We start from the raw sequence: 56,120 nt of genomic DNA, 5'->3' as shown, positions 1-56,120 counted from the left end.
TGAACATCTTGGGGTCGGCGGTGATGTCGTACGCGTCGACGCTGGTGGCCAGCGCGATGCCGCTCCGGTCGGTGATCTCGCCGCGCTCGGCGGCGACGGTGTAGCTGAGGTAGCGGTTCTGCTCGGCCTTGGCGGCGTACGCGTTGGCGTCGACGGCCTGCACCTGGAGGAGCCGGACGACGAACGCGATCATGACGAGGGTCAGCGCCAGGCTGACCAGCCGCAGCCGCGGCCGTGGGCTGCCGAGGCGCAGCGGGCGGCCGGAGCGGCTGCGGGGGGTCCGTCCGCGCGGCGCGGCGGACGGGGGCCGTCGTCGTGGCTCGGGGCGGGCGGCGGGCCGGGGGCGGCCGGCGCGGCCCGCCGCGTTACGCGGGCGTGCGGGGCCGGGTACCCGGCGGCGCGGTGGTTCCTGGGAGGGCACTGCGTCACCTGCCGGGGCTCGTGGAGGTCTGTTCTGCCGGGGTACGCGCGTTCGTGGAGGCGCTCGGTTTCGCCGGGGCGGTGCCGGTCGCGGACGCGGATGCGCCGGGCTTGGCCGCGGGCGTGCTCGGCTTGGCCGCGGCGGTGCCCGACGCGGTGGGCGAAGGGGTGGAGCGGGGTGAGGCCGACAGGGCCGCGGGGGGCGGCTCGGGGACGTCGGGCTTCTTCGGCGCCGCGGTGGTCGGCGGGGCGCCGGCGGCGGAGGGTACGCCGCGGACCTTGCCGTTCGGGCCGAGGAAGGCGGGGCTGCCGCCGGGGACCATGCCCAGTTCTCGTGCGCGTCGCGCCAGGGCGTCGGGTTCGGAGGCGCTGTCGACGTCGCGCTGGAGGGCCTGCTGGTCGTCGGTGAGGCCGGTGGTGCGCTTCTTCAGCTCGCTCAGCCGGAACGATCCTTCGTTGAGCGCGGAGTTCAGCAGCAGCAGGGTGATCAGGCCGCCGCCCAGGAGCAGGACGACCAGCAGGACGAAGGGGGTCCGGGCCGCGTTGCTCGGGCCGGCCGGCATCAGCCGGCTGAGCCGCGCGGCGCGCCCTTTCAGCTGACCGGCCGGTTTGCTCACCGCGCCGCTCCGTCCCCGGGCCGGGTCCGAGAGGCCTCCGGGCGCCCGCTGCTCATCGCTCCTCCTCGCGGATCCGCTGCGCTCCGCGCAGCCGGGCGGGGGCGGCGCGACGGTTCTCGGCGACCTCCTCCTCGGTGGGCAGCTCGGCGCCGCGGGTCAGCAGCTTGAGCCGCGGCTGGTAGCGCTCGGGGACGACCGGCAGCCCTGGCGGTGCGGTGTTGGCGGCGCCCGCCGCCAGCACCTGCTTGACCAGGCGGTCCTCGAGCGAGTGGTAGGACAGGACGGCGATGCGCCCGCCCACGGCGAGGCTCCGGACCGCGGCCGGGATCGCCCGCTCCAGCACGGTCAGTTCGCCGTTGACCTCGATGCGCAGCGCCTGGAAGGTGCGCTTGGCGGGGTTGCCGCCGGTGCGCTTGGCGGCCTGCGGCAGCGAGTCACGGATGAGCTCGACGAGCCGGGCGCTGTTGGTGAAGGGCTCCTTCTCCCGTTCGCGCACGACCGCGGAGACGATCCGCTTGGCCTGCTTCTCCTCGCCGTACGCGCGCAGGATCCTGACCAGCTCGCCCGGCGGGTACGTGTTGAGCACCTCGGCCGCGCCGATGCCGGTCGTCTGGTCCATGCGCATGTCGAGCGGGGCGTCCTGGGCGTACGCGAATCCGCGGTCGGCCTCGTCCAGTTGCATGGAGGAGACGCCGAGGTCGAACAGAACGCCCTGGACCTTGGGAACGCCGAGCCTTGCCAGCACCTCGGGCAGTTCGTCGTAGACGGCGTGCACCAGCGTGGCGCGGTCGCCGTACGGGGCGAGCCGCTCGCCGGACAGGCGCAGCGCCTCCTTGTCCCGGTCGAGCGCGATCAGCCGGGCGGTGGGGAAGGCTGCGAGCAGGGCCTCGCTGTGTCCGCCGAGGCCCAGGGTGCAGTCGACGACCACGGGCGGCTGCGGGCTCGGTGCCTCCAGAGCCGGGGCCAACAGGTCCAGGCATCGCTGGAGCATCACCGGGACGTGTCGGGTCTGGCTCATGCGCCCTCTCAGGCTCAGGTCCCGGGGGCGCTGCACGTACGGCCTGGTCCCCGCCCGCTCGCGAAGGGGAGGTCCGCCGGCGCCGGGGAAGGGGCGTCAGCCGACCGGCGAGCGGGAGAGGGCCGGGCCGTACGTACGCCGCGCACACGGGGAATACATCGGAATGTGCAGGGTGTCGGTAACTTCCCGTCACTTTAGTCCACCCTGCCATTCGATCGATTCCCGATCAATCAACCCGACAGCGCGTCGGCCCTCGCTTTGTTCACCCGGCCGGGTGACCGAGTGTGAGGCTTGTGGGGTACCTCACAACAAGCGTCGTTGACGTTCTTTGTCCGCTTCGACACCACGCCGACGGCACCGGCGAGAGCTAACGTCTAGTCCATGTCGACTTCTGCGCACTCCCCTGTCACCGACCAGGCCCGCACCGACGGCACCGTCACCGACCGTCTGGTCGAGGCGAACGTCCAGTACGCCGCCGAGTTCAGCGATCCCGGCATGGACGCGAAGCCCGTGTTGCGCGTCGCCGTCGTCGCCTGCATGGACGCCCGGCTCGACCTGCACAAGGCACTCGGCCTGGCGCTCGGTGACTGCCACACCGTCCGCAACGCGGGCGGCGTGGTCACCGACGACGTCATCCGCTCGCTGTCGATCAGCCAGCGGGCCCTCGGCACGCGCAGCGTGGTGCTGATCCATCACACCAACTGCGGCATGGAGTCGATCACCGAGGAGTTCCGCCGGGAGCTGGAGATGGAGGTCGGCCAGCGGCCGGCCTGGGCGGTCGAGGCCTACACCGACGCCGACCAGGACGTGCGGCAGTCGATGCAGCGGGTCCGCACCTCGCCGTTCCTGCTGCACACCGACGACGTGCGCGGATTCGTCTTCGACGTGACCACCGGTCTGCTGCGCGAGATCTTTCCGGCTTCCTGACGACCAAGGGCTCGGGTGCTTCCGGTTTCCTGTCACGAGGGGGCCGGACGGGCACGTTCGTGCAGCGAAAATCCCACTCAACCCGACATATCGCCCCCAGTTGTCCACAGGCGAGTGACACGAAGCGGTAACGGCAACAAGAATGCGGGTGTGACACCCCGTCGGACCTCGTCCGATGCGGTGTCCGTGTTTCGGGGTGGGCCGGGCCGCACAAGGGCACCGGTCCGTGACTGGGGAATCCCGCTGCTCCTGGTGAGCGTGGGGCAGGGCCGAGGAGGGCCGGGTGACGACCTATGACGATCGAGCGAGCCTCACAGATCTGACCACCACAGTGGAGCAGGTGCGCAGGTCGGTGGAGAGTGTGATCGAGGGCAAACCCGAGGTCGTACGCCTTTCGCTGACCGTGCTGCTCGCGGAGGGCCATCTGCTGATCGAGGACGTGCCCGGAGTGGGCAAGACCATGCTGGCCAAGGCGCTGGCCCGGTCCATCGACTGCTCGGTGCGGCGCATCCAGTTCACACCGGATCTGCTGCCCTCGGACATCACGGGTGTGTCCATCTTCGATCAGCAGCGCCGTGACTTCGAGTTCAAGCCGGGCGCGATCTTCGCCCAGATCGTGATCGGCGACGAGATCAACCGCGCCTCGCCCAAGACCCAGTCCGCGCTCCTGGAGTCGATGGAGGAGCGTCAGGTCACGATCGACGGGCACACCTACGAGCTGCCCGACCCCTTCATGGTCGTGGCCACGCAGAACCCGGTGGAGATGGAGGGCACGTACCCCCTGCCCGAGGCCCAGCGCGACCGGTTCATGGCCAGGGTGTCGATCGGCTATCCCAGCGCCGAGGCCGAGCTGCAGATGCTCGACGTGCACGGCGGTGCCTCGCCGCTCGACGACCTCCAGCCGGTGGCGCACGCCCACGACATCGTCAAGCTGATCGAGGCGGTGCGCACGGTCCACGTCGCCGAGGCCGTCCGGCGGTACGCGGTGCAGCTCGTCGGGGCCACCCGCAGCCACCCCGACCTCAGGCTCGGCGCCTCACCGCGTGCCACCCTGCACCTGCTGCGTGCGGCCAAGGCCTCCGCCGCGCTGAGCGGCCGCGACTACTGCCTGCCGGACGATGTGCAGGCCCTGGCCGCCGCCGTGCTCGCCCACCGGCTGCTGCCCACGGCACAGGCCCAGCTGAACCGTCGCACCGCCGAACAGGTGGTGCTGGAGATCCTTCAGCAGACCCCCGTGCCGACGGCGTCGGGCGGCGCGGCCGTCCCGGCACCCCAGCACGAGCCCGGTGCTGGGTACGGCGGCCGGCAGCAGCCCGGCGCACGGCGGCTCTGATGGCCGCCGAGGGGCCGACCGCGATGGAGGACAGCGACGACAAGGGCGGTCTGCGGGCCGCCCTGGGCGGTCTGACCACGCGCGGACGGTCCTTCCTGGCGGCCGGTGTGGCCGCCGCGGTCTGCGCCTACGTGCTGGGCCAGGGGGATCTGCTGCGGGTCGGCCTGCTGCTCGCCGTGCTGCCGCTGGTCTGTGTGACGGTGCTCTTCCGGACCCGCTACCGGGTCGCCGGCACCCGTCGGCTCTCGCCGTCCCGGGTACCCGCGGGCACCGAGGCGCGGGTCCATCTGCGGATGGACAACGTCTCGCGGCTGCCCACCGGTCTGCTCATGCTCCAGGACCGGGTGCCGTACGTGCTCGGGCCGCGGCCCCGCTTCGTCCTGGACCGGGTGGAGGCGGGCGGCCGGCGCGAGGTGTCCTACCGGGTGCGGTCGGACCTGCGTGGGCGCTACCCGCTCGGGCCGCTGCAGCTGCGGCTGAGTGATCCGTTCGGGATGTGCGAGCTGACGCGTTCGTTCAGCGCGTACGACACGCTCGTCGTCATCCCGCGGACCGAGCCCCTGCCTCCTGTGCGGCTGGCGGGCGAGGCCACCGGTTACGGCGAGGGACGGCAGCGCTCACTCGCGCTGGCGGGCGAGGACGACGTCATCCCGCGCGGCTACCGGCACGGCGACGACCTGCGCCGTGTCCACTGGCGCTCCACCGCACGCTACGGCGAGCTGATGGTGCGCCGCGAGGAGCAGCCGCAGCGGGCCAGGTGCACGGTGCTGCTCGACACGCGGCAGATCGCCTACCAGGGGTCGGGGCCCGACTCGGCGTTCGAGTGGGCGGTTTCCGGCGCGGCGTCCGCGCTGGTGCACATGCTGGAGCGGGGCTTCGCGGTCCGGCTGCTGACGGACGACGGGATGGCCGTGCCGGGCGAGGGCGAGAGCGGCTTCACCGGCTCCACCCAGGACTCGGCGGAATCGGCCGGACTGATGATGGACGCCCTCGCCGAGGCCGACCACTCCGACGAGGACGGCCTCTCCCGCGCGTACGACGTACTCCGCGGTGGCAACGAGGGCCTGCTGATCGCCTTCCTCGGTGAGCTGGACGAGGAACAGGCCGCGGTGGCGGCACGGATGCGGCAGCGCAGTGGCGGGGCCGTCGCGTTCGTCCTGGACAGCGCCGCCTGGGTGCACGGCGAATCGCCCGCGTCCGACGCGGCCTGTGAGGAGCGGCTCCGGCTGCTGCGCGAGTCGGGGTGGACGGCGGTGCCGGTCCGGCCCGGCATGGATCTCACCCGGCTGTGGCTGGAGGTGAGCCATCACGGCTCGCTCACCCAGTCCACCGCTGTGGGCGGCACAACGGGTGGTACGACAGGTTTCTCCGGTGGTTGGTCATGAGGGGACGATCATGAGCGGTCCTGGTCGGCTGGCGCTGTGCGCCTTTGCGGCGACGCTGATGTCGGCTTGTTCGATGCTGCCGCTGGTCGATCCGGCCACCTGGATCCTGCAGGCCTCGTTCCTGCTGGCCATCCAGTGCGGCGTGGGTGCGCTCGGCCGGCGGGTGCCGCTGCCGCGGCTGCTGACCGTCGCCGCGCAGGCGATCGTCCTGGTGGTGCTGCTGACCATCGCGTTCGCCCGGGAGGAGGCCTTGGCGGGCTTCCTGCCCGGCCCGCAGTCCGTACAGCGGCTCGCTGATCTGCTGTCGGCCGGCGCGGACGACGTCGGGCGGTACGCGATCCCGGCACCGAACACGGCGGGCATCCGGCTGATGCTGGTGGGCGGTGTACTGCTGATCGGCCTCGCGGTGGACGCGCTGGCGGTCACGTTCCGCAGCGCCGCACCGGCCGGGCTGCCCCTGCTGGCCCTCTACTCCGTCGCCGCAGGTCTCTCCAACGGCAGCGCGGACTGGCTGTGGTTCCTGCTGGCCGCCTGCGGCTATCTGCTCCTCCTGCTGGCCGAGGGGCGTGACCGGCTCTCCCAGTGGGGGCGGGTCTTCGCCGGTGCGGCCAGGCCCCGGGGCGGTTCGTCCTCCGGCATCGGCGCCTCGGGCAACGGCGCGCTCGCCCCGGTGCGCACCGGGCGGCGCATCGGCGCGCTCGCGCTGGGAATCGCGCTGGTCGTGCCCGCGGCCCTGCCCGCGCTCGACAGCGGACTGCTGGCCGGCACGGGGGGCGGCAACGGCAAGGGGCACGGTGGCGGCACCATCTCCGCGGTGAACCCGCTCGTCTCACTGCAGAACAACCTGAACCAGCCGGAGAACCGGGAGGTGATGTCGTACCGCACCAACTCGACCGGTGTGCAGGACTTCTACCTCCGCATCCTGGCCCTGGACCAGTTCAACGGAAACGAGTGGCGGGCCTCCACGCGCCGGCTGAAGGACGTACCGAAGCGGCTCCCGAACCCGGCGGGTCTGTCGCCGGACGTCGCCGTGACGGAGATCAGCACGAACATCTCCGCGTCGCGTTCGTACCAGCAGACCTACCTGCCGCTCCCCTACCCGGCGACCGAGGTGAGGGTGGGCGGGCGCTGGCGGTACGAGCCCGAGGGCCGCACTCTCGTCGGGGACGACGGGGAGACCACCGGCGGTGCGCAGTACGAGGTCTCCAGCCTGGTAGTGCAGCCGACCGCCGACCAGCTCGCGGGCGCGGGCACGGTCCCCGAAGCCCTGCGGCGCGAGTACACCCAGGTGCCCGACTCCCTGCCCGAGGTGGTCAGGAAGACGGCTGCCGAGGTGACGGCGGGGTCCGCCAACGCATACGAGAAGGCGGTGAAGCTGCAGAACTACTTCGCCTCGGAGGGCGGCTTCACGTACGACACCTCGGTGAACTCGGGTACCGGCAGCGCGGCGATCGGCCGCTTCCTGAGGGACAGGCGGGGCTTTTGCGTCCACTTCTCGTTCACCATGGCCGCGATGGCTCGGACGCTGGGGATTCCGGCCCGGGTCGCCGTGGGCTTCACGCCCGGTTCCGCGCAGTCGGACGGTTCGATGTCGGTCGGTCTGCGCGATGCGCATGCCTGGCCGGAGCTGTACTTCGAGGGTGTCGGATGGACCCGTTTCGAGCCGACGCCGACGCGCGGCTCCGTGCCGTCGTACACCCTGCCGGACACTCCCTCCGGCGACACCGCCGATCCGGCCCGGCCCGAGACGGGTGCCTCGGCTGCGGTTCCGGTCACGCCGTCCGCCTCGGACAGCTGCCCCGCGCAGCAGGGTGGCGGGCAGGGCGAGTGCGGCAGTTCGGCGCTCCCGGGAGCGGTGACGCCCACGGACACGGGGACGCCCCTGGGCACCGTGCTCGGACTGGTCCTGGTGGCCGTCCTCGTCCTGCTGCTCCCGATGCTGCCCATGTTCTGGCGCACGCGGGTCCGGGCCCGGCGGCTGGGTTCCTCCACGGGGCGCACCCCGGCGGACGCGACCGCGAGAACCCTGGCGGCCTGGCAGGAGATCACCGACACCGCGTGGGACCACGGCATCGAACCGGACGAGTCCCAGACCCCGCGCAAGGCCGCGGCCCGGGTGGTACGGATGGGCCGGCTGGACACGGAGGCGGCCGCTGCGGTGCACCGAGTGGCGAGCGCGGTGGAGCAGGTGCTCTATGCGCCCGAGCCGCGGGCCGTGTCGGGGCTCGCGGAGGACGCGCAGGCGGTACGGGCGGGCCTCCGCGGCTCCGCCGACCGGTTCAACAGGTTCCGCGCGGTCGTGGCACCGCGATCGGCCGTTCGAGTGGTGTGGGCGATGTCGGAGCGCGGAGCGGCACTGACGGGCCGGTGGCGGGCACCGCGGCGACCGGCGTGGTTGCGGCGCCCGTCCCGGCAGCAGGGCTGACGCCTCGCCCCGTGCGGGCCCGCCCTCGGGTCTGCACGGGGCACCGCGCACCGAGCTCGGCAGCGGCGCCCGAACGCTCTGCGCCTCCTCCCCTTCCCGGCCTCCGGACCCGCCCGCACGACCCCGCGCGCCGACCGACGGCCCGGGCAGGCGCAGGGTCGGAGCCGGGCAGGCGCAAGACGGGGCCGGGGAGGCGCAAGACGGGGCCGACAGGGGCCCGGGCAGGCGCAGGGCCGGGCCTGGCAGGGGCGAGCAGGTGCAGGGCGGGCCCGGCCTGCCAGGGCCCGGCAAGGTGCAGGGGCGCTCAGGGCGCGCAGGCCCCGACCCGGCTGCGTCCCGGGCGGCAGGAAAAGACGGCGGGGCGGGCAGGCGCACCTCTGCCCAGTGTCCTGGCACATACGTGAGGGGCGGTCGCAGAAATGCGACCGCCCCTCACCCATAAGTGTTTCTGAGCTACTGGCCCTGCTCATCGCGGCGGCGCTGCCACCGTTGTTCGATCCGGTTCATCACGGACCGGCGCTGTTTGGGCTGTCGGCGTTCGCCCGCACCACCCGCGCGGACTGCTTGTTGCTCGCCCGGCTTCGGCGCTTTGCGCCAACCGGTGACCGCGAGCACCGCGCAGCCCAGCATGACGAGGAACCCCACCACGCTGATCCAGATCTGCTGTGCGACCATTCCGGCCATGAGGAGCGCGATTCCCACCAGGAAGCCAGCAACCGCCTGGTAGACCCGTCGCCGGGTGTATGTACGCAGCCCACTTCCCTCGAGCGCTGTCGCGAACTTGGGATCTTCGGCGTACAGCGCTCGCTCCATTTGCTCGAGCATTCGCTGCTCGTGCTCCGAGAGCGGCACGGAGTCCTCCTCGTCGTCGGCCGCGGGGGGCGGCCGGTATGCGGCCCTTCCAGGATAGGCAGGGAATCGCCCCCGTGAAACCCGCCCTCATTGCCAATCAGCCAGTCCGGGCCGCCACGACGGCTCAGCTGCTGAGGCGTTGATTCCCCAACCTCCGATCCGTCATGCCGGATGGTGTCCCCCGATCATACGGGGCCAATGCCCTGATCGGGGCTGCTGGGGCGTACTCCGTCTGCAGCTGCGTTGCTGATCAGCCGCGCTGCCGGTCGCGATCCGGCCGGTGGCTCAGACCCGCCTGGTGCCCAGGACGTGCAACTGCGTCGCCACCGAGTGGAACGCCGGCAGCTCGGCGGCCGCCGTCTCCAGCTTGAGCAGGGCCTCCATCGCACCGGGCTCGGTGTCCACCAGGACGCCCGGCACCAGGTCGGCGAAGACACGGACACCATGGACCGCACCGACCTCGACATCCGCGCCCTCGACCAGCTCGGTGAGCTGCTCCGCCGTGTACCGCCGCGGCAGCGGGTCGCCATCGCCCCAGCGTCCCGCCGGATCGCCGAGCGCGTGCCTGGCCTCGGTGAAGTGACCGGCGAGGGCCCGGGCCAGAACCGCACCGCCGAGCCCGGCGGCGAGGAGGCTGAGCGCGCCGGACGGACGGAGCGCCTCGACCGCGTGCCGCACGCCCTCGGCGGGGTCGTCCACGTACTCCAGGACTCCGTGGCAGAGCACCGCGTCGTAGCCGTCGCGCCCGACCACGTCGAACAGACCGAGGATGTCCCCCTGGACCCCGTGGACCCGGTCGGCGACCCCGGCCTCGGCGGCGCGGCGCTCCAGCGCGAACAGCGCGTTGGGACTGGGATCGACGACGGTGACCCGGTGCCCCAGACGCGCGACGGGCACGGCGAAGTTGCCCGTACCGCCGCCGGTGTCCAGTACGTCCAGGACGTCCCTGCCGGTCGCCTTGACCTGGCGGTCGAGAGCGTCCTTGAGGATCTCCCAGACCACGGCGGTACGGAGGGAGGCACGGGGGCGCAGCTGGTCCGACACGGCAGTTGTCTCCTCGGCACGGTGCCGCCGCTGACGGCGGAGCGTGAACGGCGCAGGTAGTAGGTCCCGTCCACCCTATTGCCTTGCGCCGCCGTCGCCGTCATCCCGCATCCGACCGTCCCCCGCGGGGTTGCGGGAGGACCGGATGGAGGGACAGCAGCCGCTCCACCAGGCGAAGGAACATCGCCGCGTCGCGCAGCAGGTCGTCCGCGTCCCGCCGGCCGGCCGCACCCGGTATGCCCGCTTCCGCCCGGGCCCGGCGACGGGCGCCGGAGGCGAACAGCGCGCTCCACTCGGTGAGCTCGGGGGCGATTTCCGGCAGAACCTCCCAGGCGCTGCGGATCCGCTCCCGGCGCCGCCGGGAGGTCTCGGGGCGTCCGCGGACGGCGAGCACCGCGGCGGCGGTGCGCAGCGCGGCGAGGTGGGCGGTGGCATAGCGCTCGTTCGGTACGTCGAGAACAGCTGCCTCTTCGAGGCCGGCGCGGGCCTGGGCGAGGAGATCGAGAGCGGCGGGCGGCGCCGTGGTGCGCCGGAGTACGGGGTGGACGTCGTGTGCCGGACCGGTCGGTGAGGGGGCAGGGCCGTCTGCGCGGCGTCGCGGAGCGGCTGCTGCGGACGAGTGGGCCATGACAGAACCTCCTGTCTCGTAACGGCTTCGTGGCCGTCTGTATCCATCGTGACGGCCACCACTGACAATCGGCCCGAATCCCCCTCCGACCTGGGCTTTTGCCTCGATCGCAAGTTCGGGCTACCTTTTTGTACTGACTGGTCAGTGCAAAACGATGACGGGGAGGGTCAGTGGACAGCCTGGACAGCCCGCAGGGGGCAGCTGTCACAGCCGACGGTTTCGGCCTCAAGGGGCCGCGCGGATGGGCATTCCGGGACGTGACGTTCAGCGCCGCCCCCGGGTCCCTGATCGCGGTCGAGGGCCCCTCCGGCTCGGGCCGCACCTGCCTGCTGCTCGCTCTCACCGGCCGGATGCGCCCCACCGAGGGCGAGGCCGCGACAGGCGGCCTGCGCCTGCCGCGCCGGGCCTCCGCCGTACGCCGTATCGCGGCGCTGGGCCCGGTGCCCGGGGTCAGCGAACTCGACCCGGCCTTCACCGTCGCCGAGCACCTGCGTGAACGCGTCCTGTTGCAGCGCCGTTTCGACGGCTCCCTGCGCACCCTGCTGCGGCCGCGCCGCGAGCGCGCCGCCGAGGACCGGGCCCGGATCGACACCGCGCTGAAGGCGGCCGGGCTCGACCTCGCCACCCTGCCGAAGGCCGAGCGGACCTCCGTACGGGATCTGGAGCGGCTGGAGGCACTGCGGCTCTCCGTCGCCCTCGCGCTGATCGGCCGGCCACGGCTGCTCGCGGTGGACGACACCGATCTCAAGCTCTCCGACGCGGAACGCGCGAAGGCCTGGGAGCTGCTGCGTCTCCTCGCCGCCGACGGCACGACCGTGCTGGCCGTGTGCAGCCAGGCTCCCGAGGACGCCGTCACCGTGCGCACCGGCGCCACCAGCGCCACCAGCGCCACCAGCGCCACCAGCACAGCGGACTCCACGGACACAGACACGAACACAGACACGGACACGGACACCACCGGCGATGCCGCGTCACCGGCCGCCCCGGCACACGACGAAGGGACGGCCGATGCGTTCGCCGAGACTGGCCGCGCTTGAGCTGAGGCGCTTCGGCAGGGGGAAGCTGCCGCGCGCCGCGCTGGCCGCGCTCCTGCTGCTGCCGCTGCTCTACGGCGCCCTGTACCTGTGGTCGTTCTGGGACCCGTACGGCCGCCTGGACCGCATCCCCGTCGCGCTGGTCAACGACGACAAGGGCGCCTCCGCCGCGGGCAGGCACCTCGCGGCCGGCGACGAGATCACGGGCAAACTGCTCGACTCCCAGGTCTTCGAGTGGCACGAGGTGAGCGCCGCCGAAGCGCACAAGGGCGTCGAGGACGGCACGTACTACCTCTCGCTGACCATGCCCTCGGACTTCAGCGAGCGCATCGCCTCCAGCGCCGGCGACTCCCCCGAGACGGGTGCGCTCCAGGTGCGCACCAACGACGCGAACAACTACATCGTCGGTCAGATCTCCCGGACGGTCTTCTCCGAGGTCCGTACCGCCGCGTCCACCAACGCCTCCCGGGGCTTCCTCGACCGGATCTTCATCAACTTCTCCGATCTCCACGACGCGACGGCGAAGGCGGCCAAGGGCGCAGCCGACCTCGAGGGCGGGATCGGCAAGGCGAAGAAGGGATCGAAGGACCTCGCGGACGGGCTGAAGGACGCGAAGGCCGGCAGCAGCCGGCTGGCCACCGGCATCGTCCAGCTGAACAAGGGTGCGAGCGACCTGGAAACCGGCTCGCGCCAGGTCGCCGACGGCACCCAGCTGCTCGCCGACAAGGTCAACGGGGTGGCCGCCGACGTCCGCCCGTTCCTGAAGGACAACGGCAAGGCGATCGGCGACACGGCCCGGCTCGTCGCCGACTCCTCGCAGACCGTACGGGACAACCTCGACCTGCTGGTGGAGGCGGCGCCCACCGCCGCCACCGCCGCCCACACGGCCTCCGACGACCTCGCCGAGGTCCATCGCACCCGGTGCGTGGAGCAGCCGCTTCCCGATCCCACCGTCTGCGCGCCGCTGAAGCGGGCCGTGACGGCGGCGGCCGATGTCGCCGCCGTGGCCGACGACGTGAACGTCCTGGTCAGGAACCAGAACGGGGACCTCAAGAAGCTGCGCACCCAGCTGACCACCCTGCAGCAGCAGGCGAACGCACTCGCCGAGCGTTCGCCGCACCTGGACGAGGACCTGGAGAGCGCCGTCAAGAAGGTCAACGCGCTCAACACCGGTGCCCACAAGGTCGCCAAGGGCGCCGGCCGGCTGCACACCGGCCTGGCCACCGCCAAGTCGGGCTCCGCCGAGCTGAACACCGGTGTCGGCGACCTCAAGAAGGGTGCGACGAACCTCGACAGCGGGATGATCCGGCTCGGCGACGGTTCGGCCACGCTCGCCAAGGGGCTCGACGACGGGGTCGACAGGATCCCCGACTACGACAAGAAGGACCGGGACGCCCGTACGGGCGTCATGGCCGACCCCGTGCAACTGGCCTCCCAGTCGCTGCACGCCGCCCCGAACTACGGGACCGGCTTCGCCCCCTACTTCATCCCGCTCTCCCTCTGGGTCGGCGCGATGGTGGCGTACATGCTGATCCAGCCGCTCAACCGGCGTGCCCTGGCCGCCGGGGCACCGGCCTGGCGGATCGCCTTCGCGGGCTGGCTTCCGGTGGCCGCGATCGGTCTGCTCCAGGTGGCCGCGCTGATGTCCGTACTGCACTGGGGACTAGGCCTCCGGATGGCCCACGCCGCCGGCACGATCGGCTTCCTGGCCCTGGTCACCTGCTGCTTCGGGGCGATCGTGCAGTGGCTGAACGCCCGCTTCGGGGCGGCGGGCCGCATCCTCGTCCTCGCGGTGCTGATGCTCCAGCTGACCTCGGCGGGCGGCACGTACCCCGTACAGACGAGTCCGGGCTTCTTCAACGCGATCCATCCGTACCTGCCGATGAGCTACATCGTCGAGGGCCTGCGCCGCCTGATCACGGGCGGCGGACTCGGCCCGGTCTGGCAGGGCTGTGCGGTACTCCTGGCCTTCACCGCCGGGGCGCTCGCGCTGACCGCCGTCTCCGCGCGCCGCAAGCAGGTGTGGACCCTGGACCGGCTGCATCCGGAGCTGAGTCTGTGAGCGCTCCGGGACCTGTGAGAATCAGGAGTATGGAAAGCAGTAGCGCCACACGCCGCCAGGCCACCCGGCAGAAGCTCTACGAAGCGGCCGTGACCCTCATCGCGGAGAAGGGGTTCTCGGCCACCACGGTGGACGAGATCGCCGAGCGTGCCGGAGTCGCCAAGGGCACGGTGTACTACAACTTCAAGAGCAAGACCGAGCTCTTCGAGGAGCTCCTGCGCCACGGGGTCGGGCTGCTCACCTCCTCGCTGCGTACGGCGGCGGAGGAGACCGACGAGCGCGGCGGCAGCCGGGTCGAGGCGCTGGACGCCATGATCCGGGCCGGTCTGGTCTTCATCGACCGCTACCCGGCCTTCACCCAGCTGTACGTGGCCGAGCTGTGGCGCACCAACCGCGCCTGGCAGGCCACCCTGCTGGTGGTGCGTCAGGAGGCCGTCGCCGTCGTCGAGGGCGTCCTCAGGCAGGGTGTCGAGGGCGGCGAGCTGAGCGAGGAGATCGACATCCCGCTGACGGCGGCAGCGCTGGTCGGCATGGTTCTGGTGGCTGCGCTGGACTGGCAGGCGTTCCAGCCGGAGCGGTCGATCGACGACGTGCACTCGGCACTGTCCCTGCTGCTGCACGGGCGGGTCAGCGGGCGCTGACCCCGGGTCCGCCCGTCCTCCGGGACACACGAAGGCGCCGGTCCGTCAGGGCTCGATCCCCCGAGCCCCGCCTGACCGGCGCCTTCCGTGCTGCCGGAGGACCTTCCCCCGTGAACCCCGTGTCTCCCCCGTGGTCCCGAGTCCTCCGCCGTGCACCCCCGTTCGGAAAAGAGTGCCGCGCCTGTTCCGCCGCCCCGTGCCGGCGGTACCGGCGCAGCGCCCCTTCCGTGGTCCCCACTCTGCCGTTTCCGCAGGTCGCACCCCATCCGCGTCGCTACTCATCTCACCTCCTAGGTACGGATACTCAGACCTGCGCACCCGCACCCTCCCGCTCCGGTAGGGCGCCTGGTTACGATCACGTCCGTGTCCGTACTCCCCCTGGTGTTCACGAGTGGCTGGGCGAGCGGGATCAACGCCTACGCGGTGGTCCTCCTCCTCGGCGTCTTCGGCGCTACCGGAGTGACCGACGAGGTGCCGGCCTCGTTGCAGCGCGCCGACGTCCTGATCGTGGCCGGTGTGCTCTTCCTGTGCGAGGTGGTGGCGGACAAGATCCCGTACGTGGACTCGGTCTGGGACGCGGCGCACACCGTCATCAGGCCGCTCGCCGGGGCCGTCGTGGCGGCGCTGCTGGCGGGCGACAGCGGTTCGCTGCCGGAGGTCGCCGCCGGGGCCATCGGTGGTTCCACCGCGCTGATGAGCCATCTGGTGAAGGCGGGCACCCGGATGGCGGTCAACACCTCCCCCGAGCCGTTCAGCAACATCGCCGTGAGCACGGCCGAGGACCTGGGCGTCGCCGGAGTCGTCACCTTCGCCATATTCCATCCGTGGATCGCGGCTTCCGTCGCCGCGGCTCTGCTGGTGCTCGGCCTGGTGATACTGGTCTTCCTGGCCTCCAGGATCCGCCGGTTCCTGCGCCGCAGAGCGCAGCGGCGCGAGGAGAAACGGCTGGCCGTCCTCGCCTCCCACCGGCCTGACGGCTGAGCTGTCGGCGGCGGCCGTTAAGGTCGCAGCCATGGCACGTATTGCGGTGATCGGCGCCGGGTTGGGCGCGATGTCGGCGGCGGCACGGCTGGCCGTGGCAGGCCACCGGGTGACGGTGTACGAGCGGTCGGGGACGTTCGGCGGCTCGCTCGGCCGCCATGCCCTGGACGGCTTCACGTTCGACACGGGACCCGGCCTGCTCCATCTGCCCGCCGTCTACCGCGACCTGTTCGTGAAGACCGGCAAGGAACCGCTGGAGCGGTGCGTCACCCTGACCCAGGTCGACCCGGCGAGCCGCCATGTCTTCGCGGACGGCACCGATGTGTCCCTGCCGAACGCCTCGCGGGCCGGCGTCGTCGGAGCCCTGGACGCCGCCCTCGGGGGCGGCGCCGGCGGGAGCTGGGGCGCGTTCCTCGACCGGGCGGGGGACGCCTGGGACCGGTCCCGGCGGCCCCTGCTGGAGGAGCCGCTGCGCCCCGACTGGCAGGTGCTGACCCGTGATCCGTATCCGGCGCCCGTGCGGCGGCGGCTGCTGCGCCCCGCCCTTCGGGCCGGCACGGTGACGGAAGTCGGCTCCTGGGAGCTGGCGGATCCCCGGCTGGCGGCCCTGCTGGACGGGTACGCGCTGTCGTACGGCCTCGATCCCCTGCACGCCCCGGCGAGCACGGCCCTGCTGCCGTACATGGAGGAGACGTTCGGCAGTTGGTACGTCTCCGGCGGCATGCGGGCACTGGCGCAGGCGGTGTACGAGCGGTGTCTGGCCCGGAAGGTGGAGTTCGTCTTCGGCGCGGAGGTGGCCCGGGTCCTGGAGAAGGACGGCAGGGCTGCGGGCGTGGAGCTGGCGGACGGGACGGTCGCGGAGGCGGCTCACGTGGTGCTGGGGGCCCGGCCGCACGCCGGTCTGATCCCCGCTCAGGAGCTCTGGCAGGACGGCGACGTGACGGTTCAGCCCCGGCCTCGGGGCTCCGCCCCGACCGGCCGGTTCCTGGTGCTGCTGTCGCTGCGCGGCGCCAGGCCCGCGGATGCCGTGCACCGGACGCTGGTGCATCCGGCGGACGGGGGGGCCGAGCGCGAGGCGGTGTTCGGCGGCCGCCTCGCCACGCACCCCACGGTGACGGTGCTGCGCCCCGACGATCCCTCCACCCGCCCCGACGACGCCCACGAGGCCGTGACGCTGACGGCGACCGTCGCCCCGCACGGCCCGGTGGACTGGACGGACGAGGGGCTGCGTGCCCGGTTCGCGGACACCCTGATCGACGCCGCGGGCGCTGCCGTGCCGGCCCTGCGGGACCGGATGCTGCGCATGGAGGTGCGGACACCCGCGGAGTCCGCGGCCGAGACTGGCGCGCCGGGCGGCGCCGTTCCCGCGCCCGCGCTGGCGGGCGCGGAGGGCGGCTACCTCCACGCGGGCAATCGCACCCGGCTGCCGGGACTGTTCCTGGCGGGCGGCTGGTCGCATCCCGGCGGCGGTCCGGCTCACGCGGGGATGTCGGGGGCGCTCGTCGCGGGGCTCATCGTCGAGGGGGACGGGTTCCGCGGCTCGCAGTGAGTGCCGCGGCCGGGACCGGAGCGAGGCGGCGCTTGGCCCCGCGGGCGGGGACCGGTCCCCGCCCTGGCGATGCTTCGCCCCCCGGTCGCCTGAGGGGCACCCCGTCAGGCGCTGGGGATCAGTAGCGGTACTGCTCGTTGTAGCCCGTGTCGTAGCCGTTCGGATACGGCGCCGGAGCGGGCTGCTCGGGAGGCGTCGGCGGGTACTGCTCGCCCTCGCGCTGCTGCGGCACCCAGACACCCCCCGGCGGGGTCTCGGAGGCGTACGGCTGGGACTGGGCGTACGGGTCGGCGAACTGCTGGCCGCCGCCGTAGCTGTCGTAGGTCCCGTCGCTCCCGTAGTTCCCGTACTGCGGGGTGCTCGCGGTGGTGCCGATGTACGGGTCGGAGTACGCGGCGTACTGCTGCTGGTCCGTGCCGTAGTCGTACTGCCCGGCTCCCGCGTAGGTGTCCTGGCCGGCTCCCGCGTAGGGGGCTTCCTGGCCCTGCGCCGGGTACGCGGAGTAGTCGGTGTACGCGGCGTACTGCGGTTGCCCCTGCGGCTGCTGGTGCTCCTGGTACTGACCCTGCTGGTACTGGTCCTGCTGGTGTTCGTGCTGGGGGCGGTGATCGGTGTAGATGCCGTACTGCCCCGTGTCGTCGGGCAGCGGCTCGGGCGCGTAGACCGCGGCCGGACCGGTCTGCGGCGCGGCGTCCGGCCGGGCCGGCTCCTCACCGTCGTGCTCCATCTCCAGGTCCGAGACCTGGAGCGTGGGCTCGCGGTCGGTGCCGCCGCGACGGCGCCGGCTCTCCCCGGGGCTGCCCCCTATGGCCCAGCCGGTCGAGAAGCCGCGGCGGAACGAGAGCGTGACGTACGTCTGGCCCGTCGCGAAGGCGATCGCGCCGACGGCGATGACGAACACGGACGGCATCAGGACACCGATGACGACACCGACGAAGCCGGTGAAGGCGAGCAGGCGCCAGCGCAGGCGTGCCTTGTACTGCAGCAGCACCTCACCGAGCAGCCACAGCGCAACGATGCCGAACGCGATGTAGAGGACCGTCCAGCCCATGCCCGCCCCCTTCTACGGCCACCGCCCCGGGTCGCGGCGGGTACGGCCGGTCACGACTGCTTGTGCAGTCCGAGATTCTCGTAGATTTCGAGCGTCGCCGTCGAGTTGTTCAACGTGATGAAGTGCAGCCCGGGGACACCCTCGGAAAGCAGCTTCGCGCAGAACCGCGTTGCGAAGTCGATGCCAATGGAGCGTACAGCGGCGGGATCGTCCTTGGCTGCGAGGATGCGTTCTTTCAGGGATGCGGGCAGCGTCGCATTGCTGAGCTGCGCGAATCGCTCCAATTGCCCGACGCTCGTGAGGGGCATCACCTCGGGGATGATCGGGGTTTCGCAACCCGCAGCGACCACCCGGTCACGCATCCGCAGATAACTCTCCGGATCGAAGAACATTTGCGTGATCGCGTAATCCGCACCGGCGCGGCACTTGTCCACGAAATGCCGGATGTCGGTGTCCCAGTCGGCCGAGCGCGGGTGCCGTTCGGGGAATGCCGCGACGCCGACGCAGAAATCGCCGGATTCCTTGATCAGCCGGACGAGGTCCGCCGCGTACCGCACGCCCTGGGGGTGCTCGACCCACGGGCCCATCGGGTCGCCCGGCGGGTCTCCGCGCACGGCGAGGATGTTCCGGATGCCGGCGTCCGCGTACTGACCGACCATGTTGCGCAGTTCGGCGATGGAGTGGTTGACCGCCGTGAGGTGCGCGACCGGCGTGAGCGTGGACTCGGCTGCGATGTCCTGGGTCGCCTTCACCGTGCCGGCCCGGGTGGATCCGCCGGCTCCGTACGTCACGGAGACGAAGCTCGGTCCCACCGCCTCGACCCGGCGCAGCGCGTTCCAGAGGTTCCGTTCGCCCTTCTCGGTCTTGGGCGCCCAGAACTCGAAGGAGTACGAGGTCTTGCCGGTCTCGAGCATCTCACGCACGGTGCGCGCGTGATCTGTCCTGGTGGAAGGTGTACCAAGGGCCATACCGGCAGGTTAACCAGGGCACGGCAAGCTCCCAACCGAACTGGGGCGATTTGCCTTGATTACCCGCTTCTTTGTCCACACTTCGGACACTCATGTCTCAAACCGACGCCTTCGGATCCCGAATCACCCGTCGGTGCGGTCGCGGATCCTTCCCGCCAGTCCGGCAGCGGCAGCAGCGGGATCGGACGCCTCCGTGACGGCCCGCACGACGACGACCCGGCGCGCTCCGGCGTCCAGCACCTCGTCGAGGTTGCCCGCGTCGATCCCGCCGATGGCGAACCACGGACGGGCGGGGGCGAGCGAAGCGGCGTAGCGGACGAGATCCAGGCCGGGGGCGTGCCGGCCGGGCTTGGTCGGCGTGGGCCAGCAGGGGCCGGTGCAGAAGTAGTCCACACCGGCTTCGGCGACGGCCGCGTCGACCTCGGACTCGGCGTGGGTGGAGCGGCCGATGACCACGTCATCGCCGATGATCGCGCGTGCGGCCGGGACCGGCAGGTCGCCCTGGCCCAGGTGCAGCACGTCGGAACCGATGGCGTGGGCGACGTCGGCCCGGTCGTTGACCGCGAGGAGCTTGCCGTGGCGCTTGCAGGCGTCGGCGAAGACCGCGAGGTGTTCGAGTTCCTCGGCCGCCTCCATGCCCTTGTCGCGCAGCTGGATGATGTCCACGCCACTGGAGAGGACCGCGTCGAGGAACGCGGAGAGGTCACCCTGGCGCCGGCGGGCGTCCGTGCACAGGTAGAGCCGGGCATCGGACAGCAGCGCGCGAGGCGTGGACATGGTGCGGTTCCCCCCGGGGAAGGCGATGGCGGTGTTTCGGTGGCGCCGCGCGGGGACGCGGGCCGCGTCGTGCGGCCCGCGTCCCCGTGCGGCTGTCGGTCAGACGGCGAGCGCCTGGGCGCGGCGCTTCACCTCCGTGCCGCGATTCTCACTCAGCGCCTGCGCGGGCGTGCCCGGCAGGCTCGGGTCGGGGGTGAAGAGCCATTCCAGCATCTCCGCGTCGGAGTAGCCGTCGTCCCTCAGGAGCGTCAGGGTCCCCGAAAGGCCCTTGACCACCTTGTCGCCGTCGATGAAGGCGGCAGGCACCTGGAGCGCACGGTTCTCACCACGTCGTACGGCAATGAGCTGGCCGTCCTTGACCAGCTGGCGCACGCGCGTCACCTCGACACCGAACATTTCGGCGATGTCGGGAAGGTGGAGCCAGGCAGGGACGAGAGCATCGATCTTTGCGTCAATCTCGGTCACGGGGACAAGCGTGCCATCCCGGACCGACAGCCGGTACCCGGGGCCGCCCGTACGGGGGCCCGGATACGCCGTCAGAGCGTGGCCGATTTCAGGGGCACGGAGGGGTCCGCGACCCGCTCCGGGGCGAGCTCCGCCCCCGATTCGACGAGTTTGCGCCCCTGCGCCAGATCGCGCGGACGGCCGACCGCCAGTACGGCGACGAGCGCTCCGGCGCGCAGCCAGCACACCGTCCACGTGGGTTCGGCCGGATCGCCTCGCCACACCAGGGTGTCGGCCCCCGTGTGGTGGCCCGCGTACTGGACGAAGCGGCCGAACTGCTCGGACCAGAAGTAGGGCACGGGGTCGTAGACCGGGGGCTGCCCGTCGCCCTCCGGGGTGGCGGCGGTGACGGCTGCGGCGACGGTCCGCGGCCCCTGGAGGGCGTTGTCCCAGTGGTGGACGAGCAGCCGCTCGCCGTACCTGGCCGAGGGGAACGAGGCGCAGTCCCCGACCGCGTACACATCGGGGAGCGAGGTGCGCAGTGAGGCGTCCGCGGTCACCGATCCGTCCGGGCCGAGTTCGATCCCCGATCCGGCCAGCCAGCCGGTCGCGGGCCGGGCGCCGATGCCGACGACGACCGCGTCCGCCGGAATCTCGCGGCCGTCCGCCAGGACCACGTGACCGGCTTCGACGCGGTCGACGCGGACGCCGGTGAGGAGTCCGGCGCCGCTCTCGGCGTACCAGCCGGTCATGGGGGCCGCCACCTCCGCGGGCAGCGCGCCGGCCAGCGGGCGTTCGGCCGCCTCGACGACGGTGACCGTACAGCCGGCCGCGCGGGCCGCGGTGGCGAACTCGGCGCCGATCCAGCCCGCGCCGACGACCACGACATCGTGCCGCTGTTCGAGGACCGGACGAAGCCGTGCGGCGTCGTCCAGCGTGCGCAGGAGGTGGACGCCCGGGACGCCCTCGGTGCCTGGCAGCATCAGGGGCTCGGCTCCGGTGGCGACAACCAGGACGTCGTAGGGGACGGGCCCGTCCGGAGTGTCCAGTTCGTGGTCGCCCGCGCGCAGCGCGGTCACGTCGAGGCCGAGCCGCAGGGTGATGTCCAGCGCCTCGAAGTCGATGTCGAAGGCCGAGTCCTCGGCCTTGCCGAGAAGGACGGCCTTCGACAGCGGGGGCCGGTCGTAGGGCTGGTGCGGTTCGGCGCCGATCAGCGTGACGGGGCCGGTGAAGCCCTGCTCCCGCAGGGCCACCGCCGTCTGCACGCCCGCCATGCCCGCTCCGGCGATCACGACGCGGCGGCTCTGCCACGGCTCTGTCTGCTGTTGTCCGGTCTGCTCGTCCACCCGTCCACCTTAAGCAACTGACGGTCCGTCAGGAAGATGCCGCCCGGCTCGCCGTCACCGGACCACCGCGCCCGTGCCCCCGTTCGCGGCACCACCGGCTCCTCTTGCCGGTGGCGCGGGGCAGGGGTTTAGGGTAGCCGTGCACATCACTCGCGGGAGCCCGGTCGTACCGGGCTGAGAGGGAGGCTGGACGGCCTTCGACCGTACGAACCTGATCCGGGTCATGCCGGCGAAGGGAGGGGCTGGACGCCCATGCGCACACACCGTACGAACGGGTCCGACGTCCTTGTCATCGGGGGCGGCATCATCGGCCTGGTGACCGCCTGGCGGGCCGCGCAGCGCGGCCTGGCCACCGCGGTCGTCGATCCCGAACCGGGCGGCGGCGCAGCCCGGGTCGCGGCGGGGATGCTGGCCGCCGTCACCGAACTCCACTACGGCGAGGAGATGCTGCTCGGCCTCAACGTCGCCTCCGCCGCGCGCTATCCGGCGTTCGCGGCCGAGCTGGAGGCGGCGAGCGGACAGGACATCGGCTTTCGCACCTGCGGCACCCTGGCCGTCGCGCTCGACGCCGACGACCGCGCCCATCTGCGGGAACTCCACGCCCTGCACTGCCGCTCGGGCCTGGAGTCGGAGTGGCTCACCGGCCGGGAGTGCCGCCGCCTCGAACCGATGCTCGCACCGGGCATACGCGGCGGGCTGCGGGTCGACGGCGACCACCAGGTCGACCCGCGACGGCTGGCCGCCGCACTGCTGACGGCGTGCGAGCGGGCCGGGGTCGTCCTCCACCGCCAACGGGCCGAGCGGCTCTCGGTCACGGGCGACCGGGCCACCGGAGCCGTACTCGCCGACGGTACGCGGCCGGAGGCCGATCAGGTCGTGCTCGCCGCGGGCAGCCTCAGCGGCCGGCTCGCAGGGGTGCCGAAGCATGTCCTGCCCCCGGTCCGTCCGGTGAAGGGCCAGGTACTGCGGCTGACCGTGCCCACGACGTACGCGCCCTTCCTCTCCCGCACCGTGCGGGCCGTGGTCCGGGGCAGCCACGTCTATCTCGTGCCGCGTGAGAACGGCGAGCTGGTCATCGGCGCCACCAGCGAGGAGATGGGCTGGGACACCACCGTCACGGCGGGCGGTGTGTACGAGCTGCTGCGCGACGCGCACGAACTGGTGCCGGGCATCACCGAGCTGCCGCTCACCGAGACCCGCGCCGGTCTGCGCCCCGCCTCCCCCGACAACGCCCCGCTGCTCGGCCGCACCGCGCTGCCCGGCCTCCATCTCGCCACCGGCCACCACCGCAACGGGGTGCTGCTCACCCCCGTCACCGGGGACGCCATGGCGCAGCTGCTGGCGGACGGCGAGCTGCCCGAGGTGGCCCGCCCCTTCTCCGCCGGCCGTTTCTCGCCCGCCGCCGCCCCCGTACCTCAGGAGCAGCCCGCATGACCGAGCCCACCCCTCTCTCCGTCTCCGTGAACGGCGAGGCCCTCGCCGTCGCGCCGGGCACCACCCTGGACGCCCTCGTCGCCTCACTGACCAGCGCTTCCTCGGGCGTCGCGGCCGCCCTGAACGAGACCGTCGTGCCGCGCGGCCAGTGGCCGGCTGCCGCGCTCACCGACGGCGACCGGGTCGAGGTCCTCACCGCGGTCCAGGGAGGCTGACCATGTCCGACGACGTCTTCACCCTCGGCGGCACCGCGTTCGGCTCCCGGCTGATCATGGGGACGGGCGGGGCGCCCAGCCTGGATGTGCTGGAGCGGTCCCTGACCGCCTCCGGCACCGAGCTGACGACCGTGGCGATGCGCCGGCTCGACCCGACCGTGCAGGGCTCCGTGCTCTCCGTGCTGGAGAAGCTCTCCATCCGGGTGCTGCCGAACACGGCGGGCTGCTTCACGGCGGGCGAGGCCGTGCTCACCGCCCGGCTCGCCCGTGAGGCGCTCGGCACCGACTGGGTCAAGCTGGAGGTGGTGGCGGACGAGCGCACCCTGCTGCCCGACCCCATCGAGCTGCTGGACGCCGCGGAGACGCTGGTGGACGACGGCTTCACCGTGCTGCCGTACACGAACGACGACCCGGTGCTGGCCCGCAAGCTGGAGGACGTGGGCTGTGCGGCGATCATGCCGCTCGGCTCCCCCATCGGCTCCGGTCTGGGCATCCGGAACCCGCACAACTTCCAGCTGATCGTCGAGCAGGCTCGGGTCCCGGTGATCCTGGACGCGGGCGCCGGCACGGCGTCGGACGCTGCGCTCGCCATGGAACTGGGATGCGCGGCCGTGATGCTGGCGTCCGCGGTGACCCGGGCCCAGGAGCCCGAGCTGATGGCCGCCGCGATGCGTCACGCGGTGGAGGGCGGGCGGCTCGCGTACCGCGCGGGGCGGATTCCCCGCCGCCACTTCGCCGAGGCGTCGTCACCGACGGCGGGGCGGGCGGTGCTGGATCCGGAGCGCCCGGCGTTCTGAGTCCGGAGGCCCGGCCGGTGCGTGAGGCGGATCTCATGTCCCTGCCGGAGCACGCCTGGGCCCCGTGCCACACCCGTTCCGCGACGGCGGATCGCATGTCCCTGTCACGGCTCGGCTGCAGTTGGGCTCCGGGATCGCCCCGGCCAGTCGGCCGTGTCCGCGGTGGCTCGTAGACTCGCCTGCGTGGATACGACCCTCCAGGACCCTCTCGTCGGGCAGCTGCTCGACGGCCGCTACCGCGTCGATGCCCGCATCGCCGTGGGCGGCATGGCCACGGTCTACCGGGCCATGGACACCCGGCTCGACCGGGTGCTCGCCCTCAAGGTGATGCATCCGGCGCTCGCGACCGACGCCTCGTTCGTCGAGCGCTTCATCCGCGAGGCCAAGTCGGTGGCCCGGCTCGCGCACCCCAACGTGGTCGCGGTCTTCGACCAGGGCGCCCACGGGCAGTACGTCTACCTCGCGATGGAGTACGTCGCGGGGTGCACGCTGCGCGACGTGCTGCGTGAGCGGGGCGCTCTGCAGCCGCGGGCCGCGCTGGACATCCTGGAGCCGGTGCTCGCCGCCCTGGGGGCCGCACACCGGGCGGGCTTCGTCCACCGGGACATGAAGCCGGAGAACGTACTGATAGGCGACGACGGCCGGGTCAAGGTCGCCGACTTCGGGCTGGTCCGGGCCGTGGGCTCGGTCACGAACACCACCGGGTCCATCCTGGGCACCGTCTCCTATCTCGCCCCCGAGCAGATCGAGCACGGCACCGCGGACACCCGCGCCGATGTGTACGCGTGCGGTGTCGTGCTGTACGAGATGCTCACGGGCACCAAGCCGCACACCGGGGATTCCCCCGCCCAGGTCATCTACCAGCACCTCAACGAGGACGTCCCGCCCCCCTCCGCCGTCGTCCCCGGTCTCGCGGCCGAGCTCGACGAGCTGGTGGCGAGCGCCACCGCCCGTGACCCCGGGATCCGGCCGTTCGACGCGGTGGCGCTGCTCGCCGAGTCCCGCAGGGCCCGGGCCGGCCTCACCGACGCACAGCTCGACGCCGTGCCGCCGCAGGCCCTGGCCGAGGTGCACGACGACGCCGAGGACCGCACGAGCGTGATCCCCCGGGTGCTGCCGCCGGGCCAGGGCACCGCCCACCACACCAGCCGGCTCGAGATGCCACCCCAGCCGCCCCCGCAGCCGCCGGGCCGTCGAGCGGGGCTGCGCGGGACACCGCGGCGCGGTGTCATCGCGGCGGTCCTCGCCGTGCTCCTGGTCCTGGGGGTCGGCGGTGGCGTCTGGTACATCAACTCCGGACAGTTCACCCGCGTCCCCTCGCTGCTGGGTCAGAGCGAGAAGGCGGCCAAGGAGCGGCTCTCGAAGGCCGGTCTCGAACTCAAGGGCGTGCGGCGGGCCTACAGCGACACCGTCGACCGGGGCAAGGTGATCAGCAGCGACCCGAAGTCCGGTGCCCGCATCCGGGGCAACGGCTCGGTGGCGCTGGTCCTCTCGCGCGGTCCCGAGATCGTGACGGTCCCCGATGTCCAGGGCCTCGAGCTCTCCGAGGCCAGACGTCAGCTGGAGAAGAAGGGCCTCGCGCCCGGCATGACCACCAAGGAGTTCAGCGAGGACGTGGCCGCCGGCGAGGTGGTGCGCACGGAACCCGAGGCGGGCGCCGAGCGCCACCCGGACTCCGCGGTCGCGCTCGTCGTCTCCAAGGGCAGCCCGGTGGACGTCCCCGACGTCACCGGCCTCTCCGTCGAGGACGCCACCGCCGCGCTGGACGACGAGGGACTGAAGGCGAAGGTGCTGCCGGACCGGGTGAACTCCCCCGAGGACGCCGGCGACATCGCTCGCCAGTCCCCCGTCGAGGGTGAGGAGGCCGCCGAGGGCGACACCATCACGCTGACGGTCTCCGAGGGCCCGCGGATGATCGACGTCCCGGACGTCACCGGCAAGGACGTCGACGACGCCCGCAGCGAGCTGGAGGACGCGGGCTTCGAGGTCAAGGTCGACCGCCCGTTCCTGTCCTTCAGCGACACCGTCGCCGGCCAGTCCGTCGACGGCGGCGACCAGGCCCCCGAGGGCAGCACCATCACCATCAAGACCAAGGGGCTCTAGATCCGTATGCGCAACCCTGTCGGCGGCCACATCCCGGTGGCCGGCGGCCTCGCCAAGGTCGGTCTGCCCTACGCCCGCGAGATGGGGGCTGAGGCCGTCCAGGTCTTCGTCGCCAATCCGCGCGGCTGGGCCACCCCGGCCGGGAACCCGGCGCAGGACGAGTTGTTCCGCACCGAGTGCGCCGCCGCGTCCATGCCTGTGTACGTCCACGCCCCGTACCTGATCAACTTCGGCTCGCACACCCCGGCGACCGTGGAGAAGTCCGTGGAGTCCCTGCGCCACTCCCTGCGCCGGGCCCGCGAGATCGGTGCCCTGGGCGTCGTGGTGCACACCGGTTCGGCGACCAACGGCCGGCCGCGCGAGGAGGCGCTGGCGCAGGTGCGTGCCCACATGCGGCCCCTGCTGGACGAGCTGACCCACGACGACGACCCGTTCCTGCTGCTCGAGTCGACCGCCGGCCAGGGTTACTCGCTCTGCTCACGGACCTGGGACTTCGGACCGTACTTCGACGCGCTCGACGCCCATCCGAAGCTCGGCATCTGCCTCGACACCTGCCACATCTTCGCGGCGGGACACGACCTGGCCGGTCCGGCGGGCATGAAGGAGACGCTGGACCTGCTGGTGGAGACGGTGGGCGAGGGCCGGCTGAAGCTGATCCACGCAAATGACTCCAAGGACGTCGCCGGGGCGCACAAGGACCGGCACGAGAACATCGGGTCGGGCCACATCGGCGAGGAGCCGTTCCGCGAGCTGTTCTCCCACCCGGCCACCGAGGGCGTTCCGCTGGTCATCGAGACGCCCGGCGGCAAGGAAGGGCATGCGGCGGACGTCGCCCGGCTGAAGGAGCTGCGCGGCCGGGGCTGACCGGGCGGACACCCATTGAGGAATACCCCAGGGGGGTATAGCGTTCTTGCTGTCGGCAGGAACCGCTCCTCGGCATTGGGGGAACACCATGCAGGACCACACGCAGCACGCCGGTCACCCCGACCACAGCATCCACGCCGGCCACACCAGCCATGCCAACCACTCGGACCACGCCGGCCACACCGACCACTCCGGTCACGGTTCCGGCGGCGTCAGCTGGGCGATGGCGGCCCGCGCGACCCTCCACTGCCTCACCGGATGCGCCATCGGTGAAATCCTCGGCATGGTGATCGGCACCGCACTCGGCTGGGGCAACGTCCCGACGATGGTCCTCGCGATCGTCCTGGCGTTCTTCTTCGGCTACACGCTGACGCTGCGGTCGGTCGTGAAGGCGGGCGTCGACTTCAGGACGGCGTTCCGGGTCGCCCTCGCGGCCGACACGCTCTCGATCGCGGTGATGGAGCTGATCGACAACGGGGTGATCGTCCTGTGGCCGGGCGCCATGGACGCGATGCTCTCGGACGTCCTGTTCTGGGGAGCGCTCGCGATCTCGCTGGCCGTCGCGTTCGTCGTCACCACACCGGTGAACAAGTGGATGATCGGGCGCGGCAAGGGACACGCGGTGGTGCACCGGTACCACCACTGAGGCGGTACGGGAGGAGCCTGCACGGCCGGATCAGAGCTCGGGGCCTTCCCCGGGCTCTTCCTGGTAGGAGTAGCGCTGTTCCTTCCAGGGATCGCCGATGTTGTGATAGCCGCGTTCCTCCCAGAAGCCGCGGCGGTCGGCGCTCATGTACTCGATGCCCCGGACCCACTTGGGGCCCTTCCAGGCGTACAGGTGCGGTACGACGAGCCGGAGCGGGAAGCCGTGTTCGGCGGTGAGCAGCTCGCCGCCCTTGTGGGTGGCGAACAGGGCTCGCTCGGAGGTGAAGTCGTCGAGCCGGAGGTTCGAGCTGAAGCCGTACTCGGCCCAGACCATCACATGGGTCACCTGCGGCGCGGGCGGCGCGAGCGCCACGACGTCACGGGCGAGCACCCCGCCCCACTCGGCACCGAGCATGCTGAACTTGGTCACGCAGTGCAGATCGGCGACGACCGAGGAGAAGGGCAGCGCCGAGAACTCCTGATGGTTCCAGCAGTGCTTCTCGCCGTCGGCCGTGGCCCCGAAGACCCGGAACTCCCAGCGGTCGGGCTTGAACTTGGGCACCGGACCGTAGTGGGTAACCGGCCAGCCACGCTGCAGTCGCTGTCCCGGCGGAAGCTCGGACTGCTCTGATGCGCGGTGTTCCCGGCTTTCCGGCTGACCCATGTCTCCATGGTGACAGACAGGCAGGGGTGGTCATGACCAGGGCAGAGGCGTTTCGGGCAACTCGTACTAAGCATGCACTTACTGGACGCTCACCGGGTGCGATGCGAAGATGCGGCCAACTTGCCCAGTTCACCGGTTGGAAGGAGCCTCTGCGATGCAGGGCGACCCCGAGGTCCTCGAGTTCCTGAACGAACAGCTGACCGCCGAATTGACTGCCATCAACCAGTATTTCCTGCATGCAAAGATGCAGGACAACTTCGGCTGGACGAAGCTCGCGAAGTACACGCGCTCCGAGTCCTTCGACGAGATGAAGCACGCCGAGATCCTGACCGACCGCATCCTTTTCCTCGATGGACTGCCGAATTACCAGCGGCTCTTCCACGTACGCGTGGGCCAGACGGTGACCGAGATGTTCCAGGCGGACCGCCAGGTCGAGGTGGAGGCGATCGACCGCCTCAAGCGGGGCATCGAGCTGATGCGCAACAAGGGCGACATCACGTCCGCGAACATCTTCGAGTCGATCCTGGCGGACGAGGAGCACCACATCGACTATCTCGACACCCAGCTGGAACTGGTCGAGAAGCTCGGTGAGCCGCTCTACATCGCCCAGCTGATCGAGCAGCCGGAGAGCTGACCGCCGCGGGACCGCGCATACGGCCGGCCGGGCCGCCGGATGTCGGGCGGCGTCGGTGTCAGGCGGCGTCGGGAAGAGCCACTGGCGCGGAAAGAGGGCCGGCGCCGGAAGCGATGCCCTGATCGGCATCGGAAGCGGCGCCGGCCGTGACGCGGTCCGCGGTGCCCGGTGCCTGCTTCTGGTCGAGCAGCTCACGCCGCGGGCAGGAGCCGCGGCCGAGCATCGCCTGGATGGTGCGGACGCAGCCACCGCAGTCGGTCCCCGCCTTGCAGGCGGAGGCTATCTGGCGGGGCGTACAGGCTCCGGCTTCCGCATGCTTCTTGACCTGCTGCTCCGTAACGCCGAAGCACGAGCAGACGTACATGCGGTTCACCTCCCGACGGGATGGATCGTGGGCGCCGCCCCGATAATCGGTGAGGCTAACCTAACCTTACCCGTCGCTCAAGGCCCGTAAAAGCCCCGGAACGCCCTGTGGGGCACGGATCACATCGATCCGTGCCCCACAGTCGTACGCGTGCTTCGTTCGGTGACGCCTACTGGTCCCGGTACATCTCGGCGACCAGGAACGCGAGGTCCAGCGACTGGCTGCGGTTGAGCCGCGGGTCGCAGGCCGTCTCGTAACGCTGGTGGAGGTCGTCCACGAAGATCTCGTGGCCGCCGCCGACGCACTCGGTGACGTCGTCACCGGTGAGCTCGACGTGGATACCGCCCGGGTGCGTGCCGAGGCCCTTGTGCACCTCGAAGAAGCCCTTGACCTCGTCCAGGACGTCGTCGAAGCGGCGGGTCTTGTGGCCGGACGCGGCCTCGAAGGTGTTGCCGTGCATCGGGTCGGTCACCCAGGCCACGGTCGCGCCCGAGGCGGTGACCTTCTCGACGAGCTCCGGGAGCTTGTCGCGGACCTTGTCGGCGCCCATCCGCACGACGAAGGTCAGCCGGCCGGGCTCGCGCTCGGGGTCGAGGCGCTCGATGTAGCCGAGGGCCTCGTCGACGGTGGACGTCGGGCCGAGCTTGATGCCGATGGGGTTGCGGATCTTCGAGGCGAACTCGATGTGCGCACCGTCCATCTGACGGGTGCGCTCACCGATCCACACCATGTGGGCCGAGGTGTCGTACAGCCGGCCGGTCCGCGAGTCGACGCGGGTCAGCGCCGACTCGTAGTCCAGCAGCAGGGCCTCGTGCGAGGCGTAGAACTCGACGGCCTTGAACTCGGCCGGGTCCGTCCCGCACGCCTTCATGAAGTTCAGCGCGTTGTCGATCTCGCGGGCCAGGGCCTCGTAGCGCTGGCCGGACGGGGACGACTTCACGAAGTCCTGGTTCCAGGCGTGCACCTGGCGCAGGTCGGCGTAGCCACCGGTGGTGAAGGCGCGGACGAGGTTCAGCGTGGAAGCGGATGCGTGGTACATCCGCTTCAGCCGGTCCGGGTCCGGGATGCGCTCGGCCTCGGTGAAGGCGAAGCCGTTCACGGAGTCGCCGCGGTAGGTCGGCAGGGTCACGCCGTCGCGGGTCTCGGTCGGCTTGGAGCGCGGCTTGGAGTACTGACCGGCGATCCGGCCCACCTTGACGACGGGCACGGAGGCCGCGTAGGTGAGGACGGCACTCATCTGGAGCAGCGTCTTCAGCTTGGCGCGGATGTGCTCGGCAGACACGGCGTCGAAGGCCTCGGCGCAGTCACCACCCTGCAGCAGGAACGCCTCGCCCTTGGCGACGGCTCCCATGCGGGCGCGCAGCTGGTCGCACTCGCCGGCGAAGACGAGCGGCGGATACGACGCGAGGTCCGCGAGTACATCGCGCAGCGCCTCGGAGTCGGGGTACTCGGGCTGCTGCGCCGCGGGAAGGTCTCGCCAGGTGTTGCCACCGGCGACGGAGGTATTGGCGTTCACGGTCACGGTTCCCACATTACGGGGTCGCGTCCACCGGTTTTCCGGGTGCTCAACGGATGAGACGGACACCCGGCCCGGTCAGTGACGGGGGCCACAACCGGCCCTGCCGGCCGCCACGTCTTACGGAACGGGACAAGTGGTCAACAGGGGCGGGGCGTTGAAGCGGGATCACCGCGACACCCGCGCCGCGGGCGACAGGAACGGGCACGCTCCGGCACCACCGGGCGGCGACGGACCGGACCGGCGTTCCTTTGACGGCTGGAGGCGGGCGGCGGCCGAGGGGTCGCGAAACGCCGGTCCGGCCTCGTCGGACCGGGCCCGGGAACGGGCCGGGGAACGGGCCATGGAGCAGAGCCGCCGGAAACGCCGCCCGGCCGCGAGCAAGGGGCCCTTCGTGTTCCGGTCATGGGTTATGGTTCGGGCATGTTCGCGCACTCGACCCGTAACTGGTGGTGGACCGCTCATCCAGCGGCCCACTGATCGCGCGTACACCGACGCAGAGGCCGCCCGAGGGGCGGCCTTTCCTGTGTCCGGGGCCGTTCCTCCCAGCTGATCCAGTGGAAGGAACACCGCAGATGGCACCGCACACCGCAGCGCACACGATCGTCCAGAGACTCCTTGGCGACGACTGCCCGCCCTTCGCCCTGCTGCGCAGGCGCACCCCCGGCCACGACCACGACACCGTCGAGGTGCTGATCGGCCGGGTCCGGGAGGCCGACAGGCTCGCCGACATCCCCGTCGGCGAACGGCCCGCCCTCGCCCTGGTGCCGTTCCGGCAGATCGCCGAGCGTGGTTTCGACGTCCGCGACGACGGCACGCCGTTGGCCGTGCTGGTCGCGGACGAGACGTACGAACTGCCCCTCGACGAGACCCTGGACGTGCTGCCCGCCCACGCGGTGCGGGTCGAGGACGGTGCGTTCGACGTGTCCGACGAGGAGTACGCGGGGACGGTGCGGCGGGTCATCGAGGACGAGATCGGCAGGGGCGAGGGTGCGAACTTCGTCATCCGGCGGACCTTCCGGGGCGAGATCCCGGGGTTCGGCCGGGCGGACGCGCTGGCGCTCTTCCGGCGGCTGCTGGCCGGTGAGCGGGGCGCGTACTGGACGTTCGTCGTGCACACCGGTGACAGGACGCTGGTCGGCGCCAGCCCCGAGGTGCATGTGCGGATGTCCGGCGGGACGGTCGTGATGAATCCGATCAGCGGCACCTACCGCTACCCGGCCGAGGGGCCGACCGCCGAGAGCCTGCTGGCCTTCCTCGGCGACCGCAAGGAGACCGAGGAGCTCTCCATGGTGGTCGACGAGGAGCTCAAGATGATGTGCACCGTGGGCGACATGGGCGGTGTGGTGATCGGGCCGCGGCTCAAGGAGATGGCTCATCTCGCGCACACGGAGTACGAGTTGCGCGGCCGCTCCTCGCTGGATGTGCGCGAGGTGCTGAAGGAGACCATGTTCGCGGCGACGGTCACCGGCTCCCCCGTGCAGAACGCCTGCCGGGTCATCGAACGGTACGAGTCCGGCGGGCGCGGCTACTACGCGGGCGCGCTGGCCCTGTTGCGGCAGGGACCCGACGGGACGCAGACGCTGGACTCGCCGATCCTGATCCGGACCGCCGACATCTCGGCCCGGGGCGAGCTGCGGGTTCCGGTCGGGGCGACGCTGGTGCGCCACTCCGATCCGGAGAGCGAGGTCGCCGAGACCCATGCGAAGGCGGCCGGCGTGCTGACCGCGCTGGGGGTGCGGCCCGGCCGGCCGCAGGCCGAGGGCGCGCGCCCCCGGCTGGCGGACGACCCCCGGGTACGGGCGGCTCTGGATGCCAGGCGGGAGGGGCTGGCGCCGTTCTGGCTGCGGATGCAGGAGCGCACCGACACCCTGTCCGGCCATGCGCTGGTGATCGACGGCGAGGACACGTTCACCTCGATGCTGGGGCATCTGCTGCGGGCCTCGGGCCTCGATGTGTCGGTGCGCCGCTACGACGAGCCGGGGCTGCGCGAGGTCGTGCGGAGGCACGAGGGGCCCGTCGTGCTGGGCCCGGGGCCGGGGGATCCGGGCGACGCGGCCGACCCGAAGATGCGGCTGCTGCGCTCCCTCGCGGCGGAGCTCGTACGGGATCACCGGCACGGGCTGCTCGGGGTGTGCCTGGGCCATGAGCTGATCGCGGCGGAGCTGGGTCTCGACATCGTCCGCAAGACCGTTCCGTACCAGGGCGCGCAGACCCGGATCGATCTGTTCGGCCGCCCGGAGACCGTCGGCTTCTACAACAGCTTCACCGCGCGCTGCGACGACGCGGCGGCTGCCGAGCTGGCGGCGCACGGCATCGAGGCGAGCCTGGACCCGGCGACCGGGGAACTGCACGCACTGCGCGGGGACGGCTTCGCCTCGGTGCAGTTCCATCCGGAGTCGGTGCTGTCGCTGCGCGGGGCGGCGATCGTGGGCGAGCTCCTGGCGGGGCTTCCGGTACGCGGCTGACGCTCCCGGCGCCGCCCGTGCCCCGGCGGGGCCGTCAGGGTGCGGGCGACGCCGGGACCAGCACGTTGTGGCTGCGGCGGCCGGCCAGGTAGTCGTCGACGTTCTGGACCGTGGCGCCGATGATCTGGCCCAGGGCGTCCTCGGTGTAGTACGCCTGGTGCGAGGTGACGAGGACGTTCGGGAAGGTGACGAGCCGGGCCAGGGTGTCGTCGTCGACGCCTTCCAGGGACTTGTCGAGGAAGAAGAGCCCGGCCTCCGCCTCGTACACGTCGAGTCCGATGCCCAGGAACCGGCCTGCCCGCAACTCCCCGACCAGGGCGGAGGTGTCGACGAGTCCGCCCCGGCTGGAGTTGATCAGGATCGCGTCGTCCTTCATGTGTGCCAGGGCGTCCTTGCCGATGATGTGGTGGGTCGAGGGCAGCAGCGGGACATGCAGGCTGATCAGGTCGGACTCGGCGAGGAGCTCCTCCTTGTCGACGTACCGCATGCCCAGCTCGACGCAGGCCGGGTTCTCGGCGACGTCCCAGCCGAGCAGATTCATGCCGAAGCCATGGGCGATCCGGGTGAAGGCCTCACCGATCTTGCCGGTGCCGATGATGCCCGCCGTGCGGCCGTGCATGTCCCGGCCGAGAAGGCCGTCGAGGCGGAAGTCGAAGTCCCGGGTGCGGGTCGTGGCGCGGACGACGCGGCGGTTGACCGCCATGGCAAGGGTCCAGGCGAATTCGGCGACCGAGTAGGGCGAGTACCAGGAGACCCGGGCGACCCGCAGGGCAAGGCGCTCGGCCACGTCCAGATCGATGTTGTTGAAGCCGGTGGAGCGCTGGGCGATCATCTGGGTGCCGCCGGCCGCGAGGGTCTGCAGGACGCGGCTGCCCAGGTCGGCGTTGACGCTGGTGGAGACGATCTCGTAACCCGCCGCGATGGGTGCGGTGTCCGGAGTCAGGAAGACGTCCAGACACCGCACCTCGTGCTTCCCGGCGAAGGCTTTCTCGATCAGCGGCTTCTCGTCGGACTGCACACCGAAGGCCAGGATTTCCACGAAGTCTCCCGTGACTGATGCGGGCGGGGTGCGGGCCCCGCTCGGGGAGCGGGGGCCAGCGGGGCCGGTCATCGCGAATATAAGTCCGCCGGGCCGAGTACGCCGCTCAGCCGAAGAAGACCCCCGCCTCCGCGGAGAGCACCGGATCTACGGTCTTGAGCCGGGCGGGCGCCTCCGCGATCGGCACCCGGACGGTGTCCGTGCCCCGCAGGGCGACCGTCTTCCCGAAGTCGCCGTCGCGCACGGCCTCGATGGCGTGCAGCCCGAAGCGGGTGGCCGGCCAGCGGTCGAAGGCGCTGGGGGTGCCACCGCGCTGGACATGGCCGAGCACGGTGGTCCTGGCCTCCTTGCCGGTGCGGCTCTCGACCACCTTGGCCGGCCATTCGCCGACACCCGAGAGCCGGACATGGCCGAAGGAGTCGTGCGAGCCGTCCTTGAGGACCATGGCGCGGGGTGCTCAGACGTCGTCGAGGCCGCGCTCGATGGCGTACCTCACCAGCTCCACCCTGTTGTGCAACTGGAGCTTGCCCAGGGTGTTCTGGACGTGGTTCTGGACGGTGCGGTGCGAGATGACCAGCCGCTCGGCGATCTGCTTGTACGAGAGTCCCTTGGCCACGAGCCGCAGCACCTCGGTCTCCCGGTCGGTGAGCTCCGGGGCCTTCGGCTCGTTCGACGCGACGGGTGCGGGTTCGGAGGCCAGCCTGCGGTACTCGCCGAGCACGAGTCCGGCAAGGCCGGGGGTGAAGACGGGGTCGCCGGCCGCGGTGCTGCGGACCGCCTCGGTCAGCTCCTGGGTGCTCGCCGACTTCAGCAGATAGCCGGTGGCGCCGGACTTGACCGCTTCCAGTACGTCGGCGTGTTCGCCGCTCGCGGAGAGCACCAGGACCCGCAGTCCGGGCTGCGAGCCGACGAGCTCCTTGCAGACCTGGACGCCGGGCATCCCGGGCAGGTTGAGGTCGAGGACCAGGACGTCGGGGGTGACGGCCCCGGCCCTGCGGACGGCTTGCGGGCCGTCGCCCGCGGTCGCCACCACGTCGAAGCCGGCCTCGGCCAGGTCGCGCGCGACGGCGTCGCGCCACATCGGATGGTCGTCGACCACCATCACCCTGATGGACCGCTGCTGCCCGGCGTCCTCTTCGTGTGCTGCGCTCATCGGACTGAACCCGCCTTCCCCCGTGAAACCTTCGGAACCTTCAATTCGACCTCGGTGCCCTGGCCGGGCACCGAGATCAGTTCTGCCGTGCCGCCCAGGTCGCGCAGCCGCCCGCGGATGGAGAGGGCGACGCCGAGGCGTCCCTCGCCCTCCGCCTGGGCGAGCCGCCCCTCCGGGATACCCGGTCCGTCGTCGCGGACCGTGACGATCACCTCGTCCGGCCAGTCCTCCACCAGGATCCACGCCTGGGCGCTCTCCCCGGCGTGCACCCTGACATTGTCCAGGGCCGCGCTGACCGCGGCCGCCAGCTCCGCTGCCGCCGGGGGCGGGAGCAGCACCGGTGCGCCGGGCTCCGCGAAGGTCACCCGGGATCCGGCGTGCGGGGCGAGCAGGGCCCGCAGATCGGTGTCGTCCGGGTCCTCGGTCTCGTTGTCGTCCGTCTCGACGGTTCGGACCACGGCGCCCTCGGCCGCGTCCTCGGACACCCGGGTGGGGGGTACGAGTCCGCTGGAGACCAGGGTGCGCAGGGCGACCTCCTGCTCCCCCGCCATCCGGCCCAACTCGGCCGCCTCGCCGCCGAGCGCCGTACCCCGGCGCTGCACCATGGCGAGGACCTGGAGCACGCTGTCGTGGATGTCGCGGGCGAGGCGTTCCCGCTCGCGGGTGGCGGCCTCGATCTCCAGGGCGCGGGCGAGGGTGCGCTCACTGGCGCGGGCGACCTCGACGACGTACCCGATGGCGATGGAGGCGACCCAGACCAGCAGGACGTTGTGCAGGGTGTCGCGGCTGGGTTCGGCGCGCTCGATCAGGTTGGCGACGGCCACGAAGGTGGAGGCGAAGGCCGCCCAGCGCCAGCCGCCCTTGATCGCGAAGGCCAGGACGGAACCGGCGGTCCAGATGGACGGCAGGGTCGGGCCGTCCATGTGCTGGGCCTGGAAGTCGGCGAGCGGGGTGATGAGGATGCCGATCAGCGCGAGCGTGAGGTCGGCGCCGAGGAAGCGCTTGGTGCACGCCACGGCGCCCGAGACCTTCGGCAGGGTGGCGAGCGTCCAGACGGCCATGACCACCAGGAAGACGACGGCCACCCACGGCCGCTCGTACTTGTCGCGTCCGAAGACGGCGAGCAGGATCGCGTAGAGCATCGTCAGAATGCGGTACGCGGTCAGGGCACGCCACAGCGGCTGCTCGACCGACATCCGCACGACCCGCACGCGCTTGGCCATCTTCTTCTCCCCCCCACCCCCGGACCACCCCCGTCGCACACCCGGGATCAGGCGCTGCCGCGGTCCGTCTCCCGCTCGTCCCGGCCGCCGGACGCGGCCTTCTTGGCGGCCTCCGCCCGTTCCTTCGCCTCGTCGGCGATCTGCCGCTTGGCGGCTGTCGCGTAGATGTCGACGTACTCCTGGCCGGAGAGCTTCATGATCTCGTACATGACCTCGTCGGTGACCGAGCGCAGGATGAAGCGGTCGCCCTCCATGCCGTGGTAGCGGCTGAAGTCGAGCGGCTTGCCGATCCTGATCCCCGGGCGCATCAGCTTGGGCATCACCTGGCCCGGCGGCTGGATCTTCTCCGTGTCGATCATCGCGACGGGGATGACCGGCGCGCCGGTGGCGAGGGCCACCCGCGCGAGGCCGCCGGGCTTGCCGCGGTAGAGGCGGCCGTCGGGCGATCGGGTGCCCTCCGGGTAGATGCCGAACAGCCCGCCGCTCTCGATGACCTCGATGCCTGCCTTGATCGCCGCCTCGCCCGCCCCGCGGGCGCCCGAGCGGTCGACCGGAAGCTGTCCGACGCCCTTGAAGAAGGCGGCGGTGAGCTTTCCCTTGACCCCGGGCGCGGTGAAGTACTCGGCCTTGGCGATGAAAGTGACCTTGCGGTCCAGGACGGCCGGCAGGAAGAAGGAGTCGGAGAACGACAGATGGTTGCTGGCGAGGATCGCGGGCCCCCGCGCGGGGATGTTCTCCAGGCCCTCGACCCACGGCCTGAAGGCGAGCTTCAGAGACCCGCCGATGGAGAACTTCATAGCGCCGTAGATCAACTCGGGTGCCTCCTGTGTGCTGTCCGACAGACCTTAAAGCATGCTGCCCCCGCGCTCCCGCCCGGCGCGGGCGGGGTGTCCGCATCCCCGGCCGGTGACGGCCCTGGTCGGTGTCGGTCCGGTCGCGTACGGTGAAGTAATCCTTCTGCACTCCCCCCTTTCGCTCCCCTTCGAGCCTCACGAACAGGAGACCCCGGTGCCGGTCCTTCCTGGAGCCGAGCCGTTCCGCCACGAGGGCGGAGAGGTCGGCGTCCTTCTCTGTCACGGATTCACCGGCTCCCCGCAGTCGCTGCGCCCCTGGGCCGACCATCTCGCGGAGCGCGGGCTCACGGTCTCGCTGCCGTTGCTGCCCGGGCACGGCACCCGCTGGGAAGACATGCAGGTGACCGGCTGGCAGGACTGGTACGCGGAGGTGGACCGGGCACTGCGGGAACTGCTGGAACGGTGCGAACAGGTCTTCGTGTTCGGTCTCTCCATGGGCGGCGCGCTGTCGCTGCGGCTCGCGGCGAAGCACGGTGACGCCGTCCGGGGTCTCGTGCTGGTCAACCCGGCCAACAAGGTGCACGGCCTCTCGGCGTACGCGCTGCCGGTCGCCCGCCATCTGGTGCGGACGACGAAGGGGCTGGCGAGCGACATCGCGCTGGAGGGCTCCCACGAGGTGGGCTACGACAGGGTGCCGCTGCACGCGGCGCACTCGGTGCGGAAGTTCTTCCGGCTGGTCGACGCCGAGCTCCCCCAGGTGACCCAGCCGATCCTGCTGCTGCACAGCCCGCAGGACCATGTGGTGCCGCCCGCCGACACCGCCCGGATCCTGAGCCGGGTGTCCTCGACGGATGTCGAGGAGATCCTGCTGGAACAGAGCTACCACGTCGCGACGTTGGACCACGATGCGGAGCGGATCTTCGACGAGAGCTACTCGTTCATCGGCCGCCTCGCTCCGAGCGTCGGAAAGAAGGGGAGCAGGTCCGGTGGCTGAGCACGACGCGGAGCGCACAGGCAGCGAGGAGGAGCGCGAGCCGCTCCCCGCAGGGGGGACGGCCGTGCCCGACGAGGGCGGCGGCGCTCCGGCGCCGGAGGCCCCGTCCGCGCCCACGGGGGCGGAGGGCGAACGCCCGGTCGACGAGGACGCGGTCTGGAAGGCGATCGTCGAGGGGTACGGGGAGGAGCCGCCGGACCCGCCGGGTGCCAGGCCCTTCCGGTCCATCGAGGACCTCGCGCTTCCGGAGGACGGCCCGCTGACCGCCCTGGACCCGGACAAGGGCATCGGCAAGCGGCCGCCCAAACCGCCGGAGAAGCCGCTCGGCAGCTCGGTGGTCTTCGCCCCGGGTGTCGGCGGGGGTGTCGGCGGCCCGCGTGACTACGAGCCGGCGAAGCCTGTCGAGGACGACAGCGACGACGACAGCGGCGAGGGTCACTTCGTGCCGCCGGAGCCGCCGCCGCTGCCGGAGGCGGACGTCACGGCGAAGTTCGCCTGGCTCGCGGTCGTCGGCGGCCCCATCCTCCTGCTGCTGGCGGTGCTGCTCCAGTGGGAGATGACCTGGTGGCTGACCACGGTCGGCGTCGGCGGTTTCCTGGGCGGTTTCGTGACGCTGGTGGCGCGGATGGAGCATGACGACGAGGACGGTGACGACCCCGGCCGCGGCGCGGTGGTCTGATCTCGCGGACTGGTGAGGGCGTTTCGCCCGGATCAGGTCTCGCGGGCCGGCGAGGGCCTCTCGTCCGGATCAGGTCTCGCGGGCGTGGGCCGGCGAGGGCCTCTCGTCCGGACCAGGCCGGACCGGGCCATGACATGCCGGATGCGCGGACCGGGCCACGACACGAGATGCCGGACCCTCCGGGCCCGGCATGATCCGCGCGAAGGACCCTAGGTCGCTGCGGGCACCCGCAGCGCGGCCAGCACCGGCAGGTGGTCGGTCGCCGCCAGCAGGTCGGCGTCGGCGATCCCGGGCAGTCCGACCGGGACCCCGCAGCCGAGCACCTCGATGCCGTCGGTCGCGAAGACGGCGTCGAGCCGCTTGTGCGGGTCGTGCGGCGGGAAGGTGTGCTCGCCGCCGCGGGGCCGTACCGCCCAGCAGTCCTGGAGCCGCCCGGCGAGCAGCCGGAACGCCTGGCCGCTCGGTACGTCGTTGAGGTCACCGGCCACCACCACGTGATCCACGCCCATCGCGTCCACGGTCTCCAGCAGCCGCTCCGCCTGGGCCCGGCGCTCCGAGCGTTCAAGGCTCAGATGACAGCTCAGTACGCCGATCCGGGTACCCGCGATCCGGACGACGGCGGTGGCGAAGCCCCTGCGGTGCAGTCCGGCGGTGAGCGGCAGGAGGATGTCCTCGGTGCGCTCCACCGTGGCGCGCAGCGAGCAGAGCAGCAGCGGTCCGGCCGCGGTGGCGCCGCCGCCGAGGACGACCAGACCGCTGCGGGCGGCGAGCCGGGCGGCACTCTTGCGCCAGCGGAAGAAGCGCGGCGCCTCCTGGACGAGAACCAGGTCGGGCGCGCAGGCCTGGATGACACGGGCCAGCGCCGCGCAGTCGTCGCGCATGGACCGGATGTTGTAGCTGAGCACTCTGACGACGGCCGAGCCGTCCTGCTCGGTACGGGAGTCGGGCAGCGACATCATGGCCATGCGGTTCACGATACGGCGGACGCCCGCCGCTCCCCGGGAGGGGCGCGACGGGCGTCCGTCATATCCGTGGTGCCGGGTCGGATCAGCCCTGCCGGGCCAGGTCCGCCGCACCCACGAGCCCGGCCTTGCCGCCCAGTTGGGCCGCGAGCACCTGGGCGTGCGGGCGCCACTCGCCGCCGATCAGCCAGCGCCGGAACGACTTGCGGATCGGGTCGAGGACCAGTTCGCCCTCGTCCGATACGCCGCCGCCGACGATGAAGGCGGACGGGTCGAAGAGCGAGGCGAGGTCGGCCAGTCCGGCGCCGGCCCAGCGGGCCAGCTCGCGGAACGAGTCGACGGCCACCGGGCAGCCCTGCCGGGCGGCTTCGCTGATGTGCTTGCCCTCGATGCCCTCGACGGTGCCGTCACCGAGCGCCAGCAGGATCGTGGCGTTCTCGGGGGTGGCGTTGGCGCGCTGCTTCGCGTAGCGCACGAGGGCACGGCCGGAGGCGTACTGCTCCCAGCAGCCCTGGCTGCCGCAGCCGCAGAGCAGCCCGTCCGGGACGACCCGGATGTGGCCGAACTCGGCGGCCACGCCGAAGCGTCCGCGGCGCAGCTTGTTGCCGATGATGATGCCGCCGCCGAGGCCCGTGCCCAGCGTGATGCAGATGACGTCCTCGTGGCCCTGGCCGGCGCCGAAGCGGTATTCGCCCCAGGCCGCCGCGTTGGCGTCGTTCTCGACGACCACGGGGAGGCCGACGCGCTGCTCGACCTTGTCCTTCAGCGGCTCGTGCCGCCAGTTGATGTTCGGCGCGAACAGCACCGTGGCGCGCTTGTCGTCGACGTATCCGGCCGCGCCGATGCCGACCGCTTCGACCGGGTGCCCCTCGCTCGCCCCGGACACCGCCGCCGCAATGGCGTCCACGATGCCTTCAGCCGTCGGCGGGGTCGACACCTTGAAGGTCGAGAGGATGTGGCCCTCTTCGTCCACCACTCCTGCTGCGATCTTCGTGCCGCCGATATCGACGCCGATGGTGAGTCCCATGAATCCCTCAGTTTCGGTCGAGCCCCGCTGAGGCAACCGTACCCGAGGCCGGACCCCGCCCGGTCGGTGCCGGTCAGTCCAGGTCGATGTGTTCGCCGGCGCCTGGCCCCTCATCACGGGGGTCGGTGGGGTCTTCTGCCTTCGTTTCCGTGCCTGCGGGGTCTCCGGCACCCTGGGTCCAGCGGCGTTCCTGGCCCTCGACCGCAGAGCGGTAGGCGGCGAGCAGCTCGCTTCCGGCTGCCGCGATGTGATCGAAAACGTCCGGATTGCGTTCGATGACGGGCTCGACGGCGGACTTCGCCTGCTTGATGACCTGCTGCACGGCCCCCTGGGCCGCGACGCCGAACAACGGCGTCGGGAGGGAGCCCAGCTTGTCGGCCACGGCGTCGACCAGCTTGCGCAGCTCCTCGGCGGCGGAGCCGGGCGGCGGGCCGTACTCGGCGCGGCGGCGGGCCTTCTCGGCGGCGAGGTCCTCGGCGCAGGCCTGCGCCCACGCGTCGTCGTCGGCGGGACGATCGGTGGCTTCGCTCATGGCGGACTCCTGCGACGTGGTTGTCCGGCGGCCCGGCATCCGGGACGCCTACTGACGACGTTACCCGAACGGTGGTACGCCGTTCAGCTCGTCCTCGGCCACAGGGCGGGGTCCGGCGTGAAGCGGACCCGCAGCACCCCGTCCGTGAGGGCCGCGCCCGAGACGGTGCAGCGGCGCAGCGCGGACTCCAGGGGCACGATGCGGTGGAAGGGGCCGACGGTGAGGAGCAGCTCGCTGCCGCGGCGGACAAGCTGGAGGTCCTTCTTGACGGCGCCGGGAAGGCGCAGGCACCAGACGAGTATGCCGTCGGCGCCGTCCGGCCCTTCGGGGGCTCCGGCCTCCTCGATCCACCAGGCGTCCTCGGCGCGCCCGCCGTCCCGGCCGTCCGGGATCAGGGCGGGCTCGTCGTCCACGAGACCGGTGAGGTCGTCGGGGCCCTGCGGGTCGCGGCCGAGGTGGGGCACCTGCAGCGGCAGGGCCTCGGCGGGGCGTTCCTCGTTCCAGTGGTCGAGGCACTTCTCCTGCTGGGCGGCGAGCGCGGCGAACCAGGGGTCGGACGAGTGCCGCGGCAGCACCCGGTTGGCCACCAGGGCGTCGACCCGCAGCCCGTGCAGGGCGAGCCCGGTACGGGCGGTGCGCAGGGCGTCCTCGGCGGCAGGACCCGGTTCGGCGACCAGCCGGAGCGTGGTCGCGCGGTCCTCGATCAGCGCCTGGACCCCGGCCAGCTCGGCGTCGCGCCGGGCGGCGGCCTCGTACAGCCACTGTGCGGGCATGGGCACACCGGCGAGCTGCGCGAGCATCGGACGCAGGGCCCGGGCGGCCTGGCGTTCCTGGGGCAGCAGCCGGCGCAGGTAGCGGCGCAGCTGTTCGGGCAGGGCCAGCACGGCGAGGGCTTCGCGCAGCGGCGGCAGGTCGACGACGAGGAGGTCGTAGCCGGCGCGGGACCAGTCGCCCTGGGCGGCGCGGCGCAGGGCGTGCAGCAGGGCGAGTTCGGCGCTGCCGGGAAGTTCGGTGAGTTCCTCGCCGTCCATGCGGTTGCCGCCGAGCAGGTCGAGCACGCCGGACAACTGGTCCTGGAGGGTGAGGAGTTCGCTGCGGAAGTGCGCGCCGGAGTCGATCCGGACGGACCACAGCGCATCGGTCACCAGCGTGGGTTCGGTGTCCGTCGGGAAGCCGGGTATGGCGTCGGCGGAGACCAGCAGGGTGCGCCGGCCGCTGCGGGCACCGGCCAGCGCGGTGGCCGCGGAGACGGTGGTACGGCCGGCGCCGCCGAGGCCGGTGACCAGGACCGTACGCACCGGATCAGGCCTTCGGGACGGACTCGACACGCTTCTTGAGACCGGCCAGGGCGCGGTCGATGATGACCTTCTCGGCCTTGCGCTTGATCATGCCGAGCATCGGGATCTTGACGTCGACGGTCAGCCGGTAGGTGACCTCGGTGCGGTCGCCGTCACCGAGCGGCGCGAGGGCGTAGGAGCCGTCGATGGCGCGCAGCATCTGGGACTTGACCAGGGTCCAGCTGACCTCGTAGTCGCCGATCCAGGTGTATGCGAGGGTGTGGTCGTCCTTGATCGCGCCGGCGTCCAGGACGAGACGGACCTTCTCGGCACGGCCGCGGTCGTCGGTGCCGAGCACCTCGGCCTCCTTGACCTCGCCGGTCCATTCCGGATAGCGGTCGAAGTCGGCGATCACACCCATGACGTCGGCCGGTGCCGCCTCGATCGTGATGCTCGAGCTGGTGTGTTCAGCCATCGCTGTGGCCCTCCAGTGCGGTGTACCGGTCGGTCGGCAGAGGCCTGCCGCCAGAAGGCTATCGCGTGAGCGCACCGCCTCGTCCCAGGGCCTGCCGCGATGTCCGGCGGGACCCGGTCACCACTCCAGCGCCCAGGGCCGGCCGGTCGAGGCGAAGTGGCCGACGTTCACGCACTCGGTGGTACCGATCCGCATCCGGCGGGCCAGCGGCTGGTGGACGTGACCGAACACGGAGTAGCGGGGGCGGGTGCGGCGGATGGCGTCGAGCAGCGCCCGGCTGCCGCGCTCGAAGCGGCGCGCCACGGTGTCGTACGTCAGCTCCGGGACCTCGGGCGGGATGTGTGTGCAGAGCACGTCGACCGGGCCGACCGCCTCGATCTTGGCCGCGTACTCCTCGTCGCTGATCTCGTACGGGGTACGCATCGGGGTCTGCAGGCCGCCGCCGACGAAGCCGAAGACGCGGCCGCCGATCTCGATCCGGTCGCCGTCCAGGACGGTGGTGCCGGGGCCCGCGTACTCGGGCCACAGGCCGGGGATGTCGACGTTGCCGTAGGTGGCGTACGTAGGGGTGGGCAGCGCGGCGAACATCTCGGCGTACTGCTTGCGGACGGCGGAGACGATCGCGGCGTTGCGGTCCTTCCCCGCCCACAGCTGCCGGCCGAAGTCCCGCGCCTCCTCGAAACGGCGTTCGGTGCGCAGGGCGACGATCCGGTCGGCGTTCTCGACGCCGAAGAGGTCGGGGAAGATGCCGCGCGAGTGGTCCGCGTAGTCGAGGAAGAGCACCAGGTCACCCAGGCAGATCAGGGCGTCGGCCCCGTCACCGGCGCGGGCCAGCGCCTCGGTGTTCCCGTGCACGTCGCTGACCACGTGGACGCGGGTGCGCCGTCCGGCGGAGGCATCCCGGGTGTTCGGTCCTGCTCGCATGACGATCACCCTAGGACTCCGGCGCCCACGTGGGTAGGGGTGGCCGGACCTGCGGTTACCTCCGGGTGTCGAACGAGGTGCACTACTGTGCCGATGAGGACCACCGATATGTGTGACGCGTAAGACATCTGGCCTGAACCCCCTATCCGGAACCGAGTACCGGTGGGTAACGTCCGGGCAGTCCAGTCGTGCTCACCCCACTGAGCACCCGCCATTCTTGGACCGCAGCCGGTGCGTCACACAGAGCCGTGGCACCGGAGCCCGATGAGGAGCAGCAGTCTTGCGCGAGTTCAGCCTTCCGGCCCTGTACGAGGTCCCCTCGGACGGCAACCTGACGGATCTCATCCGCCGCAATGCCGCTCAGCATGCCGACGTCGCGGTGATGAGCCGCAAAGTCGCGGGCGTCTGGACGGACGTCACCGCCACCCAGTTCCTGGCCGAGGTCAGAGCCGCCGCGAAGGGGCTGATCGCCGCCGGTGTCGAGCCCGGCGACCGGGTCGCCCTGATGTCCCGCACCCGCTACGAGTGGGTGCAGCTGGACTTCGCGATCTGGAGCGCGGGCGCCGTCACCGTGCCCGTGTACGAGACCAGCTCCCCCGAGCAGGTCCAGTGGATCCTCGGCGACTCGGGCGCGGTCGGGGTTCTGGTGGAGAGCGACGCCCACGCGGAGGCCGTGGCCTCGGTACGCGACCGGCTGCCGGAACTGCGCCACGTGTGGCAGATCGACAAGGGCGCGGTCGACGCGCTGACGGCGTCGGGTGCGGAGGTCTCCGAGGAGACCGTGGATCTGCGCAGCGTGAGCGCGAAGGCCGACGATCCGGCCACGATCGTCTACACCTCGGGCACCACCGGCCGCCCCAAGGGCTGTGTGCTGACGCACCGCAGCTTCTTCGCGGAGTGCGGCAACGTGGTGGAGCGGCTGAAGCCGCTGTTCCGTACCGGCGAGTGCTCCGTGCTGCTCTTCCTGCCCGCCGCGCACGTCTTCGGCCGGCTGGTCGAGGTCGCCTCCGTGATGGCGCCGATCAAGCTCGGCTGCGTACCGGACATCAAGAACCTCACCGACGAACTGGCCGCGTTCCGGCCGACCCTGATCCTCGGGGTGCCGCGGGTCTTCGAGAAGGTCTACAACTCGGCCCGCGCCAAGGCGCAGGCCGACGGCAAGGGCAAGATCTTCGACAAGGCGGCGAACACGGCGATCGCCTACAGCCGCGCGCTGGGCACGCCGCAGGGTCCGTCCATGGGCCTGAAGTTCAAGCACAAGGTCTTCGACCGGCTGGTCTACAGCAAGCTGCGGGCCGTGCTCGGCGGACGCGGCGAGTACGCGATCTCCGGCGGCGCGCCGCTGGGTGAGCGGCTCGGCCACTTCTACCGCGGCATCGGCTTCACCGTCCTGGAGGGCTACGGCCTGACCGAGACGTGTGCGGCCACGGCCTTCAACCCGTGGGACCGGCAGAAGATCGGTACGGTCGGCCAGCCGCTGCCCGGCTCCGTCGTGCGCATCGCCGACGACGGCGAGGTGCTGCTGCACGGCGAGCACCTGTTCGCCGGCTACTGGAACAACGAGGCGGCGACGGCCGAGGCGCTGGCCGACGGCTGGTTCCACACCGGTGACATCGGCACCCTCGACGAGGACGGCTATCTCGCGATCACCGGCCGCAAGAAGGAGATCATCGTCACGGCCGGCGGCAAGAACGTCGCCCCCGCCGTCATCGAGGACCGCATCCGCGGGCACGCCCTGGTGGCGGAGTGCATGGTCGTCGGCGACGGCCGCCCGTTCGTGGGCGCGCTGGTGACGCTGGACGAGGAGTTCCTGGGCCACTGGGCCGAGGAGCACGGCAAGCCCGTCGGCTCGACCGCCCTGTCGCTGCGTGAGGACCCGGAGCTGCTGGCCGAGGTGCAGCGCGCGGTCGACGACGGCAACGCCGCGGTGTCCAAGGCCGAGTCGGTACGCAAGTTCCGCATCCTGGCCGCCCAGTTCACCGAGGAGGCGGGCCACATCACGCCGTCGCTGAAGCTGAAGCGGAACGTGGTGGCGAAGGACTTCGCCGACGAGGTCGAGTCGATCTACCGCGCCTGATCCGTGTGACGCGTACGAAGGGGCCCGCACCAAGTCCGGTGCGGGCCCCTTCGGCGCTCGGAACACGGTTTGGAGCAGCGGTCGGAGCAGGCCACGGAACAGGGCTCGGAACAGCACTCCGAGCACTACTCGGAGCAGCGCTCAGAGCAGTTCCCGGAGCTTCTCCGCCAGCAGGTCCCAGCGCCACTTCTCCTCGACCCAGGCCCGGCCCCGCTCCCCCATCCGCTGCCGCAGCTCCGCGTCGCCGAGCAGTGCGACGATCCGCTCCGCCGACTCCTCGGCCGAGCCGCCGCGCACCACCCACCCGGTCTCGCCGTCGAGCACGGCGTCCGGGGCTCCGCCCGAGTCGCCCGCCACCACCGGCAGCCCGGTCGCGGACGCCTCCAGGTAGACGATGCCCAGGCCCTCCACGTCGAGGCCGCCGCGCCTGGTGCGGCACGGCATGGCGAACACGTCGCCGGCCCCGTAGTGCGCGGGCAGTTCCTCCCACGGCACCGGACCGGTGAACCGCACCGAGTCCTGCACCCCGGTCTCCGCCGCCAGCTTCTTCAGTTCCCCGGCGTACGGCCCGCCGCCGACGATCAGCAGGACCGCGTCGGGCACCTCGGCCAGGATCGCCGGCATCGCGAGGATCAGCGTGTCCTGGCCCTTGCGGGGTACCAGCCGGGACACACAGACGACGACCGGCCGGTCGGTGAGCCCGAGCCGGGCCCTGACCCGGTCGCCGCCGGAGTCCGGGTGGAAGGTCTTCTCGTCGACGCCGGGCGGGAGCCGGACCATGTGGCCCGCGGCCGCCGGGGTGAGCGCGGCGGCGATCCGGGAGCGGGTGTACTCGCCGAGGTAGGTGATCGTGTCCGTGCCCTCACCGATCCTCCGCAGCAGCCGGCGGGAGGCGGGCAGCTGGGCCCAGCCGGCCTCGTGCCCGTGGGTGGTGGCCACCAGCCTGCGGGCGCCGGCCCGGCGCAGCGCCGGTGCCATCAGGCCGAGCGGGGCGGCGGCCCCGAACCAGACGGACGAACAGCCGTGGACACGCAGCAGCTCGGTGGCGCGCCGGGTCACCCGCGGGGTCGGCAGGAGCATCGTCGTACGGTCGCGGACCACGGTGAAGGGCTGCTCGGCGTCGAAGGCGGCGGTGGCCGCCGCGCCCTCGGCGCCGCGCTTCCAGGTGGAGGCGTAGACGACGACCTGTTCGGGGTCCAGGCGCAGCGCCATGTTGTGCAGGAACGCCTGGATGCCACCGGGGCGGGGCGGGAAGTCATTGGTCACGATCAAGGTCTTGTCCATCGCAGCCGACAGTACCGGGCGGCCCCGCCTGATGGCTCTCGCACAGACCGGGCGGGCATCATGGCTCCTCGTACGACGGGCTCCGCGTACGGACGGCGGAACGGCAGCGGAACGGATGAGGCTGGTCATGACGGGTTCGAGCGGCACACGGCCGGCCGCCTTCGCGGTGTGGGCGCTGACCAGGGCCCTGCTCCTGCTCTGCGTCATCAAGGTGATCACGCTGCCGGGTCCGGACGTGACGAGCGATGTGTCGGTGATCTACCACGGCTGGTACGACGTCCTGAGGTCGGGCAGCTATCCGCAGTCCGACGTCACCTGGCAGTACCCGCCGGCGGCTGCGCTCGCGATCCTCTCCCCCGCCCTGCTGCCCTTCCTGGACTACGCCTCGGCCTTCTTCGTCCTGGCCTTCCTGTGCGACGCGCTGGTGCTCGGCCTGCTGCTGTACGCGGGCCGGAGCGCCGCCCGGCGGACCGCAGGGGCCTGGGTGTGGGTGGCGGGGGTGCCGCTGCTCGGTACGACCGCGTACGCCCGGTACGACGTGATGGTGACGGCCGTCGCGGTGGCGGCCCTGCTGGCAGGGGTCCGGCATCCGCGGGTGCTTGGGGCGCTGGCGGCGTTCGGGGCGCTGCTGAAGGTGTGGCCGGTACTGCTGCTCGCCGGTACGGCCCGCGGTCGCCGCACCCGCCTGGCGTGGACGACGGCTGCCGGAGTGGCGCTCGGGCTGCTGGTGCTGTGCACCGCGGCGGCGCCCGGTGCGCTGGCGTTCCTGGGCTTCCAGCGGGACCGGGGCACGGAGGTCGAGTCACTGGGGGCGCTGGTCTTCCATGTGGCGCGGCAGTTCGGCTGGCAGGGCCGGGTGGAGCTGCACTACGGCTCGCTGGAGTTCCTGGGGCCGCACGTGCCGCTGGTGAGCACCCTCGCCCTGGGGCTGAGCGTGGTCGCGTTCGGCTGGCTGCTGGTGTGGCGGCTGCGGGCGCGCAGGTTCGGGGTGAGTGCGACGGCGGACGCGGCGTTCACCGCGGTGCTGCTGTTCACCACCACGAGCCGGGTGATCAGCCCGCAGTACATGCTGTGGCTGGTCGGTCTGGCCGCGGTCTGCCTGGTCTTCCGGGAGAGCCGGATGGCCTGGCCTGCCGCACTGGTGCTGGTGGCGACGGGCGTCACGCAGCTGGAGTTCCCGCTCGGCTTCATCCATGTGGTGACCAGCGACGCGACGGGCCTGACCCTGATGTTCCTGCGCAACGGGCTGCTGGTCGCGGCGTCCCTGCTCGCGTGTGCGCGACTGTGGCGGGACACGGTGCCCGGCCCGGCCCCGGACGGGGCACCGGCCGACGACGTGCCGGTGGCGGGCGACGGCACCACCGCGTCCGCGCTCAGCCGAGCCGGCTCTCCAGGTACGCGCGCCAGCGCGCCGTGAAGTCCTGCGGTGTCGTGCCGAGCACCTCGTGCAGGGCCTGCTCCACCGCCCCGTCCCGTCCCGAGTGGCCCCCGACGGCCCGGTAGAAGGCGAACAGCTTCGCCTCGCCCCAGCGGTCGGCGATGAGCTCGCAGGCCAGCCAGCCGCCCTCGTACGCCCTCGCGAGCCGGTCCGCGTCGCCGGCGAAGCCGAAGTCCTCGTCGGTGGGCAGCGCGGCGGGCACGTCTCCGGCGCGGACGGCGTCGGCCAGTTCGGGTGCGATCTCGGCGGCGGTGCGTTCCCCGGCCCGGTAGGCGGCCCAGTCCGCGAAGCCCTCGGAGAGCCAGGCCGGGGTGGCGGCGGAGGTGTCGGTGCGAGTGGCCACATGGGTGGTCTCGTGGGTGAGGACGACGCGCTGCCCGAAGGCGCCGAGCATGGCGTACGCCTCCGGGTTGACGATCACCCGGTCGGCGGGCGCCTTCCCCGAGCCGCCGGTCTCGCCGGTCGTCACGGCCGCTATGCCCCGGTAGTTCGCGGCGGGCGATCCGAGCAGCTCCGCCATGTCCGTCACGGTGCCGGGGACCATCACCACCACGCGCCCCGCCCAGTGCTCCGGCCAGGCGGCGGAGACGTCGGGCACCGCCAGGTCCTCGGTGGCGGCGATCTCCTTCAGCTCGTCCCGGGTCCGGCCGACCCCCAGCACCAGGCTGTAGGTGCCGCGCACCACCTCGACGTCGCCCTGCTCCCAGAGCTGCCGTCCCCCACCCTCCGCGGCCCGGTCGGCGGTGAGGTACCAGCGGCCGTCGTCCGGGTCCCGCTCCAGGTCGAGCACCCGGTCGACGGTGACCGGCGCGCTGTCGTAGCCCTCGATCCGGTATCCGAGCCGCACATCGGCGGTGGCCCGGCCGGCCCCGTGCGCGGCGAGATCCGTCACCCGGTAGGTCCAGGTGGCGAGCGGTACGTCCGCGAGGTGGCCGAACTCCTTGCGCTGCGCGCCCCGCAGCGCGGTGGCGTCCGGGTCCACGACGGCGACGTAGGCCTCCTCGTCGTGGTGCAGCACGGCGGCGGCGCGGCGGTCCAGCGTGACGCGGATGTCGCGGGCGGTGGTGTCGGGGGCCTTGCCGGCCGGGGCAGCGCAGCCGGCCGCGCACAGCAGCGCGGCGAGCACGGCGCCCGCCGCGCGCCGCGGTCCGCCGCGTGCCCGCCCCGCGGTACGCCCTTGATCAGCCACAGGACCGAGGGTAAGGGCTGTCCCCGGGTCTCCGGGGATCGGCTCCTGAGGCCGGCCCCGGGTCTCCGGCGGGTCGGCCCCGAGGTCAGACCCTGGTGACCGAGGAGACGGGCATCATCCCGACGGGGTCGTAGCGGACCGGGGCTCCCGGGTACGGGGCGTGGATCACCTGGCCGTTTCCCACGTACATCCCGATGTGGCTGGCGTCGGCGCGGTAGGCGACGAGGTCGCCGGGGCGGGCCTCTGCGAGCGGCACCATGCGGCCGGCGTACCGCTGGGCCTGCGAGGTCCGCGGCAGGCTCACCCCGGCCTGGGCGTACGCCCACTGCATCAGCCCCGAACAGTCGAATCCGGAGGGTCCGCTCGCGCCCCAGACGTACGGGAGCCCCAGCGCTCCCCGGACGGCCATGACCGCGGCCGCCGCCCGCGCCGAGCCTGCGGGCAGACCGGCCATCGGACCGCCGGCCCCGTTGTCACGGCCGGTCCGCGAGGCCCGCTCGAAGGCGTCGCGCTCACCACCGGGCAGCTCCTTCAGCAGTTCCCTGGCCTGGCGGAGCTTGCGCTCGACGGTGCGCTTGTGGCGGTTGACGGCCGCACGGTTGCGCTCCAGGCCGGCGAGCGAGCGGGCGGCCTCCGCGCGGGTCTGGGCGAGCGCCTGCTGAGCCTTGCGGAGCCCGGCCAGAGCGGTGGCGCGACGGTCGTTCACCCGGTCCAGGGTGGCGGCCCGGTCGAGATAGCTGTCGGGGTCGGAGGAGAGCAGCAGCGCGAGCGAGGGATCGATGCCGCCGGCCCGGTACTGCTCGCGTGCCGCCGAACCGATCTCCGTACGCATGCGGTTGATGCGCTCCTGGCCCCGGGCGGCCCGGTCCTGGGCCCGGCGCACCTCGCCGCGCAGCCGTCCGACGTTCTCACCGGCCCTGTTGTAGTGCTCGGTCGCCTGCTCGGCCTCGGTGAAGAGGCGGTCGACCCGGGCTCCGGCGGTCTGCGGTGTGTCCTGCGGATCGGCGTTCGCGGTGGCCGCGCCGAGCGCCGCCGCAGCGGTCGCCGCCGCAGCCGACAGAACGGTCACCCGGACGCTCCGGCTCACGCCGGGCTGTGTGGAACGGCGATGGGACACCACAGGACGCCGTACTCCCTTCCGCTGTACGCAGACGTGCGCAGCCCCTTGCCACCCGGGGCGGGCGGACCGACGAACGGGAGCTGCACAGCAGGCAGACAGTAGTCGCGCGATCACGGAGCGAACAAAGGCCGCGCCGGTCGGACGGGAGGCACACACAGTGACGCCCCGCCGGTGACCTGTGGTCTCCGGCGGGGCGGCTGTCAGTACGGGGCGCGGGAATTCGCCCGTTCGGGCGCGGTCAGATGCGCACCGCGCCGTAGAAGCTGCCGATGGTGCTCATCGACTCGTAGCGGACGAACGTGCCCGAGCGCGGGGCGTGCAGCACGGTGCCGTTGCCCGCGTACAGGCCCACGTGCTGGTTGCCGTTGAAGAAGACCAGGTCGCCAGGCTTCAGCTGGCTCATCCCGATCCGCGTGCCCTGGTTGATCTGGGTGTACGTGGTGCGGGTGATGTTGGCACCGGCCTGGGCGTAGGCCCACATGGTCAGGCCCGAGCAGTCGTAGGAGCCGGGACCGGACTGGCCGGGGGAATACGGCTTGCCGATCTGGGTGGCGGCCGCCTGGAGCGCGGCGGCACCGAGACCGGAGGCCGGGGCCTCGTTGCCGAGGTCGACCCGGTCGCTGGCGGCACGGCTGGCGCGCTGGTCCTCCGCGCGCATCTTGTCGCGCTCGGCCTGAGTGAGGGTGTTGAGCAGCTGGCGCGCCTCGGTGAGCTTGGCCTGCTGCTTCTTCTTCTTCTCACCGAGCGTCTTGCGGACGTCCGCGAGGTCGCTCAGCTTGTCCTGGGCCTCCTTGCGCTCCTGCGCGAGGGACCGCTGCTTCTCCTGGATCTTCGCCAGCGACTCGGCCTGCTTGGCCGTCAGCTGGTCGAGGGCGGAGGCCTGGTCCAGGAAGCTGTCCGGGTCCGAGGCGAGGAAGAGCTGGACGGAGGGGTCGATGCCTCCGGAGCGGTACTGCGCGGCGGCAAGGGAACCGAGGCCGGTGCGGAGGTTGTTGAGCTCCTGCTGACCGCGGGCGACCTTGTCCTGGATCGCGTCGATCTGCTTCTGGAGCTTGTCCTGCTTCTCCTTGGCCAGGCTGTGCTGCTCGGTGGCCTTCTCCGCCTCTTCGTAGAGCTTGTCGACCTTCTCCTTGACCTCGCTCTTGGTCGGCTTCGGGTCGGCGTGGGCCGCCTGGGAGGTCAGGGCAACGGCCGCGGCGGCAGTCACGCCGAGCACGGTCACGCGGGTGCGGCTCGGTTGCTTGGGACGACGGTGGGACCCCACGAAGGCGAGCTCCTTCTTCCTCGAGCCGCCTACCGGGCTCCGAGGGAGATGAACTCCCGCGGCTCCGTGCACGTCACGGCCTCGGCGGTTCCTTCACTGCCACCCCGGATGGGTGATCAACCGTGCGAAGGTTCGAGGCCCGACCTTAGTGACCATCTTGTGATCAGTTCAAATCCTCGCAGGAAAAATCTCGTCACAGGAGGTACTTCTTTACTCACATCACACAGGGCGTAGCGGCGACTTGACGGTCCGTTCCCTGATTTCGGCCGAAGTCGCAACAAGACGCTCTAGACGCGCGAAAGCCGCTTCAGGAGCAAGACGGACGCAACGGGCCTGGCCCCCGCCTTCGCCACCCCGTCGGCCACTTCGCGGTCGGTGGAGACCACCACGACGGGCCGCCCGGGCGGTTCGGCACGCGCCAGCTGACGGATGACCTCGTCCGCCGTGACACCCGGCTTGCTGAACAGCACCCGCACCCCGCGCGGCGGCGCGAGCAGCACCGGAGCGGCCAGCTCGGCCCCGTCGAAGACACAGGTCATCTCGGCGCCCGTCTGGGCCGCGAGCACCGACAGACCGCCCAGCAGCCGCAGCCGCTGCTTCTCCAGCGGCATCTGCGGATAGCCGGTCTTGGTGACGTTGTAGCCGTCCACGATCAGATGGGCCTGCGGCAGTGCGAGCAGTTGGTCGAGCAGCGCCGGGTCGGTCTCCGAAAGGGCCCTGGCAGCAATGTCCTTGGGCGACATCCGTCCGGGCTCGACCGCGTCCACGCTGTCCGCGGGACGCATCGACGAGGGCGGCAGCGCCAGTTCGCGCCGCAGCCCGCCGGCCGCTTCGAGCACCGTGTCGAGCAGCAGCCGCAGCCGCATGTCCTCGACCGAGCGCCCTTCCCTGGCGGCCCTGCGGCCCGCCTCGACGGACGCCTCCGCCTCGCTGAGCCTCGTCCGCAGCCTCCGGGCCTCACTCTCGGCCGCGGACACCTGGGCCGCCGTCTCGGCCCGCAGGGCGTCGCTCTCGGCCCTGCCACGACGCAGCGCCGCCTCACCGCGCTTCACCTCGTTGGCCGCGCTGCGCAGCTTGCGCTGGAGCGAGTCGGCCTCCTTGCGGGAGGCGTCCAGTTCGGCTCGGAGCCGATCGGTCTCGCTCTTCGTCTGGGCGCGGGACCGGGCGAGTTCCTCGCGCAGCCGCTCCAGTTCGAGCCGGACCTCCTCGTCGGCCCGCTCGGCGTCGGCCCGCTCGGCCTCCTCGCCGGCGGCGGCGACCAGCTTGACCCAGCCGGCCGGGCGCAGCACATAGGCCGCGGCGGCCACGTCGACGGGATCCGCGGCGGCGGGCGGGGACCCCGCCACCAGCGCGGCGGCCAGCTCCGGCTGGGTCTCCTTCAGCCGTTCACCGATACGACGGCGGAAGGGCGCGTCGCCCTCCAGCGCAGCCGCCATCGCGTTCCCCGCGAACTTGGCACGCCGGGTCGGCGTGAAGCGGGCGTACTGTCGGAGCTGGGGCGGGAGTTCGGTGACCGTGAGACCGCCGAACGCGTCCGCGACGAGCGCGACGACCCGATGCCGCACACCTTCGGGCAGCGGGCGGTCGAGCGCCTCCACGGCGTCGTCGGCCGCGTCGGCCGACGTGGCGCCGCCAGCGGGCTGCTCCACCATCCGTCACCTCATTTTTTATGTGCGCGCGGCCCCGTCAGGAGTCGGCACCCGGCCTGTCGACTAGTTCGATCTGGTCCACCGCGTTGCACCAACGACAGCGCACCGACTCGATGGTCTCACTGACCACCTCGCGTTCCTCGACGCTGGACTCACCGGCCAGGTCGAGGTGGACGTATTCGACGACCTTGGACGAACGCGTCACGTCGAACCTCGTCAGGTTTCCGCAGAGCGTGCAGCGCCAGCGGGTCCCGTCTGTCGGCTGGGGAACCGTCGTCATCGTTGCGTCCTCTTTCGTCGAGCCGTGAGCTGCCGGACAAGGATCTCGCGGTGCGCCGTCGAACTGCGGATGTCCTCTTGTAACCCTACGGCCTCGGCGCTTCCCCTCGGCACGGCGAGGCGGTCTGTCCCGTTCCCTCCGCTTGCGTCATGCTCTGTTCATGATCGATCGGCGGGCTGCGGCCGGCAGAATCCTGCGGGCGGCCACCTCGGGCGGGCCGCCGGTGACGTACACCCTCATCGCCCTGTGCTGTGTGGCCTTCGTGATCAGCCCGCTCTCGGGGTTCAACCCGGTCTACGGCACCGCGGACGCCCTGCTCGCCGCCCAGGCCGGGTACTTCGAGCGCTGGGGCGTCATCCCGAGCGAACTGTGGGACGGCTCGGCGCACGCCGTCCTCACCCCGCTCACCGCACTGTTCGTCCACGGCAGCTGGCTGCACCTGCTCGGCAACATGCTGTTCCTGTACGTGTTCGGAGCCATGGCCGAGGAGCGCATGGGCCACACCGAGTTCGCGTTCTTCTACCTGGGCTGCGGCTATCTCGCCCTGCTCGCCTACGCGGCCGCGCACTCCACCTCCGACCAGACGCTCGTCGGCGCGTCGGGGGCGATCTCGGCGGTCCTGGGGGCCTTCCTCTACCTCTTCCCCCGCGCCCGGGTCACCAGCCTGTTCCCGTTCCTGCTGTTCCTGCCGCTGCGCTTCCCCGCGTGGATCGTGCTGGCCTTCTGGTTCGTCCTGCAGTGGCTGGCGGCCGAGGGCGCCGGCAGTGGGCCCGGGGTGGCCTACCTCGCCCATGTGGTCGGCTTCGCAACCGGCTTCCTCTACGCCTGGGGCCGCTTCCGGCGCGGGGCCGGCGCCCTGCGTCCGGACCAGGCGGGATAGCGGAGCGAGGTCCGGCACGTGCGGTCGCGGGGCGGAGGACGGAGCCACTGCGGAGCACGGGCGGCCGACGACGACGCCGATGTGCGTGCCGGACCCCGCCGGCCCGGCATGATCCGGACGCAAGGCCCTAGAGTGAAGTCTCCAGCCACGGCCACCGAGGGAGAAAGCCAGCCGTGATCACCGCGATCGTGCTCATCAAAACCAGCGTGGACCGGATTCCCGAGATCGCCGAGGCCATCGCCGCGCTGGACAGCGTCAGCGAGGTCTTCTCGGTCACCGGTACATACGACCTGATCGCCATGGTCCGGGTGTCCAAGCACGACGACCTCGCCGATGTCATCCCCGGCCGGATCAGCAAGATCCCCGGCGTCGAGGGAACCGACACCCACGTGGCGTTCCGTACGTACTCGCAGCACGACCTGGAGGCGGCCTTCGCCATCGGCCTGGACGCCTGAGGGCTGTCCCGCGGGGCCTCTCGTCCGGATCATGCCGGGCTCGCGGGGCCCGGCATGATCCAAGCGAAGGCCCCAGGGTTCTCAGCACTTTCGGGGGGGGGGGGGGGGGCTGACGGCAAGCCCGGGCCGGGCAGGGCGGGGGGGGGCCCGGCCGGGCCCGGGCGGCGCCCCCCCCCCGCGGGCGGGCGGGGCCCCAAAG

Annotated in this window: 54 protein-coding genes, 1 pseudogene and 1 riboswitch (1 of these 56 running past the window's edge); of the genes and pseudogenes, 24 read left to right on the top strand and 31 right to left on the bottom strand. The window is 71.9% G+C overall.

All coding sequences use genetic code 11. From position 1 onward, the window contains the following. The 3 genes in view from ABT025_RS24990 to rsmH are tightly spaced (at most 52 nt apart) and all read right to left on the bottom strand, a layout consistent with a single transcriptional unit that may run on beyond the window. Positions 1-421, bottom strand: the start of a protein-coding gene (locus tag ABT025_RS24990) for a peptidoglycan D,D-transpeptidase FtsI family protein (protein WP_350998573.1). It extends 1,580 nt beyond the left edge of the window; 421 of the gene's 2,001 nt are visible here — the first part of the coding sequence; the start codon lies at positions 419-421; its stop codon lies off the left edge, out of view. 4 nt (positions 422-425) lie between these two features. Continuing rightward, positions 426-1,037, bottom strand: coding sequence for a cell division protein FtsL (gene ftsL / locus ABT025_RS24985; RefSeq protein ID WP_350998570.1), 612 nt, complete (start codon positions 1,035-1,037; stop codon positions 426-428). A 52-nt stretch (positions 1,038-1,089) separates the two neighbouring features. Beyond that, the gene (rsmH, locus tag ABT025_RS24980; protein WP_350998567.1) at positions 1,090-2,055 is read right to left on the bottom strand and encodes a 16S rRNA (cytosine(1402)-N(4))-methyltransferase RsmH; all 966 of its coding nucleotides are present in this window, start codon (positions 2,053-2,055) and stop codon (positions 1,090-1,092) included. A 381-nt stretch (positions 2,056-2,436) separates the two neighbouring features. Between rsmH and ABT025_RS24975 the strand changes: the two genes are divergently transcribed. From ABT025_RS24975 to ABT025_RS24960, 4 genes are all read left to right on the top strand, one after another. Beyond that, positions 2,437-2,982: a beta-class carbonic anhydrase gene (locus ABT025_RS24975; RefSeq protein WP_350998564.1), complete on the top strand. Its 546-nt coding sequence runs from the start codon at positions 2,437-2,439 to the stop codon at positions 2,980-2,982. A gap of 283 nt (positions 2,983-3,265) precedes the next feature. Next, entirely contained in the window at positions 3,266-4,315 is a 1,050-nt protein-coding gene (locus ABT025_RS24970) for an AAA family ATPase (RefSeq protein WP_350998561.1), read from the top strand. After that, positions 4,315-5,700 (top strand): DUF58 domain-containing protein, encoded by a 1,386-nt coding sequence (locus ABT025_RS24965; protein WP_350998559.1) that lies wholly within the window; start codon positions 4,315-4,317, stop codon positions 5,698-5,700. Before ABT025_RS24970 ends, ABT025_RS24965 begins: the two co-directional genes overlap by 1 nt. A 10-nt stretch (positions 5,701-5,710) precedes the next feature. Then, positions 5,711-8,125 (top strand): transglutaminase TgpA family protein, encoded by a 2,415-nt coding sequence (locus ABT025_RS24960; RefSeq protein WP_350998556.1) that lies wholly within the window; start codon positions 5,711-5,713, stop codon positions 8,123-8,125. A 453-nt stretch (positions 8,126-8,578) separates the two neighbouring features. On the opposite strand, the gene ABT025_RS24955 is transcribed toward ABT025_RS24960, so the two are convergent. The 3 genes from ABT025_RS24955 to ABT025_RS24945 all read right to left on the bottom strand — a co-directional run bounded on the left by ABT025_RS24955 (position 8,579) and on the right by ABT025_RS24945 (position 10,649). Then, positions 8,579-8,977 carry an SCO2097 family morphological protein gene (locus tag ABT025_RS24955; protein WP_350998553.1) on the bottom strand — a complete coding sequence of 133 codons (399 nt, stop codon included), beginning with the start codon at positions 8,975-8,977 and terminating at the stop codon, positions 8,579-8,581. A gap of 285 nt (positions 8,978-9,262) precedes the next feature. Continuing rightward, entirely contained in the window at positions 9,263-10,021 is a 759-nt protein-coding gene (locus tag ABT025_RS24950) for a class I SAM-dependent methyltransferase (protein WP_350998550.1), read from the bottom strand. Positions 10,022-10,121: 100 nt separating this feature from the next. Then, positions 10,122-10,649, bottom strand: coding sequence for an SAV_6107 family HEPN domain-containing protein (locus tag ABT025_RS24945; RefSeq protein ID WP_350998548.1), 528 nt, complete (start codon positions 10,647-10,649; stop codon positions 10,122-10,124). A 179-nt stretch (positions 10,650-10,828) separates the two neighbouring features. On the opposite strand from ABT025_RS24945, the gene ABT025_RS24940 reads away from it, so the two are divergent. From ABT025_RS24940 to ABT025_RS24920, 5 genes are all read left to right on the top strand, one after another. After that, positions 10,829-11,686, top strand: a complete 858-nt coding sequence (locus tag ABT025_RS24940; RefSeq protein WP_350998582.1) for an ATP-binding cassette domain-containing protein — start codon at positions 10,829-10,831, stop codon at positions 11,684-11,686. Then, entirely contained in the window at positions 11,658-13,745 is a 2,088-nt protein-coding gene (locus ABT025_RS24935) for a YhgE/Pip family protein (protein ID WP_350998545.1), read from the top strand. The genes ABT025_RS24940 and ABT025_RS24935 overlap by 29 nt, the downstream gene beginning before the upstream one ends. 29 nt (positions 13,746-13,774) lie before the next feature. Beyond that, entirely contained in the window at positions 13,775-14,386 is a 612-nt protein-coding gene (locus ABT025_RS24930; protein WP_350998542.1) for a TetR/AcrR family transcriptional regulator, read from the top strand. Between the two features lie 363 nt (positions 14,387-14,749). Further along, complete coding sequence (locus ABT025_RS24925; RefSeq protein WP_350998540.1) at positions 14,750-15,367, top strand: DUF4126 domain-containing protein; 618 nt, start codon at positions 14,750-14,752, stop codon at positions 15,365-15,367. 31 nt (positions 15,368-15,398) lie between these two features. Then, positions 15,399-16,916 carry a phytoene desaturase family protein gene (locus tag ABT025_RS24920; protein WP_350998537.1) on the top strand — a complete coding sequence of 506 codons (1,518 nt, stop codon included), beginning with the start codon at positions 15,399-15,401 and terminating at the stop codon, positions 16,914-16,916. A 118-nt stretch (positions 16,917-17,034) separates the two neighbouring features. On the opposite strand, the gene ABT025_RS24915 is transcribed toward ABT025_RS24920, so the two are convergent. The 5 genes from ABT025_RS24915 to ABT025_RS24895 all read right to left on the bottom strand — a co-directional run bounded on the left by ABT025_RS24915 (position 17,035) and on the right by ABT025_RS24895 (position 21,430). After that, positions 17,035-17,967, bottom strand: a complete 933-nt coding sequence (locus ABT025_RS24915) for a hypothetical protein (RefSeq protein ID WP_350998534.1) — start codon at positions 17,965-17,967, stop codon at positions 17,035-17,037. A 50-nt stretch (positions 17,968-18,017) separates the two neighbouring features. Beyond that, positions 18,018-18,935, bottom strand: coding sequence for a methylenetetrahydrofolate reductase [NAD(P)H] (metF, locus tag ABT025_RS24910; protein ID WP_350998531.1), 918 nt, complete (start codon positions 18,933-18,935; stop codon positions 18,018-18,020). 123 nt (positions 18,936-19,058) lie between these two features. Further along, positions 19,059-19,712: a thiamine phosphate synthase gene (gene thiE, locus ABT025_RS24905; protein ID WP_350998528.1), complete on the bottom strand. Its 654-nt coding sequence runs from the start codon at positions 19,710-19,712 to the stop codon at positions 19,059-19,061. 99 nt (positions 19,713-19,811) lie between these two features. Further along, complete coding sequence (locus ABT025_RS24900; RefSeq protein WP_219574161.1) at positions 19,812-20,177, bottom strand: Rv2175c family DNA-binding protein; 366 nt, start codon at positions 20,175-20,177, stop codon at positions 19,812-19,814. A 71-nt stretch (positions 20,178-20,248) separates the two neighbouring features. Further along, positions 20,249-21,430 carry an NAD(P)/FAD-dependent oxidoreductase gene (locus tag ABT025_RS24895; protein ID WP_350998579.1) on the bottom strand — a complete coding sequence of 394 codons (1,182 nt, stop codon included), beginning with the start codon at positions 21,428-21,430 and terminating at the stop codon, positions 20,249-20,251. A 214-nt stretch (positions 21,431-21,644) separates the two neighbouring features. Then, a riboswitch (TPP riboswitch) is annotated at positions 21,645-21,757 on the top strand. Here ABT025_RS24895 and thiO point away from each other — a divergent pair. From thiO to ABT025_RS24865, 6 genes are all read left to right on the top strand, one after another. Beyond that, the gene (gene thiO, locus ABT025_RS24890) at positions 21,755-22,936 is read left to right on the top strand and encodes a glycine oxidase ThiO (protein ID WP_350998519.1); all 1,182 of its coding nucleotides are present in this window, start codon (positions 21,755-21,757) and stop codon (positions 22,934-22,936) included. (Overlaps the previous riboswitch by 3 nt.) Beyond that, positions 22,933-23,151 (top strand): sulfur carrier protein ThiS, encoded by a 219-nt coding sequence (gene thiS / locus ABT025_RS24885; protein ID WP_350998516.1) that lies wholly within the window; start codon positions 22,933-22,935, stop codon positions 23,149-23,151. Before thiO ends, thiS begins: the two co-directional genes overlap by 4 nt. A 2-nt stretch (positions 23,152-23,153) precedes the next feature. Beyond that, complete coding sequence (locus ABT025_RS24880; protein ID WP_350998513.1) at positions 23,154-23,948, top strand: thiazole synthase; 795 nt, start codon at positions 23,154-23,156, stop codon at positions 23,946-23,948. A 183-nt stretch (positions 23,949-24,131) separates the two neighbouring features. Then, on the top strand, positions 24,132-26,051 hold the full coding sequence (pknB, locus tag ABT025_RS24875) for a Stk1 family PASTA domain-containing Ser/Thr kinase (RefSeq protein WP_350998510.1): 1,920 nt from the start codon (positions 24,132-24,134) through the stop codon (positions 26,049-26,051). 6 nt (positions 26,052-26,057) lie between these two features. Beyond that, a complete protein-coding gene (locus ABT025_RS24870) occupies positions 26,058-26,915 on the top strand; it encodes a deoxyribonuclease IV (protein WP_350998507.1) in 858 nt (285 codons plus the stop codon). A gap of 88 nt (positions 26,916-27,003) precedes the next feature. Further along, the gene (locus ABT025_RS24865; protein ID WP_350998502.1) at positions 27,004-27,561 is read left to right on the top strand and encodes a DUF4396 domain-containing protein; all 558 of its coding nucleotides are present in this window, start codon (positions 27,004-27,006) and stop codon (positions 27,559-27,561) included. A 30-nt stretch (positions 27,562-27,591) separates the two neighbouring features. On the opposite strand, the gene ABT025_RS24860 is transcribed toward ABT025_RS24865, so the two are convergent. After that, positions 27,592-28,224, bottom strand: a complete 633-nt coding sequence (locus ABT025_RS24860; protein ID WP_328893468.1) for a sulfite oxidase-like oxidoreductase — start codon at positions 28,222-28,224, stop codon at positions 27,592-27,594. 154 nt (positions 28,225-28,378) lie between these two features. Between ABT025_RS24860 and bfr the strand changes: the two genes are divergently transcribed. Beyond that, positions 28,379-28,858 (top strand): bacterioferritin, encoded by a 480-nt coding sequence (gene bfr, locus ABT025_RS24855; RefSeq protein ID WP_136328351.1) that lies wholly within the window; start codon positions 28,379-28,381, stop codon positions 28,856-28,858. A 58-nt stretch (positions 28,859-28,916) separates the two neighbouring features. Here bfr and ABT025_RS24850 read toward each other — a convergent pair whose 3' ends face one another. Both ABT025_RS24850 and ABT025_RS24845 read right to left on the bottom strand, forming a co-directional pair. Beyond that, entirely contained in the window at positions 28,917-29,222 is a 306-nt protein-coding gene (locus ABT025_RS24850; RefSeq protein WP_350998496.1) for a (2Fe-2S)-binding protein, read from the bottom strand. Between the two features lie 169 nt (positions 29,223-29,391). Then, the gene (locus ABT025_RS24845) at positions 29,392-30,738 is read right to left on the bottom strand and encodes a class II 3-deoxy-7-phosphoheptulonate synthase (RefSeq protein ID WP_350998576.1); all 1,347 of its coding nucleotides are present in this window, start codon (positions 30,736-30,738) and stop codon (positions 29,392-29,394) included. A 405-nt stretch (positions 30,739-31,143) separates the two neighbouring features. Between ABT025_RS24845 and ABT025_RS24840 the strand changes: the two genes are divergently transcribed. Continuing rightward, on the top strand, positions 31,144-31,218 hold the full coding sequence (locus tag ABT025_RS24840) for a trp operon leader peptide (protein ID WP_219572129.1): 75 nt from the start codon (positions 31,144-31,146) through the stop codon (positions 31,216-31,218). A gap of 95 nt (positions 31,219-31,313) precedes the next feature. Then, positions 31,314-33,206 carry an anthranilate synthase family protein gene (locus ABT025_RS24835; RefSeq protein WP_350998494.1) on the top strand — a complete coding sequence of 631 codons (1,893 nt, stop codon included), beginning with the start codon at positions 31,314-31,316 and terminating at the stop codon, positions 33,204-33,206. 34 nt (positions 33,207-33,240) lie between these two features. Here the strand turns inward: ABT025_RS24835 and ABT025_RS24830 are convergent, their stop codons facing one another. The 5 genes and pseudogenes from ABT025_RS24830 to ABT025_RS24810 all read right to left on the bottom strand — a co-directional run bounded on the left by ABT025_RS24830 (position 33,241) and on the right by ABT025_RS24810 (position 37,433). Further along, complete coding sequence (locus ABT025_RS24830; protein WP_350998492.1) at positions 33,241-34,245, bottom strand: 2-hydroxyacid dehydrogenase; 1,005 nt, start codon at positions 34,243-34,245, stop codon at positions 33,241-33,243. 106 nt (positions 34,246-34,351) lie between these two features. After that, positions 34,352-34,690 (bottom strand): annotated as a pseudogene (locus ABT025_RS24825) (6-phosphofructokinase); the annotation flags it as partial. A 12-nt stretch (positions 34,691-34,702) separates the two neighbouring features. Further along, positions 34,703-35,398 (bottom strand): response regulator, encoded by a 696-nt coding sequence (locus ABT025_RS24820; protein ID WP_350998490.1) that lies wholly within the window; start codon positions 35,396-35,398, stop codon positions 34,703-34,705. Then, positions 35,395-36,621, bottom strand: a complete 1,227-nt coding sequence (gene macS / locus ABT025_RS24815; protein WP_350998487.1) for a MacS family sensor histidine kinase — start codon at positions 36,619-36,621, stop codon at positions 35,395-35,397. The genes ABT025_RS24820 and macS overlap by 4 nt, the downstream gene beginning before the upstream one ends. Before the next feature lie 47 nt (positions 36,622-36,668). Then, positions 36,669-37,433 carry a lysophospholipid acyltransferase family protein gene (locus tag ABT025_RS24810; RefSeq protein WP_350998485.1) on the bottom strand — a complete coding sequence of 255 codons (765 nt, stop codon included), beginning with the start codon at positions 37,431-37,433 and terminating at the stop codon, positions 36,669-36,671. A 196-nt stretch (positions 37,434-37,629) separates the two neighbouring features. Between ABT025_RS24810 and ABT025_RS24805 the strand changes: the two genes are divergently transcribed. Continuing rightward, positions 37,630-38,409 (top strand): alpha/beta hydrolase, encoded by a 780-nt coding sequence (locus ABT025_RS24805; RefSeq protein ID WP_350998482.1) that lies wholly within the window; start codon positions 37,630-37,632, stop codon positions 38,407-38,409. Beyond that, the gene (locus tag ABT025_RS24800; protein WP_350998479.1) at positions 38,402-39,088 is read left to right on the top strand and encodes a hypothetical protein; all 687 of its coding nucleotides are present in this window, start codon (positions 38,402-38,404) and stop codon (positions 39,086-39,088) included. The genes ABT025_RS24805 and ABT025_RS24800 overlap by 8 nt, the downstream gene beginning before the upstream one ends. Positions 39,089-39,297: 209 nt before the next feature. On the opposite strand, the gene ABT025_RS24795 is transcribed toward ABT025_RS24800, so the two are convergent. From ABT025_RS24795 to ABT025_RS24770, 6 genes are all read right to left on the bottom strand, one after another. Continuing rightward, on the bottom strand, positions 39,298-40,053 hold the full coding sequence (locus tag ABT025_RS24795) for an endonuclease/exonuclease/phosphatase family protein (protein WP_350998476.1): 756 nt from the start codon (positions 40,051-40,053) through the stop codon (positions 39,298-39,300). 82 nt (positions 40,054-40,135) lie between these two features. Next, entirely contained in the window at positions 40,136-41,077 is a 942-nt protein-coding gene (locus ABT025_RS24790) for an ROK family glucokinase (protein WP_350998474.1), read from the bottom strand. A gap of 73 nt (positions 41,078-41,150) precedes the next feature. Continuing rightward, entirely contained in the window at positions 41,151-41,609 is a 459-nt protein-coding gene (locus tag ABT025_RS24785; RefSeq protein ID WP_350998472.1) for a DUF5304 domain-containing protein, read from the bottom strand. An 83-nt stretch (positions 41,610-41,692) separates the two neighbouring features. After that, positions 41,693-42,907 (bottom strand): ArsA family ATPase, encoded by a 1,215-nt coding sequence (locus ABT025_RS24780; RefSeq protein WP_350998470.1) that lies wholly within the window; start codon positions 42,905-42,907, stop codon positions 41,693-41,695. A gap of 4 nt (positions 42,908-42,911) precedes the next feature. Beyond that, entirely contained in the window at positions 42,912-43,361 is a 450-nt protein-coding gene (locus tag ABT025_RS24775; RefSeq protein ID WP_148017697.1) for an SRPBCC family protein, read from the bottom strand. A 117-nt stretch (positions 43,362-43,478) separates the two neighbouring features. Then, positions 43,479-44,285: a metallophosphoesterase family protein gene (locus tag ABT025_RS24770; protein ID WP_350998467.1), complete on the bottom strand. Its 807-nt coding sequence runs from the start codon at positions 44,283-44,285 to the stop codon at positions 43,479-43,481. Between the two features lie 280 nt (positions 44,286-44,565). Here ABT025_RS24770 and ABT025_RS24765 point away from each other — a divergent pair, with 280 nt between their 5' ends. Then, positions 44,566-46,362, top strand: coding sequence for an AMP-dependent synthetase/ligase (locus ABT025_RS24765; protein ID WP_350998464.1), 1,797 nt, complete (start codon positions 44,566-44,568; stop codon positions 46,360-46,362). A gap of 141 nt (positions 46,363-46,503) precedes the next feature. Here the strand turns inward: ABT025_RS24765 and ABT025_RS24760 are convergent, their stop codons facing one another. Beyond that, entirely contained in the window at positions 46,504-47,646 is a 1,143-nt protein-coding gene (locus ABT025_RS24760; RefSeq protein WP_350998461.1) for a glycosyltransferase family 4 protein, read from the bottom strand. A 127-nt stretch (positions 47,647-47,773) separates the two neighbouring features. On the opposite strand from ABT025_RS24760, the gene ABT025_RS24755 reads away from it, so the two are divergent. Beyond that, on the top strand, positions 47,774-49,063 hold the full coding sequence (locus ABT025_RS24755) for a glycosyltransferase 87 family protein (protein WP_350998458.1): 1,290 nt from the start codon (positions 47,774-47,776) through the stop codon (positions 49,061-49,063). Here the strand turns inward: ABT025_RS24755 and ABT025_RS24750 are convergent. The 5 genes from ABT025_RS24750 to ABT025_RS24730 form a co-directional block, all read right to left on the bottom strand. Beyond that, positions 49,020-50,273: a hypothetical protein gene (locus ABT025_RS24750; protein WP_350998455.1), complete on the bottom strand. Its 1,254-nt coding sequence runs from the start codon at positions 50,271-50,273 to the stop codon at positions 49,020-49,022. The two genes, ABT025_RS24755 and ABT025_RS24750, sit on opposite strands and share 44 nt — an antisense overlap. Before the next feature lie 85 nt (positions 50,274-50,358). After that, positions 50,359-51,393 (bottom strand): C40 family peptidase, encoded by a 1,035-nt coding sequence (locus tag ABT025_RS24745; protein WP_350998452.1) that lies wholly within the window; start codon positions 51,391-51,393, stop codon positions 50,359-50,361. 238 nt (positions 51,394-51,631) lie between these two features. After that, a complete protein-coding gene (locus ABT025_RS24740; RefSeq protein WP_350998449.1) occupies positions 51,632-52,657 on the bottom strand; it encodes a C40 family peptidase in 1,026 nt (341 codons plus the stop codon). 287 nt (positions 52,658-52,944) lie between these two features. Next, positions 52,945-54,306 (bottom strand): NYN domain-containing protein, encoded by a 1,362-nt coding sequence (locus ABT025_RS24735; protein ID WP_502972020.1) that lies wholly within the window; start codon positions 54,304-54,306, stop codon positions 52,945-52,947. 37 nt (positions 54,307-54,343) lie between these two features. Next, complete coding sequence (locus tag ABT025_RS24730; RefSeq protein WP_014156692.1) at positions 54,344-54,586, bottom strand: hypothetical protein; 243 nt, start codon at positions 54,584-54,586, stop codon at positions 54,344-54,346. 160 nt (positions 54,587-54,746) lie between these two features. Here ABT025_RS24730 and ABT025_RS24725 point away from each other — a divergent pair, with 160 nt between their 5' ends. Then, on the top strand, positions 54,747-55,466 hold the full coding sequence (locus ABT025_RS24725; RefSeq protein WP_350998443.1) for a rhomboid family intramembrane serine protease: 720 nt from the start codon (positions 54,747-54,749) through the stop codon (positions 55,464-55,466). A 173-nt stretch (positions 55,467-55,639) separates the two neighbouring features. After that, positions 55,640-55,921 carry an Lrp/AsnC family transcriptional regulator gene (locus ABT025_RS24720; protein WP_136328375.1) on the top strand — a complete coding sequence of 94 codons (282 nt, stop codon included), beginning with the start codon at positions 55,640-55,642 and terminating at the stop codon, positions 55,919-55,921. Positions 55,922-56,120 lie beyond the last annotated feature (199 nt).

The organism is Streptomyces sp. NPDC002809 (assembly GCF_040295435.1).
Taxonomy (GTDB): domain Bacteria; phylum Actinomycetota; class Actinomycetes; order Streptomycetales; family Streptomycetaceae; genus Streptomyces.
This window is presented reverse-complemented; position numbering and strand designations above follow the sequence as displayed.

Excerpts from the sequence above, each read along its gene's own strand:
- ABT025_RS24880 (WP_350998513.1), top strand. The coding sequence starts at position 23,154 with ATGTCCGACGACGTCTTCACCCTCGGCGGCACCGCGTTCGGCTCCCGG.
- ABT025_RS24820 (WP_350998490.1), bottom strand. The coding sequence starts at position 35,398 with ATGAGCGCAGCACACGAAGAGGACGCCGGGCAGCAGCGGTCCATCAGG.
- ABT025_RS24965 (WP_350998559.1), top strand. The coding sequence starts at position 4,315 with ATGGCCGCCGAGGGGCCGACCGCGATGGAGGACAGCGACGACAAGGGC.
- ABT025_RS24755 (WP_350998458.1), top strand. The coding sequence starts at position 47,774 with ATGACGGGTTCGAGCGGCACACGGCCGGCCGCCTTCGCGGTGTGGGCG.
- ABT025_RS24775 (WP_148017697.1), bottom strand. The coding sequence starts at position 43,361 with ATGGCTGAACACACCAGCTCGAGCATCACGATCGAGGCGGCACCGGCC.
- macS (WP_350998487.1), bottom strand. The coding sequence starts at position 36,621 with ATGGCCAAGCGCGTGCGGGTCGTGCGGATGTCGGTCGAGCAGCCGCTG.
- ABT025_RS24860 (WP_328893468.1), bottom strand. The coding sequence starts at position 28,224 with ATGGGTCAGCCGGAAAGCCGGGAACACCGCGCATCAGAGCAGTCCGAG.
- ABT025_RS24790 (WP_350998474.1), bottom strand. The coding sequence starts at position 41,077 with ATGGGACTCACCATCGGCGTCGATATCGGCGGCACGAAGATCGCAGCA.
- ABT025_RS24915 (WP_350998534.1), bottom strand. The coding sequence starts at position 17,967 with ATGGGCTGGACGGTCCTCTACATCGCGTTCGGCATCGTTGCGCTGTGG.
- ABT025_RS24795 (WP_350998476.1), bottom strand. The coding sequence starts at position 40,053 with ATGGCCATGATGTCGCTGCCCGACTCCCGTACCGAGCAGGACGGCTCG.
- ABT025_RS24945 (WP_350998548.1), bottom strand. The coding sequence starts at position 10,649 with ATGGCCCACTCGTCCGCAGCAGCCGCTCCGCGACGCCGCGCAGACGGC.
- ABT025_RS24835 (WP_350998494.1), top strand. The coding sequence starts at position 31,314 with ATGGCACCGCACACCGCAGCGCACACGATCGTCCAGAGACTCCTTGGC.
- ABT025_RS24850 (WP_350998496.1), bottom strand. The coding sequence starts at position 29,222 with ATGTACGTCTGCTCGTGCTTCGGCGTTACGGAGCAGCAGGTCAAGAAG.
- ABT025_RS24730 (WP_014156692.1), bottom strand. The coding sequence starts at position 54,586 with ATGACGACGGTTCCCCAGCCGACAGACGGGACCCGCTGGCGCTGCACG.
- metF (WP_350998531.1), bottom strand. The coding sequence starts at position 18,935 with ATGGCCCTTGGTACACCTTCCACCAGGACAGATCACGCGCGCACCGTG.
- thiS (WP_350998516.1), top strand. The coding sequence starts at position 22,933 with ATGACCGAGCCCACCCCTCTCTCCGTCTCCGTGAACGGCGAGGCCCTC.
- ABT025_RS24785 (WP_350998472.1), bottom strand. The coding sequence starts at position 41,609 with ATGAGCGAAGCCACCGATCGTCCCGCCGACGACGACGCGTGGGCGCAG.
- ABT025_RS24725 (WP_350998443.1), top strand. The coding sequence starts at position 54,747 with ATGATCGATCGGCGGGCTGCGGCCGGCAGAATCCTGCGGGCGGCCACC.
- ABT025_RS24935 (WP_350998545.1), top strand. The coding sequence starts at position 11,658 with ATGCGTTCGCCGAGACTGGCCGCGCTTGAGCTGAGGCGCTTCGGCAGG.
- ABT025_RS24865 (WP_350998502.1), top strand. The coding sequence starts at position 27,004 with ATGCAGGACCACACGCAGCACGCCGGTCACCCCGACCACAGCATCCAC.
- ABT025_RS24770 (WP_350998467.1), bottom strand. The coding sequence starts at position 44,285 with ATGCGAGCAGGACCGAACACCCGGGATGCCTCCGCCGGACGGCGCACC.
- ABT025_RS24930 (WP_350998542.1), top strand. The coding sequence starts at position 13,775 with ATGGAAAGCAGTAGCGCCACACGCCGCCAGGCCACCCGGCAGAAGCTC.
- ABT025_RS24870 (WP_350998507.1), top strand. The coding sequence starts at position 26,058 with ATGCGCAACCCTGTCGGCGGCCACATCCCGGTGGCCGGCGGCCTCGCC.
- ABT025_RS24960 (WP_350998556.1), top strand. The coding sequence starts at position 5,711 with ATGAGCGGTCCTGGTCGGCTGGCGCTGTGCGCCTTTGCGGCGACGCTG.
- ABT025_RS24920 (WP_350998537.1), top strand. The coding sequence starts at position 15,399 with ATGGCACGTATTGCGGTGATCGGCGCCGGGTTGGGCGCGATGTCGGCG.
- thiO (WP_350998519.1), top strand. The coding sequence starts at position 21,755 with ATGCGCACACACCGTACGAACGGGTCCGACGTCCTTGTCATCGGGGGC.
- ABT025_RS24760 (WP_350998461.1), bottom strand. The coding sequence starts at position 47,646 with ATGGACAAGACCTTGATCGTGACCAATGACTTCCCGCCCCGCCCCGGT.
- bfr (WP_136328351.1), top strand. The coding sequence starts at position 28,379 with ATGCAGGGCGACCCCGAGGTCCTCGAGTTCCTGAACGAACAGCTGACC.
- ABT025_RS24895 (WP_350998579.1), bottom strand. The coding sequence starts at position 21,430 with ATGGCGGGCGTGCAGACGGCGGTGGCCCTGCGGGAGCAGGGCTTCACC.
- ABT025_RS24975 (WP_350998564.1), top strand. The coding sequence starts at position 2,437 with ATGTCGACTTCTGCGCACTCCCCTGTCACCGACCAGGCCCGCACCGAC.
- rsmH (WP_350998567.1), bottom strand. The coding sequence starts at position 2,055 with ATGAGCCAGACCCGACACGTCCCGGTGATGCTCCAGCGATGCCTGGAC.
- thiE (WP_350998528.1), bottom strand. The coding sequence starts at position 19,712 with ATGTCCACGCCTCGCGCGCTGCTGTCCGATGCCCGGCTCTACCTGTGC.